Source organism: Rhodococcus sp. NPDC047139, from assembly GCF_040643435.1.
GTDB lineage: Bacteria > Actinomycetota > Actinomycetes > Mycobacteriales > Mycobacteriaceae > Rhodococcus.
This window is the reverse complement of the sequence record NZ_JBEYUH010000002.1, coordinates 169,266-226,334: the sequence shown is the minus strand read 5'-3', so window position 1 is coordinate 226,334 and position 57,069 is coordinate 169,266. Positions and strand designations below refer to the sequence as shown.

General features: G+C 67.3%; 56 protein-coding genes and 5 tRNA genes (2 of these 61 running past the window's edge). 34 read left to right on the top strand and 27 right to left on the bottom strand.

What is annotated here, in order from left to right; all coding sequences use genetic code 11:
* From ABZ789_RS03230 to purM, 12 genes are all read left to right on the top strand, one after another.
* On the top strand, positions 1-825 hold the 3' portion of the coding sequence (locus ABZ789_RS03230) for an LLM class flavin-dependent oxidoreductase (protein ID WP_358418794.1). 66 nt of this gene lie to the left of the window's left edge; the window shows 825 of its 891 coding nt (coding positions 67-891); its start codon lies off the left edge, out of view; it ends in the stop codon at positions 823-825.
* A gap of 125 nt (positions 826-950) precedes the next feature.
* A complete protein-coding gene (gene purS / locus ABZ789_RS03225; RefSeq protein WP_358418791.1) occupies positions 951-1,196 on the top strand; it encodes a phosphoribosylformylglycinamidine synthase subunit PurS in 246 nt (81 codons plus the stop codon).
* Positions 1,193-1,870 carry a phosphoribosylformylglycinamidine synthase subunit PurQ gene (gene purQ, locus ABZ789_RS03220; RefSeq protein ID WP_358418788.1) on the top strand — a complete coding sequence of 226 codons (678 nt, stop codon included), beginning with the start codon at positions 1,193-1,195 and terminating at the stop codon, positions 1,868-1,870. The genes purS and purQ overlap by 4 nt, the downstream gene beginning before the upstream one ends.
* Positions 1,871-2,166: 296 nt before the next feature.
* Entirely contained in the window at positions 2,167-2,517 is a 351-nt protein-coding gene (locus ABZ789_RS03215; protein WP_358418785.1) for a VOC family protein, read from the top strand.
* Positions 2,518-2,585: 68 nt separating this feature from the next.
* A complete protein-coding gene (locus ABZ789_RS03210; RefSeq protein ID WP_358418782.1) occupies positions 2,586-3,881 on the top strand; it encodes a M18 family aminopeptidase in 1,296 nt (431 codons plus the stop codon).
* An 80-nt stretch (positions 3,882-3,961) separates the two neighbouring features.
* A complete protein-coding gene (locus ABZ789_RS03205; RefSeq protein WP_358418779.1) occupies positions 3,962-4,552 on the top strand; it encodes a Uma2 family endonuclease in 591 nt (196 codons plus the stop codon).
* 67 nt (positions 4,553-4,619) lie between these two features.
* On the top strand, positions 4,620-6,899 hold the full coding sequence (gene purL, locus ABZ789_RS03200; RefSeq protein WP_358418776.1) for a phosphoribosylformylglycinamidine synthase subunit PurL: 2,280 nt from the start codon (positions 4,620-4,622) through the stop codon (positions 6,897-6,899).
* A gap of 2 nt (positions 6,900-6,901) precedes the next feature.
* Positions 6,902-8,677 carry an alpha/beta hydrolase gene (locus ABZ789_RS03195; protein WP_358418773.1) on the top strand — a complete coding sequence of 592 codons (1,776 nt, stop codon included), beginning with the start codon at positions 6,902-6,904 and terminating at the stop codon, positions 8,675-8,677.
* Positions 8,674-9,333: a CPBP family intramembrane glutamic endopeptidase gene (locus ABZ789_RS03190; RefSeq protein WP_358418770.1), complete on the top strand. Its 660-nt coding sequence runs from the start codon at positions 8,674-8,676 to the stop codon at positions 9,331-9,333. The genes ABZ789_RS03195 and ABZ789_RS03190 overlap by 4 nt, the downstream gene beginning before the upstream one ends.
* A gap of 11 nt (positions 9,334-9,344) precedes the next feature.
* Entirely contained in the window at positions 9,345-9,731 is a 387-nt protein-coding gene (locus ABZ789_RS03185) for a sterol carrier family protein (RefSeq protein WP_358418767.1), read from the top strand.
* A gap of 111 nt (positions 9,732-9,842) precedes the next feature.
* A complete protein-coding gene (purF, locus tag ABZ789_RS03180; protein ID WP_358418764.1) occupies positions 9,843-11,429 on the top strand; it encodes an amidophosphoribosyltransferase in 1,587 nt (528 codons plus the stop codon).
* 133 nt (positions 11,430-11,562) lie between these two features.
* A complete protein-coding gene (gene purM / locus ABZ789_RS03175; protein ID WP_358418761.1) occupies positions 11,563-12,636 on the top strand; it encodes a phosphoribosylformylglycinamidine cyclo-ligase in 1,074 nt (357 codons plus the stop codon).
* A 213-nt stretch (positions 12,637-12,849) separates the two neighbouring features.
* On the opposite strand, the gene ABZ789_RS03170 is transcribed toward purM, so the two are convergent.
* The 4 genes from ABZ789_RS03170 to ABZ789_RS03155 all read right to left on the bottom strand — a co-directional run bounded on the left by ABZ789_RS03170 (position 12,850) and on the right by ABZ789_RS03155 (position 16,026).
* On the bottom strand, positions 12,850-13,041 hold the full coding sequence (locus tag ABZ789_RS03170; RefSeq protein WP_006551813.1) for a DUF3073 domain-containing protein: 192 nt from the start codon (positions 13,039-13,041) through the stop codon (positions 12,850-12,852).
* Between the two features lie 194 nt (positions 13,042-13,235).
* The gene (locus ABZ789_RS03165) at positions 13,236-14,216 is read right to left on the bottom strand and encodes an asparaginase (RefSeq protein ID WP_358418757.1); all 981 of its coding nucleotides are present in this window, start codon (positions 14,214-14,216) and stop codon (positions 13,236-13,238) included.
* A complete protein-coding gene (locus ABZ789_RS03160; RefSeq protein ID WP_358418754.1) occupies positions 14,213-14,839 on the bottom strand; it encodes an MOSC domain-containing protein in 627 nt (208 codons plus the stop codon). Before ABZ789_RS03160 ends, ABZ789_RS03165 begins: the two co-directional genes overlap by 4 nt.
* 56 nt (positions 14,840-14,895) lie before the next feature.
* Positions 14,896-16,026 carry a folate-binding protein YgfZ gene (locus ABZ789_RS03155; protein ID WP_358418751.1) on the bottom strand — a complete coding sequence of 377 codons (1,131 nt, stop codon included), beginning with the start codon at positions 16,024-16,026 and terminating at the stop codon, positions 14,896-14,898.
* A gap of 56 nt (positions 16,027-16,082) precedes the next feature.
* Between ABZ789_RS03155 and ABZ789_RS03150 the strand changes: the two genes are divergently transcribed.
* From ABZ789_RS03150 to cydC, 5 genes are all read left to right on the top strand, one after another.
* Entirely contained in the window at positions 16,083-16,937 is an 855-nt protein-coding gene (locus ABZ789_RS03150; RefSeq protein WP_358418748.1) for an aminodeoxychorismate lyase, read from the top strand.
* A 218-nt stretch (positions 16,938-17,155) separates the two neighbouring features.
* Complete coding sequence (locus tag ABZ789_RS03145) at positions 17,156-18,655, top strand: cytochrome ubiquinol oxidase subunit I (protein WP_358418745.1); 1,500 nt, start codon at positions 17,156-17,158, stop codon at positions 18,653-18,655.
* 12 nt (positions 18,656-18,667) lie between these two features.
* Positions 18,668-19,705 (top strand): cytochrome d ubiquinol oxidase subunit II, encoded by a 1,038-nt coding sequence (gene cydB / locus ABZ789_RS03140; protein WP_358418742.1) that lies wholly within the window; start codon positions 18,668-18,670, stop codon positions 19,703-19,705.
* Between the two features lie 5 nt (positions 19,706-19,710).
* On the top strand, positions 19,711-21,447 hold the full coding sequence (gene cydD, locus ABZ789_RS03135; RefSeq protein ID WP_358419220.1) for a thiol reductant ABC exporter subunit CydD: 1,737 nt from the start codon (positions 19,711-19,713) through the stop codon (positions 21,445-21,447).
* Entirely contained in the window at positions 21,444-23,123 is a 1,680-nt protein-coding gene (gene cydC / locus ABZ789_RS03130) for a thiol reductant ABC exporter subunit CydC (RefSeq protein ID WP_358418739.1), read from the top strand. The genes cydD and cydC overlap by 4 nt, the downstream gene beginning before the upstream one ends.
* Before the next feature lie 320 nt (positions 23,124-23,443).
* Here the strand turns inward: cydC and ABZ789_RS03125 are convergent, their stop codons facing one another.
* Positions 23,444-23,581, bottom strand: a complete 138-nt coding sequence (locus ABZ789_RS03125) for a hypothetical protein (protein WP_358419237.1) — start codon at positions 23,579-23,581, stop codon at positions 23,444-23,446.
* On the opposite strand from ABZ789_RS03125, the gene ABZ789_RS03120 reads away from it, so the two are divergent.
* On the top strand, positions 23,526-25,208 hold the full coding sequence (locus tag ABZ789_RS03120) for a BCCT family transporter (protein WP_358419217.1): 1,683 nt from the start codon (positions 23,526-23,528) through the stop codon (positions 25,206-25,208). The two genes, ABZ789_RS03125 and ABZ789_RS03120, sit on opposite strands and share 56 nt — an antisense overlap.
* A gap of 17 nt (positions 25,209-25,225) precedes the next feature.
* Here ABZ789_RS03120 and ABZ789_RS03115 read toward each other — a convergent pair whose 3' ends face one another.
* From ABZ789_RS03115 to ABZ789_RS03090, 6 genes are all read right to left on the bottom strand, one after another.
* Complete coding sequence (locus tag ABZ789_RS03115) at positions 25,226-25,888, bottom strand: FABP family protein (protein ID WP_358418736.1); 663 nt, start codon at positions 25,886-25,888, stop codon at positions 25,226-25,228.
* Between the two features lie 183 nt (positions 25,889-26,071).
* Positions 26,072-26,377, bottom strand: a complete 306-nt coding sequence (locus tag ABZ789_RS03110) for a DUF1416 domain-containing protein (RefSeq protein WP_358418733.1) — start codon at positions 26,375-26,377, stop codon at positions 26,072-26,074.
* Between the two features lie 3 nt (positions 26,378-26,380).
* Complete coding sequence (locus tag ABZ789_RS03105) at positions 26,381-27,217, bottom strand: sulfurtransferase (protein WP_358418731.1); 837 nt, start codon at positions 27,215-27,217, stop codon at positions 26,381-26,383.
* 138 nt (positions 27,218-27,355) lie between these two features.
* On the bottom strand, positions 27,356-27,820 hold the full coding sequence (locus ABZ789_RS03100; protein WP_358418728.1) for a DUF4395 domain-containing protein: 465 nt from the start codon (positions 27,818-27,820) through the stop codon (positions 27,356-27,358).
* Positions 27,821-28,066: 246 nt separating this feature from the next.
* The gene (locus ABZ789_RS03095) at positions 28,067-28,483 is read right to left on the bottom strand and encodes a thioredoxin family protein (protein ID WP_358418725.1); all 417 of its coding nucleotides are present in this window, start codon (positions 28,481-28,483) and stop codon (positions 28,067-28,069) included.
* A complete protein-coding gene (locus ABZ789_RS03090) occupies positions 28,480-29,262 on the bottom strand; it encodes an LmeA family phospholipid-binding protein (protein ID WP_358418722.1) in 783 nt (260 codons plus the stop codon). The genes ABZ789_RS03095 and ABZ789_RS03090 overlap by 4 nt, the downstream gene beginning before the upstream one ends.
* A gap of 164 nt (positions 29,263-29,426) precedes the next feature.
* Between ABZ789_RS03090 and ABZ789_RS03085 the strand changes: the two genes are divergently transcribed.
* The 6 genes from ABZ789_RS03085 (at position 29,427) to pstB (ending at position 35,388) form a co-directional block, all read left to right on the top strand.
* Positions 29,427-30,200, top strand: coding sequence for a response regulator transcription factor (locus ABZ789_RS03085; RefSeq protein WP_358418719.1), 774 nt, complete (start codon positions 29,427-29,429; stop codon positions 30,198-30,200).
* Positions 30,197-31,108, top strand: coding sequence for a mycothiol synthase (mshD, locus tag ABZ789_RS03080; protein WP_358418716.1), 912 nt, complete (start codon positions 30,197-30,199; stop codon positions 31,106-31,108). The genes ABZ789_RS03085 and mshD overlap by 4 nt, the downstream gene beginning before the upstream one ends.
* 266 nt (positions 31,109-31,374) lie before the next feature.
* Positions 31,375-32,499 carry a phosphate ABC transporter substrate-binding protein PstS gene (pstS, locus tag ABZ789_RS03075; protein ID WP_358418713.1) on the top strand — a complete coding sequence of 375 codons (1,125 nt, stop codon included), beginning with the start codon at positions 31,375-31,377 and terminating at the stop codon, positions 32,497-32,499.
* Between the two features lie 93 nt (positions 32,500-32,592).
* Positions 32,593-33,648, top strand: a complete 1,056-nt coding sequence (pstC, locus tag ABZ789_RS03070) for a phosphate ABC transporter permease subunit PstC (protein ID WP_358418710.1) — start codon at positions 32,593-32,595, stop codon at positions 33,646-33,648.
* Between the two features lie 3 nt (positions 33,649-33,651).
* Positions 33,652-34,563 carry a phosphate ABC transporter permease PstA gene (gene pstA / locus ABZ789_RS03065; RefSeq protein ID WP_358418707.1) on the top strand — a complete coding sequence of 304 codons (912 nt, stop codon included), beginning with the start codon at positions 33,652-33,654 and terminating at the stop codon, positions 34,561-34,563.
* Between the two features lie 48 nt (positions 34,564-34,611).
* Positions 34,612-35,388 carry a phosphate ABC transporter ATP-binding protein PstB gene (pstB, locus tag ABZ789_RS03060; RefSeq protein ID WP_358418704.1) on the top strand — a complete coding sequence of 259 codons (777 nt, stop codon included), beginning with the start codon at positions 34,612-34,614 and terminating at the stop codon, positions 35,386-35,388.
* Positions 35,389-35,463: 75 nt separating this feature from the next.
* Here pstB and phoU read toward each other — a convergent pair whose 3' ends face one another.
* The 6 genes from phoU to ABZ789_RS03030 form a co-directional block, all read right to left on the bottom strand.
* Positions 35,464-36,171 (bottom strand): phosphate signaling complex protein PhoU, encoded by a 708-nt coding sequence (gene phoU, locus ABZ789_RS03055; protein ID WP_358418701.1) that lies wholly within the window; start codon positions 36,169-36,171, stop codon positions 35,464-35,466.
* An 85-nt stretch (positions 36,172-36,256) separates the two neighbouring features.
* A complete protein-coding gene (locus ABZ789_RS03050; protein WP_358418698.1) occupies positions 36,257-38,029 on the bottom strand; it encodes an LCP family protein in 1,773 nt (590 codons plus the stop codon).
* Between the two features lie 807 nt (positions 38,030-38,836).
* The gene (gene dusB, locus ABZ789_RS03045) at positions 38,837-39,979 is read right to left on the bottom strand and encodes a tRNA dihydrouridine synthase DusB (RefSeq protein ID WP_358418695.1); all 1,143 of its coding nucleotides are present in this window, start codon (positions 39,977-39,979) and stop codon (positions 38,837-38,839) included.
* Positions 39,980-40,087: 108 nt separating this feature from the next.
* Complete coding sequence (locus ABZ789_RS03040) at positions 40,088-41,041, bottom strand: acyl-ACP desaturase (protein ID WP_358418693.1); 954 nt, start codon at positions 41,039-41,041, stop codon at positions 40,088-40,090.
* A 227-nt stretch (positions 41,042-41,268) separates the two neighbouring features.
* Positions 41,269-41,871 carry a DUF937 domain-containing protein gene (locus ABZ789_RS03035; protein ID WP_358418691.1) on the bottom strand — a complete coding sequence of 201 codons (603 nt, stop codon included), beginning with the start codon at positions 41,869-41,871 and terminating at the stop codon, positions 41,269-41,271.
* Between the two features lie 85 nt (positions 41,872-41,956).
* The gene (locus ABZ789_RS03030; protein WP_358418689.1) at positions 41,957-42,418 is read right to left on the bottom strand and encodes a hypothetical protein; all 462 of its coding nucleotides are present in this window, start codon (positions 42,416-42,418) and stop codon (positions 41,957-41,959) included.
* Positions 42,419-42,593: 175 nt separating this feature from the next.
* On the opposite strand from ABZ789_RS03030, the gene ABZ789_RS03025 reads away from it, so the two are divergent.
* The gene (locus ABZ789_RS03025; RefSeq protein WP_358418686.1) at positions 42,594-43,232 is read left to right on the top strand and encodes a hypothetical protein; all 639 of its coding nucleotides are present in this window, start codon (positions 42,594-42,596) and stop codon (positions 43,230-43,232) included.
* A 53-nt stretch (positions 43,233-43,285) separates the two neighbouring features.
* Here ABZ789_RS03025 and ABZ789_RS03020 read toward each other — a convergent pair.
* Positions 43,286-43,361: transfer RNA gene (locus ABZ789_RS03020), tRNA-Lys, on the bottom strand.
* 292 nt (positions 43,362-43,653) lie between these two features.
* Here ABZ789_RS03020 and ABZ789_RS03015 point away from each other — a divergent pair.
* The 8 genes from ABZ789_RS03015 (at position 43,654) to ABZ789_RS02980 (ending at position 48,176) form a co-directional block, all read left to right on the top strand.
* The gene (locus ABZ789_RS03015; RefSeq protein WP_358418683.1) at positions 43,654-44,313 is read left to right on the top strand and encodes a TetR/AcrR family transcriptional regulator; all 660 of its coding nucleotides are present in this window, start codon (positions 43,654-43,656) and stop codon (positions 44,311-44,313) included.
* Positions 44,314-44,413: 100 nt separating this feature from the next.
* Positions 44,414-44,486 (top strand) — tRNA-Glu (locus tag ABZ789_RS03010).
* A 54-nt stretch (positions 44,487-44,540) separates the two neighbouring features.
* Positions 44,541-44,614: transfer RNA gene (locus ABZ789_RS03005), tRNA-Asp, on the top strand.
* A gap of 39 nt (positions 44,615-44,653) precedes the next feature.
* A tRNA-Phe gene (locus ABZ789_RS03000) sits at positions 44,654-44,730 on the top strand.
* A gap of 85 nt (positions 44,731-44,815) precedes the next feature.
* Positions 44,816-44,889: transfer RNA gene (locus ABZ789_RS02995), tRNA-Asp, on the top strand.
* Between the two features lie 245 nt (positions 44,890-45,134).
* Positions 45,135-46,373, top strand: a complete 1,239-nt coding sequence (locus tag ABZ789_RS02990; protein WP_088897464.1) for a glycosyltransferase family 4 protein — start codon at positions 45,135-45,137, stop codon at positions 46,371-46,373.
* Positions 46,367-47,098, top strand: a complete 732-nt coding sequence (locus ABZ789_RS02985; protein WP_060651913.1) for a class I SAM-dependent methyltransferase — start codon at positions 46,367-46,369, stop codon at positions 47,096-47,098. The genes ABZ789_RS02990 and ABZ789_RS02985 overlap by 7 nt, the downstream gene beginning before the upstream one ends.
* On the top strand, positions 47,085-48,176 hold the full coding sequence (locus ABZ789_RS02980) for a prenyltransferase (protein ID WP_159416668.1): 1,092 nt from the start codon (positions 47,085-47,087) through the stop codon (positions 48,174-48,176). The genes ABZ789_RS02985 and ABZ789_RS02980 overlap by 14 nt, the downstream gene beginning before the upstream one ends.
* A gap of 1 nt (position 48,177) precedes the next feature.
* Here the strand turns inward: ABZ789_RS02980 and ABZ789_RS02975 are convergent, their stop codons facing one another.
* The 9 genes from ABZ789_RS02975 to ABZ789_RS02935 all read right to left on the bottom strand — a co-directional run bounded on the left by ABZ789_RS02975 (position 48,178) and on the right by ABZ789_RS02935 (position 56,183).
* Positions 48,178-48,840: a class I SAM-dependent methyltransferase gene (locus ABZ789_RS02975; protein ID WP_120281480.1), complete on the bottom strand. Its 663-nt coding sequence runs from the start codon at positions 48,838-48,840 to the stop codon at positions 48,178-48,180.
* A gap of 44 nt (positions 48,841-48,884) precedes the next feature.
* Entirely contained in the window at positions 48,885-49,952 is a 1,068-nt protein-coding gene (locus tag ABZ789_RS02970; RefSeq protein ID WP_268655179.1) for a phosphotransferase, read from the bottom strand.
* Positions 49,949-51,058: a TIGR03857 family LLM class F420-dependent oxidoreductase gene (locus ABZ789_RS02965; protein ID WP_358418677.1), complete on the bottom strand. Its 1,110-nt coding sequence runs from the start codon at positions 51,056-51,058 to the stop codon at positions 49,949-49,951. Before ABZ789_RS02965 ends, ABZ789_RS02970 begins: the two co-directional genes overlap by 4 nt.
* Entirely contained in the window at positions 51,055-51,423 is a 369-nt protein-coding gene (locus ABZ789_RS02960) for a carboxymuconolactone decarboxylase family protein (RefSeq protein WP_358418674.1), read from the bottom strand. The genes ABZ789_RS02965 and ABZ789_RS02960 overlap by 4 nt, the downstream gene beginning before the upstream one ends.
* Entirely contained in the window at positions 51,420-52,307 is an 888-nt protein-coding gene (locus ABZ789_RS02955) for an NAD(P)-dependent oxidoreductase (protein ID WP_358418671.1), read from the bottom strand. The genes ABZ789_RS02960 and ABZ789_RS02955 overlap by 4 nt, the downstream gene beginning before the upstream one ends.
* The gene (locus tag ABZ789_RS02950; protein WP_358418668.1) at positions 52,304-53,053 is read right to left on the bottom strand and encodes an SDR family oxidoreductase; all 750 of its coding nucleotides are present in this window, start codon (positions 53,051-53,053) and stop codon (positions 52,304-52,306) included. Before ABZ789_RS02950 ends, ABZ789_RS02955 begins: the two co-directional genes overlap by 4 nt.
* 26 nt (positions 53,054-53,079) lie before the next feature.
* On the bottom strand, positions 53,080-54,549 hold the full coding sequence (locus tag ABZ789_RS02945) for an aldehyde dehydrogenase (protein ID WP_230788172.1): 1,470 nt from the start codon (positions 54,547-54,549) through the stop codon (positions 53,080-53,082).
* Between the two features lie 160 nt (positions 54,550-54,709).
* Positions 54,710-55,540, bottom strand: coding sequence for an oxygenase MpaB family protein (locus ABZ789_RS02940; protein ID WP_230788169.1), 831 nt, complete (start codon positions 55,538-55,540; stop codon positions 54,710-54,712).
* Between the two features lie 46 nt (positions 55,541-55,586).
* Positions 55,587-56,183 (bottom strand): TetR-like C-terminal domain-containing protein, encoded by a 597-nt coding sequence (locus tag ABZ789_RS02935; RefSeq protein ID WP_230788166.1) that lies wholly within the window; start codon positions 56,181-56,183, stop codon positions 55,587-55,589.
* An 87-nt stretch (positions 56,184-56,270) separates the two neighbouring features.
* Between ABZ789_RS02935 and ABZ789_RS02930 the strand changes: the two genes are divergently transcribed.
* Positions 56,271-57,069: the 5' portion of a cytochrome P450 gene (locus ABZ789_RS02930; RefSeq protein WP_120281487.1), read on the top strand. Its footprint extends 428 nt past the window's final position; the window shows 799 of its 1,227 coding nt (coding positions 1-799); its start codon is at positions 56,271-56,273; its stop codon lies beyond the right edge, outside the window.

Sequence of the window (57,069 nt, the reverse complement as noted above, 5' to 3'; positions counted from 1 at the left end):
CGCGTCGTCGATCTCGCCATGGTGTCGGAGCGTGCCGGACTCGACCTGGTGGCGATCCAGGACCATCCCTATCAGTCACGCTTTCTCGACACCTGGACGTTGCTCGGCTGGATCGCCGCGCGGACGACGACCGTGACGGTGGCGCCCGACGTGGCGAACCTGCCCCTGCGGGGTCCGGTGATCCTCGCGCGGAGCGTGGCGTCGCTGGACCTGCTCAGTGGCGGACGCGTCGAACTCGGGCTCGGCTCGGGCGCCTTCTGGGACGCGGTCGTCGCCAACGGCGGACCTCGTCGCAGTCCGGGTGAGGCGGTCGACGCACTGGTCGAGGCGATCGAGGTGATCCGCGCTCTGTGGTCGGACGAGAAGGGTGCGGCCCGGGTCGACGGTGAGTACTACCGGCTCGCCGGCGCCAAGCGAGGTCCCTTCCCCGCCCACGATCCGGGCATCTGGATCGGTGCGTACGGCAAGCGGACCCTCGGTGTCGCCGGGCGGCTCGCCGACGGGTGGTTGCCGAGTTCGTTCGCTGCGGGGCCCGACAAGCTGGGGGAGATGAGCGCCCGCGTCGACGAGGGCGCGCAGCAGGCCGGGCGCGATCCGGCTGCGATCCGTCGCCTCTACAACATCTCGGGAACCTTCGCAGACGTCGCGGACGGGTCGTTCCTGCACGGACCGCCCGGGGTCTGGGCCGAACAACTCGCCGCACTGACGCTGCGACACGGGACCAGCACCTTCGTCCTCGGAAGCGACGAACGGGCCGATCTCGAACGCTTCGCCGCGGAGGTCGCGCCTCGGGTACGCGAAATCGTTGCCGACGAACGCGGTTGAACGGACCCGGCGGGTCTCGCACGTCGTGATCTCGGCCGATGCTCGGTCCGGCGGCTGCGGCCGGTAAACTGCTGGATGTCCGGTGTCCGTTCCCGGGCGCCAGCACTACTAACGAGGAGCAGCACGTGGCGCGTGTCGTCGTCGAAGTCATGCCCAAAGCCGAGATTCTCGACCCGCAGGGTCAAGCCATCACCGGGGCGCTGTCGCGGCTGGGCTTCGCGGGCGTGACCGACGTCCGTCAAGGCAAGCGTTTCGAGCTCGAGATCGACGGCAGTGTCGACGACGCCGAGCTCGAGAAGATCGCCGAGTCGTTGCTCGCCAACACGGTGATCGAGGACTGGGCCATCCGGTGGATCGACGGTGACGCATGAGCGCACGCATCGGAGTCATCACCTTCCCGGGGACCCTCGACGACGTCGACGCCTCCCGCGCGGTGAATCTCGCCGGTGGTGAGGCCGTGAGCCTGTGGCACGGGGACGCCGACCTCAAGAACGTCGACGCGGTGATCGTGCCGGGCGGCTTCTCCTACGGCGATTACCTGCGCTGTGGCGCCATCGCCCGTTTCGCGCCCGTGATGGGCAAGGTCGTCGAGGCAGCTCGGAACGGCATGCCCGTCCTCGGAATCTGCAACGGTTTCCAGGTGCTGTGCGAGGCGGGACTGCTGCCCGGCGCGCTCACCCGCAACGCCGGACTGCACTTCGTCTGCCGCGACGAGTGGTTGAAGGTCGAGTCCGCCACCACCGCGTGGACCTCGCGTTACGAGCCCGGCGCCGAGATTCTCGTTCCGCTCAAGTCCGGCGAGGGCCGCTACCAGGCATCGGAGAAGGTGCTCGACGAACTCGAAGGTGAGGGTCGCGTCGTCTTCCGCTATGCGGGCGACAACCCGAACGGTTCGCAGCGCGGCATCGCGGGCATCTCGTCGGCGAACGGCAGGGTCGTCGGTCTCATGCCGCACCCCGAGCACGCCACCGAGGCGCTGACCGGCCCCAGTGACGACGGGCTGGGCATCTTCTACAGCGTTCTCGACGCCGTCGTGAACGCCTGAGCCCACAGCCGAATCTTCTCGACGTCCCCGCCGACCCCGGTCGGTGGGGACGTCGCTCGTTTCACGGGAAAGCGAGCGAGGGACCTCGCACCCGTCCCGACCGGCTGCGAGGTCCCTCGTTCTGTATCCGGGCGCTCGACCCCCCGATCAAGTCCCGGCGATGCCGCCGCCATCCCCCCTGACGCAACATCGCGCATCAGTCTGCCCCGCCGGAGTCGGGTTGTCCTGAGTAGGACTACGCAAATCGGACCCTCGTTTCCTGTGCCCGTGTCGGGACCGCGCGGTACCGTCCCGCCATGACAGCGACCATCGGGATGATCACCTTCGACACGTCCGATCCGGGACCCCTCGCGAGCTGGTGGGCCGAGCGCACGGGCGGTCGTATCGAGCAGGAGAACGAAGGCTGGTTCTTCATCGTCTCTCTGCCGCAAGGCATCCGGTTGGGCTTCCAGAAGGTGCCCGACCCGACGCCCGGGAAGAATCGCGTGCACATCGACCTCGTCACCGCCGACGTCGATGCCGAGGTCGAGCGCTTCACACGGGCGGGTGCAAAGGAGGTCCACCGTGAGGACATGGGCGAGGATTTCCGCTGGGTGACGCTCGCAGACCCGGACGGCAACCTCTTCTGCGTCTCCTCGGAACACTGAGGCACCCGGAAGGCGGCGAGCCGGTCGTCGGCGAGCACCCGCCGTGCACCTGATGCGAAGATGCAGGCATGTCTTCCACGCGTGCCGATGCTCAGGGACTCTGTAATTTCGTCGACCTGTCGCCGTCGCCGTTCCATGTGTGCGCGACCGTCGCGGCGGCACTGGCGGAGGCGGGCTTCGCCGAGCTGGGCGAGCAGCAGGTCTGGCCCTCCGAGCCCGGTCGCTTCTTCCTGGTGCGCGGCGGATCCCTGCTCGCGTGGAGCACCGAGGGCGTCGCCGACGATCCGGCCGCACCGTTCCGCATCGTCGGCGGCCACACCGACAGTCCCAACCTGCGCGTCAAGCAGCATCCCGACCTCACGTCGGCCGGCTGGCGACTGGTGGGTCTCGAACCGTACGGCGGTGCATGGCTGAATTCGTGGCTCGACCGCGACCTCGGGATCTCCGGTCGGTTCACCGTGCGCTCGGGCGACAGGACCGAGGACGTTCTCGTCCGCGTCGACGCGCCGGTACTGCGCGTACCGCAGCTCGCAATCCATCTGTCGGAGGATCGCAAGGGCGTGCAACTCGACCCGCAGCGCCATGTGAACGGTGTCTGGGGAATCGGGACCGAACCGCGCTCGTTCATCGCGTGGGTCGCCGAACAGCACCGGATCGACCCGGGCAGCGTGCTCGGTTGGGAACTGATGACCCACGACCTCGCCCCCAGCTCGATCGTCGGGGCCGATCGGTCATTGCTCAGCGCGCCGCGTCTCGACAATCAGGCCACCTGCTACGCGGGCATGCACGCGCTGCTCGATGCCGCAGACCACGTCGCCGCGCACGGTGGCCCGATGCCGCTGCTCGCTCTGTTCGACCACGAGGAGGTCGGCAGCATGTCCGACCGGGGTGCGTTCTCGGAACTGCTCAACACCGTCCTCGAGCGGATCGTCCTGAGCAGGGGCGGCGGACGCGAGGAGTTCCTGCGCGCTCGTTCCGGTTCGATCGTCGCGTCGGGCGACATGGCCCACGCGACCCATCCCAACTATCCCGAGCGCCACGAACCCGCCCACCGCATCGCCGTCGGTGGCGGCCCGGTCCTGAAGGTGAACCAGAACCTGCGGTACGCGAGCGATGCGACCGGCGCCGGAGCATTTGCGCTGGCCTGCGAGCAGGCCGGGGTCCCGCTGCAGCGGTACGTACATCGCGCCGACCTGCCGTGCGGCTCCACGATCGGCCCGATCACCGCCTCGAGGACGGGTATCACGACCGTCGACGTCGGTGCTCCGCAACTCGCCATGCACTCGGCGCGGGAATTCATGGGTACGGACGACGTGACGACTTACGCGCAGGCCCTGACAGCTTTCCTGACGCCGGTGTCGTGACCGCGTTCGCCCGCCCCGGGACGCCGTCCGGTGACACACTGGAGGCGGTCCTGTCCGGTCGGTCAGAACGGGGGAATGCCGTGAACGTCCCGTCCTACCCCGATCATCTGCTGTCCCTCGACGAGTGGTCGGCCATGCCCGAATCCGAAGGCCACCATATGGAGGTGTGCGAGGGCGTACTCATCGCGGCGCCCAGCCCGGGCACGGCGCACGATCATGCCGCGGTGACCCTGGCGTTGCTCCTCGACGAGAACCTGCCCGACGAATGGTGCGCGCTCGGAGGCGCCGAGGTGCTGGTGACGGAGAACCCGCTGACCGTGCGCTGCCCCGACGTGATCGTGGTGGGAAGCTCCCTGGTGGAGGCCGATCCCGACCGGGCGCCGATCTCCGAGGTGAAACTGATCGTGGAGGTCACCGTCGACGGCACCGCCCGCACCGATCGGGTCACCAAGTTCTCCGAGTACGCGGAAGCCGGAGTGCCCCAGTACTGGATCGTCGACCTCGGTGGCCCGCCCGTGATCGCGGCCTTCACCCTGGTGGACGGGTGGTACCGATTCGACGGTGAGCACTCCGGCACCGTCACCTTGGATGCGGTGGGCAGCGAGGTGACCGTCACACCGTCGACACTCGTTCCCGCACCGGTGAACCCTGTCGCCCCTGCACACGGATAGACTGGTCCCCGGCAGTTCCCGCCCGGCCTGCCGTTTTCGATCCCAGAGTGAAGGGACCCGACGCCCAGTGTCACCGCACGTGGATACCGTCTCCCACGCCGCAGAAACCCCCGATGCCGCTCAGCCCTATCGGGAGCTGGGTCTGAAGGAAGACGAGTACGACCGGATCAAGGAGATCCTGGGCCGTCGTCCTACCGACGCCGAACTCGCCATGTACTCGGTGATGTGGTCCGAGCACTGCTCGTACAAGTCCTCGAAGGTGCACCTGCGCTACTTCGGCGAGACCACCACCGACGAGATGCGCACCTCGATGCTCGCCGGCATCGGCGAGAACGCCGGTGTCGTCGACATCGGTGACGGCTGGGCCGTGACCTTCAAGGTCGAGTCGCACAACCACCCGTCCTACATCGAGCCCTATCAGGGTGCCGCGACCGGCGTGGGTGGAATCGTCCGCGACATCATGGCGATGGGCGCCCGTCCGATCGCGGTGATGGATCAGCTGCGTTTCGGCGCTGCCGATCATCCCGACACCCGCCGCGTCGTCGACGGTGTCGTGCGCGGTATCGGCGGTTACGGCAACTCGCTCGGCCTGCCCAACGTCGGTGGCGAGACCGTCTTCGACGCCTCCTACCAGGGCAACCCGCTCGTGAATGCGCTGTGCGCCGGAGCGATGCGTGTCGAGGACCTGCACCTGGCTCATGCCTCGGGTACCGGCAACAAGGTCATCCTGTTCGGTGCTCGCACCGGCCTCGACGGTATCGGTGGCGTGTCTGTCCTCGCCTCCGAGACGTTCGACGACAGTGAGGGCGGCCGCCCCAAGAAGCTCCCGAGCGTGCAGGTTGGCGACCCCTTCACCGAGAAGGTGCTCATCGAGTGCTGCCTCGACCTCTACCGTGAGAAGCTCGTCGTCGGCATCCAGGACCTCGGCGGTGCCGGCCTGTCCTGCGCGACATCCGAACTCGCTGCCGCCGGCGACGGTGGTATGCACATCTATCTCGAGCGTGTCCCGACGCGCGCGAAGGGCATGACCCCGGCCGAGGTGCTGTCCTCGGAATCCCAGGAACGCATGTGCGCGGTCGTCGAGCCCGAGAACGTCGACGCCTTCATGGCGGTGTGCAAGAAGTGGGACGTCCTGGCTACCGTCATCGGTGAGGTCACCGATGGCGATCGCCTCGTCATCGACTGGCACGGCGAGACGGTCGTGGACGTGCCGCCGCGCACCGTGGCACACGAGGGCCCGGTCTACGAGCGTCCCGTGGAACGTCCGGCATCGCAGGACGCACTGGTCGCGAACACCACCGCGGGCCTGAAGCGTCCGGAGAGCGCGGACGAACTGCGTGCCACCCTGCTGAAGATGCTGGCGTCGCCGGCACTGTGCAGCCGCAAGTGGATCACCGAGCAGTACGACCGGTACGTGCGCGGCAACACCGTGCTCGCCGAGAACGCCGACGCCGGTGTGGTCCGCATCGACGAGTCCACCGGACGCGGTATCGCGCTCGCCACCGACGCCTCCGGTCGCTACACCCAGCTCGATCCGTATGCGGGTGCCCAGCTCGCCCTCGCGGAGGCCTACCGCAACGTCGCGGTCACGGGCGCGACCCCGAAGGCCGTGTCGAACTGCCTGAACTTCGGATCGCCGGAGGATCCCGGCGTGATGTGGCAGTTCCAGCAGGCCGTGCGCGGTCTCGCGGACGGCTGCGCGCAGCTCGGCATCCCGGTCACCGGCGGCAACGTCAGCTTCTACAACCAGACCGGTGCCACCGCGATCCTGCCGACGCCGGTCGTCGCCGTGCTCGGCGTGATCGACGATGTGCACCGCCGCATTCCCACGGGCATCGGCCTCGAGCCGGGGGAGACGCTCATCCTGCTCGGCGAGACCCGCGACGAGTTCGACGGATCGATCTGGGCGCAGGTGGAGCACGATCACCTCGGTGGCGTTCCTCCGAAGGTCGACCTCGAGCGCGAGCGTCTGCTGTCGGAAATCCTCACCGCGGGCTCGCGTGACGGTCTGATCTCGGCCGCGCACGATCTGTCCGAGGGTGGACTCGTGCAGGCTGTCGTGGAGGCCGCTCTCGCCGGCGAAACGGGCTGCCGGATTCTCCTGCCGGAGGACGCCGATCCGTTCGTGACGCTGTTCTCCGAGTCGGCCGGGCGCGTGCTCGTCGCGGTACCGCGCACCGAGGAATCGCGATTCACCGGAATGTGCACTGCACGGAACATGCCGTGGGTGCGCATCGGTGTCGTCGACGAGGGATCCGACTCCGTCGAGATCCAAGGTCTGTTCTCGATCCCCATGACCGAGCTGCGCGAGGTGTGGGAAGGGACCCTGCCGACGCTGTACGGATAATTGTGCCGGCGACCCAGGTCGATCGGCTGGCGGCGCTCGCGGCCCGGCAGGGCCGCATCATCGCCGTGGTCGCCGAGTTGGGTGGCCGTTATCCACTGACCGCTCGGATCTGGGGTTGGCTGAGCCTGGATTACACCGGGATCGCCTTCGCCGCGCTGTTCTTCTGCTGGTCGTTGACGCCGTCGTTGCTCCCGCGGGACTGGTTGTTCCAGGGGATCATCGGCGGCATCAACGCGGCGGTGGGGTACGGAGTCGGTTGCGTCGTGGGCTGGGCCGTGGCCCGGTTCGTGCTCGTGCGGGTTCCGTGGTGGCCCCCGTCCCTGCCCGTTCTGCGCGCTGTCCGGGTGGCGGTGCCTGTCGCCGCTGTCTTCGCAGCGCTCGTCGCACTGGTGCTGTCCGCCCGAGACCAGCGCGAGCTGGCCGCTCTGATGGGGGAGGAAGGCAGCACCACCGGCGGCTATCTCCGTACGATTCTGTTGAGTCTTGCGGTGTCGGCCGCACTCGTCGGGCTGTGGCGCGGACTGCGGGATGTCGGTCGCTGGGTGGCGGCCAAGTTGATACGGCGGACGAGGATGCCGCTGGGTCTGGCCCGCACGCTGGGTGTTCTCCTCGTCGTGCTCGTGACGTTCATGCTCATCGACGGCATACTCGTCCGCGGCACCTATTTCCTCTTCAACCAGGCATTCAGCGTGCGGGACGAAACCACGCGCCCCGGTGCCGTCCAGCCGGTCGATCCCGCCAAGTCGGGCAGCCCCGAATCTCTCGCCGGGTGGGAAACCCTGGGATACGAGGGCCGGAACTTCGTCTCCCGAGGACTCGATGCCGAGGAACTGACCGCGGTCAACGGTCCCCCCGCCCAGGAACCGATCCGGGTGTACGTCGGCCTCGAGACCGCACCCACACCGGAGGAACGCGTCGAGCTGGTCGTCGCCGAACTCGAGCGGACAGGCGCGTTCGACCGGTCCGTGCTCGTGCTGATTCCCACCACCGGAACGGGCTGGGTCAACCCGACTGCCGCTCGTGCGATGGAACTCGTCCACAACGGTGACCTGGCCATGGTGGCGTGGCAGTATTCCTACCTGCCGAGCTGGATCTCATTCCTCGCCGATCGTGAAAAGGCCGCTGCCGCAGGAAAGTTGCTGATCGAGCGCGTACACGAGCGATGGTCTCAACTGCCCGAGGACGATCGTCCGCAACTGTTCCTGTACGGCGAGAGCCTGGGCACGCAGTCGGGCGAAGGTGCCTTCGACAGTCTCGCCGAGATCCGGGCGGAGATCGACGGGGTGCTGTGGGTCGGGCCCCCGAACTCGAACCGGCTGTGGCGGCAACTGGTCGATCGCCGCGACCCCGGCGCCACCGAGGTGCGGCCGGTCTACGCGGACGGCCTGGTCGTGCGCTTCGCCGACAGCCGGGAGACGATCCTCGAGCCCGACACGCCCTGGCTCGATCCCCGGGTGCTGTACATCCAGCACGCCTCGGATCCCGTGGTGTGGTGGTCGCCGGATCTGATGTTCTCCCGTCCCGACTGGCTCGAGGAACCGCCGGGATCCGATCGTCTGCCGCATATGCGGTGGTTCCCCTTCGTCACCTTCTGGCAGGTCTCCGCCGATCTCACCAACGCGGCGGGAGTGCCCGACGGGCACGGCCACAACTACGGGACGTCGGTACTCGACGGTTGGGTCGCGATCACCCAGCCGGACGGCTGGACCGAGGCCGACACCGAACGGGTGCGCACAGCCATCGAGGTGTACGCGGGCGATGACGGACCCGAGAAGTGAGTTCGTCGTCGAAGACAGCGCTGGCATGTGCCGCCGCGCTGGTCGGATGGAACAACCTCGTATTACCGGCGGCGGATCTTGCTCCGCGAGGCAGGGCGGCCGCGAATGCGCTGGTAGGTATCGCTCTCGCCGCGGTGACCCGCGCGGCCGGTGTCTCCGCGGACGAACTCGGCTGGCGTAGACCGGGCAAGGGCGTGCTGTGGGGGACTGCGTCGGCGGTGGTGCCGGCCGTGGCCTACTCGGTGATGCTCGCCGTCCCGGCCGCGCGACGACGGATGGCGGCGGGCGCGCGACGAGCCGACCACACCGAATGGGTGTTCGTGCACATTCCGTTCGGGACCGTCCTGGCAGAAGAGCTGATGTTCCGATCGGTGCTGTATGCGCTCGCGCGCCGCGCCTCGCGCCGGTGGGGTCGTGTACTCGGGGCCGCCGCTTTCGGGCTGTGGCATGTGCTGCCCGCCCGTCATGCGGGCGATTCGGTTCCCGGAACCGTCGTACTCACTGCCCTGAGCGGTGTTGCGTTCGACGAAATGCGGCGACGCACCGGCAGTGTCGTGGCGCCGATGCTGGCGCATCTGGCGATCAATGCCGGCGGCGCGGTCGCGGTCGGTATCGCGACGAGACCGGACGCCGAGAATCGCGAGACGCGCCGCTAGGCTGCGGTGACATGGCACCGCGTAGACCCGTCGATCCCGCCGAGCTGCGGGCGGTCCTCGAACGGATCAGCCTGTGGGTGACGGGAGAGAGCGACGAGAAGCCCTCCCGTGCCGATCTCGCGGCCGCGGTGCGGCTGAGCGCCCGCACACTCGAGCAGATCGCGCCCGGAGCGAGCGTCGAGGTACGGGTGCCGCCGTTCGTGGCCGTCCAGTGCATCGAAGGGCCGCGTCACACGCGCGGGACCCCACCGAACGTCGTCGAGACCGATCCGCGCACGTGGCTGCGGATGGTCGTCGGTGGCGTCGATTTCGACGAGGCGGTGGCCGCGGGGTCTGTGGAGGCCTCCGGCGGGCGCGCAGCGGAGATCGGTCGGCTGCTTCCGCTCGCCCGGCTCTGACCCCCGGCGGAGCCGGGCAGCACCGCAGCGGCGGGGTGCGTGGGCTGGAGCTCCCCGTACTGGCCGTAGAATGAGTGAGGCCCCGCTTGTCCAGCCTCAGGGAGCACGTCCGTGACCAGTGCCGATCTGTCGGTCCACACACGTAATCTTCTCGCCTCTACAGAACCCGAGAACGAACCGCGCGAAGAGTGCGGTGTGTTCGGAGTGTGGGCTCCCGGCGAGGACGTGTCCAAGCTCACGTATTACGGCCTTTATGCGCTGCAGCACCGTGGGCAGGAAGCCGCCGGTATCGCCGTTGCGGACGGTTCGCAGGTTCTCGTCTTCAAGGACCTCGGCCTCGTCAGCCAGGTCTTCGACGAGCAAACGCTCGCCGCTATGACCGGTCACATCGCTATCGGCCACTGCCGTTACTCCACCACCGGGTCCACCACCTGGGAGAACGCGCAGCCGATCTTCCGCACCACCGCCTCGGGCTCGGGTGTGGCGCTCGGCCACAACGGCAATCTCGTCAACACCGCAGAACTCGCCGAACGTGGCCGCCGTCTCGGTGTACTCGATCCGACGCGGCCCGGCGCGGCGACCTCGGATTCGGACACGGTCGGGGCGCTGCTCGCTCACGGAGCCCGCAGCAGCACGATCGAAGAGGCTGCGATGGAGCTGCTCCCGCAGCTCCGCGGCGCGTTCTGCCTGACGTTCATGGACGAGCACACCCTCTACGCGGCCCGCGATCCGTGGGGCATCCGGCCACTGTGCCTCGGACGACTCGACCGCGGCTGGGTGGTCGCGAGCGAGACCGCTGCGCTCGACATCGTCGGCGCCTCCTTCGTCCGCGACATCGAACCCGGTGAACTGCTCGCGATCGACGCCAACGGTGTGCGCTCGTCGCGGTTCGCCAATCCCGAGCCCAAGGGCTGCGTCTTCGAGTACGTCTATCTCGCGCGCCCGGACTCGACCATCGCGGGTCGCTCGGTGCACGCGGCACGGGTGGAGATCGGCCGCAGGCTCGCGAAGGAACACCCTATCGACGCCGATCTGGTCATCCCGGTACCCGAATCGGGCACTCCGGCGGCCGTCGGATACGCCCAGGGCTCCGGACTGCCGTACGGACAGGGGCTGATGAAGAACGCCTATGTGGGGCGCACTTTCATCCAGCCCAGTCAGACGATCCGGCAACTCGGTATCCGGCTCAAGCTCAATCCGCTGCGCGAGGTGATCCGTGGGAAGCGGCTGGTCGTGGTGGACGACTCGATCGTGCGCGGCAACACCCAGCGCGCGTTGATCCGGATGCTGCGTGAGGCCGGGGCCCTCGAGATCCACGTTCGCATCGCCTCTCCGCCGGTCAAGTGGCCGTGCTTCTACGGCATCGACTTCGCCTCGCCGGCCGAACTGATCGCCAACGGCGCGGGCACACGCGACCGCAACAACGACGACGGACACGACTACGACGAGATGGTCGAGACGGTGCGCCGCTCCATCGGCGCCGACTCGCTCGGGTACATCTCCATCGACGGGATGATCGGCGCGACCGAACAACCGGCATCGCGACTGTGCGCCGCGTGCTTCGACGGTCACTACCCGATCGAACTGCCGAAGGAGCACGCGGTGGGCAAGAACGTCCTCGAAGGCGTCGTCGACACCGATTCGGTCACCCCGACGGTGCTGGACAACGACAACGCGGACGTTCTCAGTCGGCCGTAGAAGCTGGTCGGGTACCGTAAGTGCCGCGGTCGGCGCGGTTCGGTGTGCGTTCGCATGCCCGGACACAGGTGCCGGACCCGCAGTTAGCCAATATTCACGACAAGACACAACTCGAGGCTGGAGCCGACAACTCATGACCGAGGACGCAACCCCCGGAGCTTCCTACGCCGCGGCGGGCGTGGACATCGAGGCCGGTGACCGAGCCGTCGAACTGTTCGCCCCGCACGCGAAGAGGGCCACCCGCCCGGAGGTCATGGGCGGCCTGGGCGGGTTCGCCGGTCTGTTCGCACTCAAGGACGGATACAAGGAGCCACTGCTCGCGGCCTCGACCGACGGTGTGGGTACCAAACTCGCGGTTGCGCAGGCCCTCGACAAGCACGACACGGTCGGTCTCGACCTCGTCGCGATGGTCGTCGACGACCTCGTGGTCTGTGGCGCCGAACCGCTCTTCCTGCAGGACTACATTGCCGTCGGCCGCGTCGTGCCGGAGCGGGTCGCGGAGATCGTCGCCGGCATCGCCGAGGGATGTGTCCAGGCCGGCTGCGCGCTGCTCGGCGGTGAGACCGCCGAACATCCGGGTGTGATGGCCGCGGACGACTACGACCTGTCCGCAACCGGCGTCGGCGTCGTCGAGGCGGAGAAACTGCTCGGCCCCGAGCGTGTGCGTCCCGGCGACGTCGTGATCGCGATGGGTTCGTCGGGTCTGCATTCGAACGGTTACTCGCTCGCCCGCACGGTGTTGCTCGACATCGGCAAGATGAGCCTGACGGCGCACGTCGACGAGTTCGGTCGCACGCTCGGTGAGGAACTGCTCGAGCCGACCCGCATCTACGCCAAGGACTGCCTCGCGCTCGCTGCGGAGACCGAGGTGCGCACCTTCTGTCACGTCACCGGTGGTGGTCTCGCCGCGAATCTCGCGCGTGTGATGCCCAAGGGTCTCGTCGCCGAACTCGACCGCACCACGTGGAGCCCGGCTCCGGTGTTCGGGCTCATCGCGCAGCGCGGGCGGGTCGAGCGGGCCGAGATGGAGAAGACGTTCAACATGGGCGTCGGCATGGTGGCGATCGTGGCTCCCGAAGACGTCGACCGGGCTCTGGCAGTGCTCACGGCCCGCCATATCGACTGCTGGACGCTGGGCACGGTCCGCAAGGCGCAGGATGGTGCGGACGAACGCGCCGTGCTGCTCGGAGATCATCCGCGGTTCTGAGAAGCGGCACACGAGCACGACGAAAGGCCGGTCCCACAACTAGTGGGAGACCGGCCTTTCGGCGTGTTGCCGTATTACGGACTCGTAAGTCGCAAACTCGGAGGCTGCGGACGGAAAGGAGCGCTGTCCGGCCCCGCGTCGAACGCCGACCACATCACCGGCGGAGGGGGAGCCGAATGTCGGCCTCCCCCTCCGCCGGAGAGAAGAAGTGGATCAGCGACGCCAGTCGTCGTCGTAGTCGTCGTCCCATCCGGAACGCTGCTCTGCGAAGACTTCGTCCCGCTGCGAGTTGGTTGCTCCGCCAGACAGCTCTCGCTGGAGGCTCTCGAAGTCGGTGGACGGCGAGCTGTACTTGAGTTGCCGTGCAACCTTGGTCTGCTTTGCCTTAGCCCGGCCGCGGCCCATGGCCAACCCCCTCGCGCTTTGACGGGGCGGCCTGGGGAAAAGTGGCGGCCCCGGTGTGTTGAGTATTTTCCTGTCGCCCACTTTAGCGTGGAAAGTTCGGTTGCGCCTCCACACACCCGGGTGGGCCGGTATCCGTTACGGCTCATAACGACCCGACCTGCGCTGATGCTGTTGAAATGTGATAAAGATGCCCTTCAGAACACCCCCGGAACGGCCCGGATGGTGCCGACTCGCACGCCGCCGCCGGAGACCGGTGCCGACGAGAGAACGGCCAGCCTTTCGGAATCGAAGACGGCCGAGGTCGCGGCGGCACTCGCCCCGAGGCGGTGGAGCAGTGCCGCTGTCAACGGAAGCCGAGCCCGCTCGTGCCCGTCGTCGATCTTGAAAGCGAAGGACGTGCCGTCCGGCAGAGCTCCGGCGTGGACCCCGTCCGCACCCGCCTTGCACAGCAGGCCGGGCACCGCGCGCATGAGCTTCAGGTCGTCCTTGCCGGTGCCGGAGATCAGGAACGGATGCTCGCGCACCGCATCCGCCACGGCGCGTTCGGGAGTGCCGGCCTCGGCGGTCGCCAGTCGCGCGTAGGCGCGCGCCAGATTGAACAGCGGGACGGGCACGATCGGAAGGCCGCACCCGTCGATGCCGAGGTCGGTGTCCTCGATGTCGCCGGTCAGTTCGAGGATCGTCTCCGTGACGATCTGCTGCAGCGGGTGGCCGGAGTCGAGATAGCCGTCGGTGTCCCAGTCGTTCGCCGCGCACGCCGCGAGCATCGCCGCGTGCTTGCCCGAACAGTTCATGTAGATCGATCGAGGTGGGCGTCCGGCCGCGAGGAGTTCGGCGCGCGTAAGTTCGTTGCCCGGCAGATCCGGAGGGCAGCGCAGGTCCTTCTCGTCGAATCCGGCCCCGGCGAGGACCTGCTCGACGGCCTCGATGTGGTCGGCCTCTCCCTCGTGCGACGCCGTGGCGATCGCAAGCTCCGCAGAATCGCGCGGAACGAAGCCGGCGCGCAGTAGGGCGACCGCCTGCAGGGGCTTGTTCGACGAACGGGGGTAGATCGGCGTGTGCACCTCACCGAGCGAGACCAGAACCTCGCCGGCCGGATCCAGCACGATCAGCGACCCGCGGTGCACGCATTCCCGGAAGCCGGAACGCACCACCTCGACCAATTCCACGCTCAACGGGTCTCTCCCTTCCGTGCCCGTCCCACGAGTCGACGAGCTTTGTCGGCGACCTCGGGAGCGAGGTCGGTCTGCTGCCCGAGCATGGCGGCGACCCGCTCGTGACCTTGCCCGGTGAACAGATCGCGCACCGTGGCTCCGTGGGAGGGGACGTGCTCGACGACGATCGTGTCTCCCGCGCGTACCGGTCCGCCGGTGATGACCGCGAGGTACGCGCCGCAGTCGCCGCGCGCAGTGAAACGTGAAGCCCAGTCGTCCTCGTCCGACCGCATCGCGAAGGTTCTACACGGTGTGCGCGGTCCGGTCACCTCGAGAAGCGGCCCGCTCTCACCCACGCGCCAGCGCTCACCGATCACGGCGTCGGTGGGGGAGACGCCGGCGACGTGAAGGTTCTCACCGAACCATCCGATGGGCAGTTCCCTTCCCAGTTCGCTGCCCCACCGCTGAGCCTCGTCCTGTGAGTAGGCGTAGACGGCTTTGAAGCGGCCACCGTGATTGAGGGTGTCGCATTGGCGGTCGCCGGCCAGACCGAGTTCGCCGACGTGTACCGGCCCGTGGACGGGACGCTTGTCGATTGCGGTGACAGGATTGCGTCGTAGTCCGGTTTCGTGGAGCGTGTGCACCACACACACCGCTGCGACCGTGCCCGCCGCGACTGCCGGTCGCGAGGCCCGCGCGATCACCGGCCGCGCAATCGCTCGACCGCCGCCCTTCCTGCCTGGATCCCGTCGTCCGGAGGAACGGAATCGGGATCGATCGAGGCTGCGCACGGTCCCGCGACGAGTGCGGTGCCGGGGGTGATGGTGCGCTTGACGAGTGCGAGCGCGATCGGCCCGAGTTCGTGATGATCGACGACGGTGCCGATCCGGCCGACCGTGCGGCCTCCGGCGGTGATGTCGTCGCCTGTTTCGGGGCGACCGTCGGCGGAGCCGTCCAGATGCACCAGGACGAGATGTCGGGGGGGCTTGCCGAGATTGTGGACCCGCGCGACGGTCTCCTGACCGCGGTAGCACCCCTTGTCCAGGTGCACGGCGCCGTGCTGTTCCGGTCCGCCGATCCAGCGCGCCTCGTGCGGGATGGTCCGGTCGTCGGTGTCGACACCGATCCGGGGACGTACGGCTTCGACCCGCAGTGCCTCGAAGGCCCAACTGCCGGCGGGACGCACCCCCGCATCCTTCAGGGCACCGACGGTCGTTGTGAGTGTGTGGCGCGGAACGAGGAGGTCGAAGGCGTGCTCGGTGGGCCACGGCATACGCCGGACGAACCCTCCGGAGGGCAGGGCGACGGCCGTGTAAGGCTCGGTCGGTAGTGCGTCGATGCCGAGCGCCGACAGAACCGCGGGACGGTGCAGTTCGGGGCCGAGGAGGGTCAGCACCGCGAGTTCGTTACCGTCGCGGGGTTCGGCCTTCGACCAGAAGACCATCTTCTTCAGGAAGGCGAGCAGGTCGGGTCCCCGGCCGGCCTCGGTGTCGATCCACGTCACGCCGTCGATGTCGGTCTGCACGAAGTGGTGTTCGACGCGGCCGTTGGCGTCGAGGCTGAGATTCTCGGCGGACCTACTGTCGGGGAGCGTGGCGACGTGCTGGCTGGAGATGGTGTGCAGCCAACTCAGGCGTTCGTCGCCGGAGATCGCGATGACGAAGCGGTTGGACCGGTCCACCACGGCGGCTCCGGTCGAGGCAGCACGTTGTTCGCCGAGTGGGTCGCCGTAATGCCAGGGAACTCCGGCATCGGGCCCGCCGGAAGGCGAGGCGACTGCGCCGGGAAGGGCGAGCAGGGCACTTTCGGACACGATAGGAGACTCGGTCACGACATCAGTCTATGGGGAACCGGCCGATGGGTCTGCCAGTGGCTAGGCTGAGCGGCATGGCTGAGCGGGTGCTGGTGACGCTGGACGGTGAGGTGAGGGATGCGGACGCGCCCCTTCTGTATGCCGACGATTTCGGTGTTCTTCGCGGCGACGGGGTCTTCGAGACGCTGCTTGTGCGCAACGGCAGGGCGTGCGCACTCGAACTCCATCTCGCTCGTCTCGTAGCCTCCGCGGAGGCTGTGCAATTGCCCGAGCCGGACCGCGACGACTGGCGACTGGCCATCGACGTAGCGCTCGAGAGGTGGGGCGCCGAGAAGGAAGGCGTCCTTCGTCTGGTGTACACGAGGGGTCGCGAGGGCGGCGACGCACCGACCAGCTTCCTCCTCGTCACTCCGGTGGCCGAGCGGGTCGGTACTGCCCGGCGTGACGGTGTATCGGTCGTGACCCTGGAGCGGGGATTCTCGATCGACTTGGCGCGGAAGGCGCCGTGGCAGCTGCTGGGGGCCAAGACGCTCTCCTACGCGACGAACATGGCGGCGTTGCGACATGCGGAGTCGGTCGGTGCGGACGACGTGATCTTCGTCAGTGCCGAAGGTTACGTACTCGAAGGCCCGCGTTCGACGGTCTTGATCGCCCGCGGTCGGACGCTGATCACGCCGCCACCGGAGCAGGGCATTCTGCCCGGCACGACCCAGCAGGCGCTGTTCGACATGGCCGGTGAGCGGGATTTCGCGGTCCGCTACGAACCGCTGCGACCCGCCGACCTCATCGTTGCCGATGGAGTCTGGCTGATCTCGAGCGTGGCTCTGGCGGCGCGTGTGCACACCCTCGACGGGCATTCGCTGGTCCGGCGCGTGGCGCCCGGTGAGGTCGAGAACTTGGTCGACGAGGCGGTCGAAGCCGCTTCTTGACCGGCCGGGGCGGGTCTACGCTGGAGTAGATCCGTAGCTGTGTGACGTGAATCCGATGTGTCGGGCGACACGAACGAGTTCCACTTCGCGGATCCGCTACTACATTCGGTAGTAGCAACGCCGGTGCGGCGGTGCCGGCACGACTTTGCGAAATGAGAACCGCAGCGCCGCCCACGCTACGGATTTGTGCCTGAATCGGGCTTCACCTCGGAGTGGCAATGGACGTCTTGGATCTGTCCCGGTGGCAGTTCGGGATCACGACGGTGTATCACTTCATCTTCGTGCCGCTGACGATCGGCCTAGCACCGCTCGTCGCGATCATGCAGACGATGTGGGTGGCCACCGGTAAGGATCACTGGTACCGCCTCACGAAGTTCTTCGGGAAGATGTTCCTGATCAACTTCGCGCTCGGTGTCGCGACCGGCATCGTGCAGGAATTCCAGTTCGGCATGAACTGGAGCGAGTACTCCCGCTTCGTCGGCGACGTCTTCGGAGCGCCCCTCGCCCTCGAAGGTCTCGTCGCGTTCTTCCTGGAATCGACCTTCCTCGGCCTGTGGATCTTCGGCTGGACGAGACTGCCGAAGCTTCTTCACCTGGCGACTATCTGGCTCGTCGCGATCGGCGTGAACGCCTCTGCCTTCTTCATCATCGCGGCGAACTCGTTCATGCAGCACCCGGTCGGCGCCGTCTACAACCCCGAGACCGGACGTGCCGAACTGTCGAGCATCTGGGAACTGCTCACCAACAGCACCGCACTCGCGGCCTTCCCCCATGCGGTCACCGGCGGATTCCTCACTGCCGGCACCTTCGTCGCGGGTATCGCAGGCTGGTGGATGGTCCGCAACATGCGACGTTCCGCCGCACTCCGTGCTTCGGAGCCCGAAGAGGCACAGCAGCTCGAGAACGACGCCCGGGGGCTGTTCCGCCCCGCCGCGCGACTCGGCCTGCTGGTCATGATCATTTCCGGCATCGGGTTGTTCGTCACCGGAGACATCCAGGCCAAGCTCATGTTCGAGCAACAGCCGATGAAAATGGCTTCGGCGGAATCGTTGTGTCACACGGAGACCGATCCAGACTTCTCGATTCTCACCATCGGCACGCACAACGACTGCGACGGCGTCACCCACGTGATCGAACTGCCCTACGTGCTCCCGTACCTGGCGGAAGGCCGCCTCGACGGAGTGACACTGCAGGGTGTCGAGGATCTGCAGGCGCAATACGAGCAGCAATTCGGTCCGGGCAACTACAAGCCGAACCTTTTCGTCACCTACTGGTCGTTCCGCGCGATGATCGGTCTCGCGGTGGGCTCCGCGGCGCTCGCCGTCGCCGGTCTGTGGGTCACCCGCGGGGGACGAGTACCCGACCAGAATTGGTTCAAATGGCTGTCGCTCCTCGCCATCCCCACGCCCTTCCTGGCGAACAGCGCAGGATGGATCTTCACCGAGATGGGACGTCAGCCCTGGGTGGTGCACCCGAACCCGACCGGCGTCGACATGGTCCGGCTCACTGTCGACCAGGGCGTTTCCGATCACGCACCCTTGACGGTCCTGGCCTCGCTGATCGCGTTCACCGTCGTCTACGCGGCGCTCGGTCTCGTGTGGTTCTGGCTCATCCGCAAGTATGCGATGGAGGGCCCGCAACCGCACGACGCCCAGCCCCCCGGCTCCGACGACGATACCGACGACACGCAGCCGAAACAGCTGTCCTTCGCGTACTAGGAGTGGGCGGACATGGGACTTCAGGAAATCTGGTTCATTCTCATCGCGGTTCTGTTCACCGGCTACTTCATCCTCGAAGGGTTCGACTTCGGTGTCGGCATGCACTTCCCGGTGCTGGGACGCGGCGCGACCGTCGAGGCCGACACCAGGCGCCGGGTGTTGCTCAACACCATCGGCCCGGTGTGGGACGGCAACGAGGTCTGGCTCATCACCGCGGGAGGGGCGCTGTTCGCGGCGTTCCCGGAGTGGTACGCGACCCTCTTCTCCGGGTTCTACATTCCGCTCCTGTTGATCCTGCTGGGGTTGATCGTGCGGGTGTGTGCGATCGAGTGGCGCGGCAAGATCGACGATCCGAAGTGGCGGCGACGCTGCGACTGGGGAATCATCTTCGGCTCGTGGGTACCCGCGGTGCTGTGGGGTGTGGCATTCGCCAACATCGTGCGTGGAGTCCCGATCGACGCGGACAAGCAGTACGTCGGCGGATTCTTCGACCTGCTGAATCCGTACGCCCTCCTCGGTGGCGTCACGACGGCACTGGTCTTCGCGCTGCACGGTGCTGTCTTCCTCGCCCTCAAGACGGACGGGCAGGTCCGGACCGACGCGGTGGCGCTGGCCCGCAAACTGGCCGTTCCCACGCTTGTCGTGGCGGGAGGGTTCGTGGTCTGGACCCAGCTCGCCTACGGCAAGGATTGGACGATCCTCCTCGCCGCGGTGGCGGCAGTCGCGCTGATCGCGGTGGTCGCACTGACCGCCGTCGAGCGTGAGGGCTGGGCGTTCCTGTTCACCACCGTGGCCATCGCCGCCACCGTGGTGCTGCTGTTCTCCTCGCTGTTCCCGAACGTCATGCCCTCGACGCTCGACCCCGCGTGGTCGCTCACCATCGAGAACGCGTCGTCGAGCTCGTACACCCTGACGGTCATGACGTGGGCCGCGGCGATCATGACGCCCGTCGTCCTGCTCTACCAGGGTTGGACGTACTGGGTGTTCCGCCAGCGTATTTCGACCGACCACATCCCGAACTCGATCGGTCTGAAGATCGGCTCGAAGTGACAGCGGTGACGCCCGGCGTCCGTTCTGCCGCAACACATATCGCCCCCGCCGACGCGTCCGCGCGTCGGCGGGGACCGGTCGATGCACGGTTGTGGCGCTATTCGGCTGCGGCGCGTGGATATCTCGTCCTCACCGTGGCTGCCTCGATCGTCGATGTCGTGATGGTCGTCGTCACCGCACTGATGATCGGCAGGGTGCTCGCGGGTGTCATCACCACCGACGCCCGCTCCGTCTCCGACTGGACGACCGAACTGGCGATCCTCGCAGCGGCCATCGTCGTGCGGGTCGTCGTGACGTGGCTGCAGTCGCGGTACGCACACCGGTCCGCGACGCGCGTCGTCGCAGAACTCGAACACGAAGTCCTGGACGCTGCAGCGGGACTCCCTCCGAGAGAACTCGATCCGCGACGTGACGAGATCGCGGTGGTCCTCACTCGTGGGCTCGACGGGCTGAAGGAATATCTCACCGGTTATCTGCCCGCGCTGCTGCTGGCCGTGATCCTCACACCGGTGACGATCGTGGTCATCGCCCTGCACGACCTCACCTCGGCGATCATCATCCTCGTAACCCTGCCGCTGATACCGATTTTCATGATTCTCATCGGCCTGCTCACCAAGGGCAAGGCCGAGCGCACCCTGCGTGCGATGACCACCCTCTCGTCGCAGATGCTCGATCTGCTCGCCGGGCTCCCGACGCTGCGTGCGCTCGGACGTGAGAAGGGCCCGGCCGACCGTGTACGCGAACTCGGCGACGCGCACCGTGCGACCACCATGTCGGCCCTGAGAGTGGCCTTCCTCTCCGGTACCGTGCTGGAATTCCTTGCAACACTGTCGGTTGCGCTGGTCGCCGTGAGTATCGGCATGCGGCTCGTGTACGGCTCGATGCCGCTCGAAGCGGGCATCATCGCGTTGATCCTGGCGCCGGAGGCGTACCTTCCGCTACGGACGGTGGGGAGCAAGTTCCACGCTGCGGAGAACGGGATGGCCGCAGCCGACAAGGCTTTCGGGGTGCTCGATACGGCGTCACGCGACAGCCGCCCACGGCGTGATCCGGTGAGCACGCCCGACTCCGGCCGAACCGGAAGGTGCGAGATCGTCTTCGACGGTGTGAGCGTCCCGGGCCGTGACGGGAACGCCCCGCACGGTCTCGACGCGGTCTGCCGTCCGGGTCGTATCACCGCGTTCACCGGTGCCAACGGGTCGGGGAAATCCACTGCCCTGTTGGCATCGCTCGGTCTCGCCGAGCCGAGCGAAGGGGTGGTCACCGTCGACGGCCGGCCGGTTCCGGCAGACGAGAGCTGGTGGTCACAGGTGGCGTGGCTTCCGCAGCGACCGGTCCTGATACCCGGCACGCTCGCCGACAATCTGCGCCTGACCGGCGTGGACCCGGCGACGACCGAACTCGCAGACGTCTGCGCGGCCACCGGATTCGACAGCGTGCTCGCAGAGCTTCCCGACGGTTGGGACACGGTCGTCGGCGTCGGTGGCGCCGGCCTGTCACTCGGCCAGCGACAGCGTCTGGCACTGACCCGGACCCTCGCGTCCCCACGCCCCGTCCTGCTGCTCGACGAACCCACGGCTCATCTCGACGAGGAATCCGAGGCCACGGTGCTGGCCACCCTGCGCGCGCTCGCCCGGGCCGGACGGACGGTGCTGGTGGTGGCGCATCGGCCCGCACTGCTCGCGATCGCGGACGAGATCGTCACCGTTCACGCGACGTCGCACGCGGAGGGGACCCGATGAAGGACCTGCGGCGCGCAATGACCCTGCTCGAACTCGAACCGCGGCGGGTGCTGCTCGCCGTCCTCGCCGGCGTCGCGACGCTGGGCAGTGCCCTGCTGCTCGCCGGCCTGTCGGCGTGGCTCATCGTGCGTGCCTGGGAGATGCCGCCCGTACTCGACCTGACCGTCGCCGTCGTCGCGGTACGGGCGCTGGGCATCTCCCGGGGGCTGTTCCGCTACTTCGAGCGCCTTGCCACCCACGAGACCGCTCTGCGGGGAACGACCTCGGCCCGGTCGAATCTGTATCGCCGGCTGGCCGACGGTGATCCGGCCGCCGGGCTGAGCCTGGGGCGCGGTGACCTGCTCGCCCGGACCGGCGCCGACGTCGACGCCCTCGGTGACGTCGTGGTGCGTGCACTCGTGCCCATCGCGGTCGCGTGCGTGCTCTCGCTCGCCGCGGTCGTGACCCTCACCGTCATCGCTCCTGCCGCCGGCGCAGTGCTCGCGGCGGCGCTGCTCGTCGCCGGTGTCCTCGCGCCGTGGTTGTCGGCCCGAGCCGCCGCTCGTGCGGACGCGGATGCGAATGCGGCCCGCACCCGCTTCACCGAGGAGGCGGTCACGGTGCTGGACCACGCAGCAGAACTGCGGGTCGCGGGACGGCTGGATCAGCTCGCCCGGCGTGCCCGCGCCGCGAACGTCCGCTCCGTGCGCGCAACCGACCGATCGGCGGTTCCCGCGGCCTTCGCCGATGCGGCCACGCCGCTCGCGATCGGCGCGAGCGTACTCGGCGCACTTCTCGTCGGCATCGCCGTCTTCGGTTCCGCTCCGGCTGCCATGAGCCCGACGACACTCGGCATTCTCGTGCTGTTGCCCCTGTCGGCCTTCGAGGCGACCTCCGTGCTTCCGGCCGCGGCGCAGACCCTCAACCGCGCGCGACTGGCAGCACATCGCATCACCGATCTGCTCGACCGCGCCGATCGGACGGTCGCACACGGCACCGAATCCGCCGACGGACCCGGCCGGCTGCGTGCTGTCGGTCTGTGCAGTGGTTGGCCGGACGGGCCGGTCACCGAACCGGTCGACCTCGATCTGATCCCCGGGAGCCGCGTCGCGATCGTCGGCGGCAGCGGCAGCGGTAAGACCACCGTGCTCATGACGCTCGCGGGTCTGCTCGCACCGCGGAAGGGCGCCGTGACGCTCGACGACGTCGATGTCGCGGACATCGACCCCGCGGCACTGCGCCGACAGGTCGGCTTCTTCGCCGAGGACGCCCACCTCTTCGACACGTCGATCCTGGAGAACCTGCGTGTGGCCCGGGGCGACGTGGACGAGGACGAGGCGCGGACGGTCCTCGCCGAGGTGGGGCTGGGGGAGTGGGTGAACGGGCTCCCCGATGGGGTCCACACCGTCCTCGGCGCGGGCGCTCGCGCGGTCTCGGGCGGACAACGCCGCCGTCTCCTGCTGGCCCGGGCGCTGTTGTCACCCTCTCAGATCCTGTTGCTCGACGAACCCACCGAACATCTCGACGACGAGACCGCAGAGATACTGCAGCGCAGACTACTCGACCGGGAGGACGGCCTGGTCCGACCCGGGCGCAGCGTCGTCGTGGTCACCCACCGACTGCCTTCCCGCACCGCCGCCGACCTGATTGTTCGCGTCGAGAAAAATGCGTTGCCGACCGCCCTGAACGGAGCGTAGTTTCGCTGGTACACGAGGAAGGAGGTGGTCTGAAAGTGATTGATATTCGGACGCGTGAGGTGGCTACCCGCTAGCTGCTTGCGAGGACGGAATTCACCGACCGCATGCGGCTGGCGAATCCCAGGTGGTCACCCGGCCCCCGAGCTCCCGATCTGTCCGGATCGGGTCGCCGACGGTTCGACCGTCGCGGCGACGCGGCTCGGGGGCCGCTCGCATCCGGCGGTCGCGCCGGTCGTCCCACAGGCCCCGAGTTAGGCATTTCGGGTGTAGAACTTCGGGCGCACTGGGTACACCCGCTTCGTGCCAATACTCCAAAAAGCTCACGATTCGTTAAGATTGCGCACGTCACCGGGGGTCTTCTTCTCTTCCGCGATCATCGCGCTTCTCTTCGTCGTAGTCACGATCCTCTTCACCGACAGCGTCGACTCGATCTTCAGTGCCGCATCGAACTGGATCATGACGAACCTCGGATGGTTCTACATCCTCGGGGTCACTACCTTCCTGCTGTTCCTCGTGGGGATCGCCTTCACCCATTACGGCCGGGTGCGTCTCGGCGGCGCCGACGAACGTCCGGAGTACTCGAACCTGGCCTGGTTCTCCATGCTGTTCGCAGCGGGTATCGGCACCATCCTGATGTTCTGGGGAGTCGCCGAACCGATCTCGCACTTCGCGAACCCGCCCATGCAGGACGTCGAGCCACAATCGGTGGAGGCCGCAGAAGAAGCCATGGGCTTCGCGCTCTACCACTTCGGCCTGCACACCTGGACGATCTTCGCACTGCCCGGCCTGGGCTTCGGTTACTTCATCTACAAACGGCACCTGCCCCCGCGGGTCAGCTCGATCTTCGCGCCGATTCTCGGAGGCCGCATCTACGGCCCGATCGGCAAGGCCATCGACGTCGTCGCGATCGTCGGCACGGTCTTCGGTGTCGCGACCTCCGTCGGCCTCGGCACTCTGCAGATCAACGCAGGTCTCGCGCAGCTGTTCGACATCGGTGAATCAGGAATCGTCCAGATCGCGCTCATCGCGGTCGTGACGGTAATCGCCGGCGTGTCGGTGGCGCTCGGCCTCGACAAGGGCATCAAGCGACTGTCGAATCTCAACATCGGCATGGCTGTGATGCTGCTGATCTTCGTGCTCGTCACCGGTCCGAGCCTGTTCCTGCTCAAGGGCATGATCGAGTCGGCCGGTATCTACGCCGAAGCCCTGCCCCGGCTGGCCTTCTGGAACGACACCTTCGCCGACTCGGGCTGGCAGAACACCTGGACGGTCTTCTACTGGGCGTGGACCATCACCTGGTCCCCCTTCGTCGGCATCTTCATCGCCCGCATCTCGCGGGGACGGACCGTGCGCGAATTCGTGGGCGGTGTGCTCGGCCTGCCGGTGCTGTTCTCGGTGATCTGGTTCAGCGTCTTCGGGATGGGCGCCTTCCACATCGAACTCGAGGGCGACGGCGGTCTCGTCGAACGAGTCGTGGACAACGGCGACATCCCTGGTGCTCTGTTCGAGTTCCTCGGCAACTTCCCACTCGCCGGCCTGGTGTCCGGCATCGCGATCCTGCTGGTGGTGATCTTCTTCGTGACCTCGGTGGACTCGACGTCCATGGTGCTCGACATGATGGCCGCGGGGCACGAGGAGAAGGCGCCGATCCACCAGCGGCTGTTCTGGGCGGTGCTCATGGGACTCGTCGCAGCGACCATGCTCGTCGCTACCGGCAAGGACGGCCTCGACGCTCTTCAGCAGGTCATCACGGTGGTGGGTCTACCGTTCTTCGTGATGGGCTTCGTCATGATGTACAGCCTCGTGCGCGGCATCCGCGAGGACCTCGGTGAGCGTCCGGAGCCGGTCACCCGGCAGTGGCCCGAGGTGCGTTCGGCAGAAGATCTCGAAGCGGCCCAGGAACTACCGGCTCCCGAGGTCGTGGTCCAGACGCGAGCCATCCCGGACGAGACCGAGGACAAAGACGCCGGAATCGAGAAGGTGCACGCGGACGGCCCGGAGACGGTCGGGGTACGCGGCAACGGTACGCAGAACCGGGGGCCGGAACTGCCCGACCGGGTATCCGGGCGAGAAGGTCGAGGGTAGGTGCTCGGTCCGCCCGGTCAGCCGATGTGACGCGACAGCCGGGCGGACATCCGGGGCTGAAGCTCGCCATCGGCCGTGACGCGTTCCTCGACATAGGCGAGGTCGCCGCCCTCGACGATTCCGTAGAGCCGCTTCGCGCCGCCGACGACCTCACCGGACTGGGTGCGGATGACCACGTCGGTCGCGAGCTCCCACGACGACTGCGTGAGCGCGGTGCCGTAGTACAGCTCGACGACACCGGAACTGTGCGTCAACAGCAGCTCGAGCGTCTCGGGATCGTCGCTGTCGGCCGCGCCGGTACCGGACACGCGCCAGAAGCCGCTTTCCCGGCGATCCGCACCCGCATAGGCACCCGACTCGTCGAGGCGCCAGGAGCGTGCCTCCCACACGAGATAGGGGCCGCCGTCATGTGCGACGGTGATCTGCTGCCCGAACGGATAGTCGCCGGTCTCGGGATCGTTGGCCTCGCCCTCGCCTCGCCACACCCCCACCAGTGGCAGGAGCGCGAGAAGGGCAGGATCGAGGTCGGGGCCGAGCCGCAGATTCGCGGTGTCCTCGGCGCCCGGCAGCCCGGCCAGGACGGGAATGTTCAGATCGGCGGTGGCGCGAGCGCGCTCGGCAGCCCGAGCGATCGCCTCGTCACCGCTGCGCCGCGTGCCGCCCGCTCCCTCGTCGGTCACGATCCGTCGGAGACTACGCGGTAGATGGTGTACAGCGCGAACCAGGTGATGAGCAGCGCTGCGGCGACCAGGAGAATTTCGAAGAAGATGACCACGCGCTCATTCTAGACCGCTGCTGCCGCGGTACGACGAAGGGCTCCGCCCCCAGGGGAGCAGAGCCCTTCGCCGGTATTCGGGTTCTCGCTACTTCGAGACCGTCACGTCGACCGTGTGCACACCGGGAGCGGTGGGACTCGTGGTGGCGGTGCCGTTTCCGGAGGGCGACAGAGCGCGGATCTTCCAGTCGCCGGGAGCCGCGAAGAAGCGGAAGTCTCCGGTTGCCGAGGCGACGACCTCGGCGGTGAACTCGTCGGTGCCGTCGAGCAGTCGCACGAACGCGCCGCCCACGGGCTCACCGTCGGTGTCGAGGACGCGGCCGGTGATGACGGTTTCCTTCTCGGTGTCCACGCCGGCGGGCAGGGACTGGGTCTGGACGGGTGCTCCACACATGATTCAGTGAACCTCCAATTCGATCGGTGCGCCGACGAGCGAGCCGTACTCGACCCAGCTGCCGTCGTAGTTCTTGACGTTCTTCTTGCCGAGGATCTCCTGGAGCACGAACCAGGTGTGGCTCGAGCGCTCACCGATGCGGCAGTAGGCGATCGTTTCCTTGCTGTCGTCGAAGCCCTTCTCGGCGTACAGCTTCGCCAGCTCTTCGTCGGACTTGAAGGTGCCGTCCTCGTTGGCCGTGGTGCTCCACGGGATGTTGATGGCGCCGGGGACATGGCCGCGCTGTTGCGCCTGCTCCTGCGGAAGGTGGGCCGGAGCGAGGATCTTGCCGGAGAACTCGTCGGGCGAACGCACGTCGACGATGTTCTTCGTACCGATCGAGTCGATCACCTCGTCGCGGAACGCGCGGATCGAGTAGTCGGGCTCGGCGGCCTTGTACTCGGTGACCGGGCGGGTGACCTCGTCCTTCGACAGCGGACGGCCGTCGAGTTCCCACTTCTTGCGTCCGCCGTCGAGGAGCTTGACGTCCTGGTGTCCGTACAGCTTGAAGTACCAGTAGGCGTATGCGGCGAACCAGTTGTTGTTGCCGCCGTAGAGCACGACGGTGTCGTCGTTCGCGATGCCCTTGCGCGAGAGCAGTTCGGAGAACTGCTCTCGGTTCAGGAAGTCGCGGCGGACGCCGTCCTGCAGGTCCTTGCGCCAGTCGAGCTTGACGGCACCTTCGATGTGGCCACCGTCGTAGGCGCTGGTGTCCTCGTCCACCTCGACGAAGACGGTCTTGGGGGCATCGAGGTTCTGCTCTGCCCAGTCGGCGGAGACCAGGACGTCGGAGCGAGCCATGGGGTTCCTTTCGTAAGGGATCCGGTCAGTTGGAAAATCTTGGGTGTGATCGAACGCGCCCGGGTTCCGAAGCGGTTTGGTTCTCCACGGAAACGCAGTACTGCATGCCGGACGAAGTCGTCGGACCGATGCGGACGTTCAGGCGGATACCCGGCGCATGCGGGCGATCAGCGGATGGATCCGGCAGCCGAGACAGACACCGAAAGCTGCGTTGAGTAACGCGGCGAACAGTGCGAAGCCGGCGGCCACCGCGCCCACGACGGTCGAGCCGGCGAAGAACACAGCGGTACCGGCGAAGGCGAAGACGAACCCGACCGACTGCGCGAAGCGCAACGGTGCCACAGGTTCGGTCTCGGTGGGGGGCCCGAGTCGGGGCGCGGCGAATCGGGCGAAGATCATTCCGTACGGACTGAGCCGGGGCCCGAAGAGTGCTCCGAGTGCGAACACGACCGTCTGCAGGGCCAGGAGTGCGGCCGCGGCGACGGGAGAGAAAGCAGCGACGATCAGGACGGCGATCAGGACGCCGGTGGTGATCCACGCCGCGAAACGCGGGCCGCGCACGTCGACCTGTGGGCCGAGGGTGTCACGAGTGGAGACGGACATAGGGGTGCTCCTGCTGAAATCCGATTCGCTGGACGGAGGGCGATGTACGACCGCGAGGGCACGTATCGGTGGAGGCGGAGAGGACCGCCGGATGGGGACGAGCCCGCCGATACGTTCAGCAGCAGGGACAGCAGCAACCACCGAGGCGGCACAGATCGACTGCGCGGCGTCGGGTGAGCATCAGCTCGTAGCGGTTCTGCACGCGACGGAGTTTAGCCCAACTTTCCGGGGAATGAAGCCCGGCCTTCACAACGCAGCGAGGACTGCGCGCAGATCGTCGGCGGAGGGGACGCCGGACACACGGAACCGCTCGCTTCCGCTCGCGTCGAACACGAATGTGGTGGGCAGCGACAGGACGCCGAGTTTCCTTGCCAGTACAGGGTTCTCGTCGAGGTCGAGTTCGATCTCGCGTGCTGTTCCCGGTGCGCGCTCGAGCACTTGCCCGATCACGCGCCGGACCGCGGCGCACGGTCCGCACCAGGATGCGGAGAAGTGCAGCACTATCGGCTGGTGGACGCCGACACCGATCGCCGCGAGGTCCGGATCGAGGTTGCCACCGTCGGGAGAATCGACCGCGCGGAAGCGTCCGGACCTGGACCGCAAGGCTGTGCCGACCGCGATTGTGGCCACAATCACGACGACGAGGACGATCACTGCGATCATGCGGGACTCTGCACCGTCGCCAGGTCGATGACTGCGTTGCGCGCCTCACCCTCGATGACGATCCGGGACCCGCGCGCCTCGACGAAGGTCGGCCGTACCCCGAAGGGCAGATTCTGCGGTTCGATCGTCGTCGTGAACATCCCCAGCACCGTCGGCTTCAGGATCTCGGGAACCGAGTAGTCGGCGCGTCCCTCCGGGCCGAAGTACAGATCCGACGCGACGATATGAACCCGGTCGCCGTCGAGGACCAGATCGGCCTGGACGCTCACCGTGGCCTCCACCGGCCCGACGGGAACAGTTCCGGTGAGGACGACCCCGCCGGCCGTGGTCGGCCCGGACCCGCCGGACCCACCGGTGCCGTCGGACTTACTCGCGGGAGGAGCAGAAACCTGCAGGTCAGGGATGCCGTAAAGCTGTCCGAGTTCGGTGGCGTCGATCATCACCCGGCCGTACAACAGGTCGACGGGTACGGTCCGGATCGACCCGTCGATGAGTTCACCGGCCTCGGCGTGCGCACCGATGAGGTTGGCCTCGACCGTGATGTCGCCGAGCAGATCGGTGTGGACGTGGTCGGCCACGATCTCGACGTTCTCGTAGTGACCCTCCCGGGCCTGGAGGAGGAACGGGAATCCGTGGATGGTGACCGCAGGATCGGATTCGAGGACCCCGCCCTCGCGTAGTGCACGTGAGACACGGTATTCCGACCAGGCCGCCGCCCCGAAATCGGCGAGGACCGCGAGTCCGAGCAAGACGACGAGACCGAAAATCAGTTTGCGCACGCCCCCATTGTGTCGGACGTTCGAGACGTTCCACCGAGGACAGTCCACTCGCGCACGACTGCGGAAGCATTGTGCTTACATGTCGGTAACAATAGGGGCGTTAATCTGTAGCACGACGTTTACGACCCCTATCCGCGCTGGTAGCGCAAAGAACTGGAGGCCCGGTGGAGCTACTCCTGCTGACCTCCGACCCGAATCCGGATGCGGTCCTGCCGTCGTTGGCACTACTCCCGCATTCGGTCAGGCCGGCTCCGACCGAAGTATCGTCCCTGCTCGAGGCCGGTTCAGCGGATATCGCCATCGTCGATGCCCGCTCGGATCTCGCAGCAGCACGAGGATTGTGCCGGCTGCTCGGCAGTACTGGGTCGGCGGTACCTGTGGTCGCTGTGCTCACCGAGGGAGGGCTGGTGGCCGTCAACCCCGAGTGGGGACTCGACGACATCCTCCTGTCGACGACGGGACCGGCCGAACTCGACGCCCGCCTGCGGCTGCTGATGGGCCGGTCGGGTGGGCCGGTGGGGCCGGAGAACACCGGCAAGATCACCCTGGGTGAACTCGCCATCGACGAGGGCACCTACACCGCCCGTCTGCGAGGACGTCCCCTCGACCTGACGTACAAGGAGTTCGAGCTCCTCAAGTACCTCGCACAGCACGCCGGCCGGGTGTTCACCCGGGCCCAGCTGCTGCAGGAGGTCTGGGGATACGACTTCTTCGGTGGTACCCGCACCGTCGACGTGCACGTCCGACGTCTGCGCGCGAAGCTCGGCCCCGAGCACGAAGCGCTGATCGGGACGGTCCGCAACGTCGGTTACAAAGCGGTACGCCCTTCCAACAGGACCGCCAAGGGCGGCAACGCCACCTCCGACGTCGACGACGTCGACGACCCGCTGCTCGGCGATTCCGGGGCCGGCGATTCCGGGGCACAATTCGTTCCGTGAGCACCGAACCGGAATTCGTCGCCCAGCCCTCCGCCGAGCAGGCCGAAGCCGTGCGGGACGTGGTGTCCCGTGCCGCGCGGACCGACGGCACCGCGCCGATCTCCGAACAGGCCGTGCACTCCCTCGGCAGGGGAGGAGCGACCCGGCATTTCTTCGCCGCCGACGCCGACGGCACTGTGACCGGCTATGCAAACGTCGTCCCGGCACAGGACGGTCATCCCGCGATGGCCGAGGTCGTCGTCGACCCGCAGCACAGGGGACGCGGACTCGGGAGCGAACTCGTCGAACGGGCCCTGCAGGAAGGCGGCGAGGGCACCCGGGTATGGGCCCACGGTGATCTCCCGGCCGCGCGTGCCGTGGCACGCAAGCTGGACCTGATCGGGGTCCGCGAGTTGCTGCAACTTCGCCGTTCGCTCACCGAGCCCGAGCTGCCCGCCCTCGAGATCCCCGACTCCGTGCATGTGCGTACCTACAGCGGTCCCGAGGACGACGCGGAGTTGCTTCGCGTCAACGCCGCGGCCTTCGCGTGGCACCCCGAACAGGGAAGGTGGACGGCAGCCGATGTGGAGGAACGCCGTCGCGAATCCTGGTTCGACCCCGAGGGGCTGTTCCTCGCGTTCGATCCGTCCGAGCCCGATCGATTGCTCGGTTTCCACTGGACGAAGGTGCATCCGTCCACAGCATCCGATCCGCAACTCGGTGAGGTCTACGTAGTGGGCATCGACCCCGCCGCTCAGGGGCGGGGTCTCGGTCGGCTGCTCACGCTGGCGGGTCTCCACCATCTTCGTGATCGCGGTCTTCCCGGTGTCCTGCTCTATGTCGAAGGGGACAACACCTCGGCCTTGAACACCTACGGCAAGCTCGACTTCGAGCGTTTTCACGTGGACGTCGCCTACGCCAGGCAGTGAACACCCGCCGTTTACGCGCGAGGTCGGCCACTGCCCACGCCGCATTCCGGATACGGGTGAAGTTCGAGTGATCGTGACAACACCATCGCCAGGTGTATCAGGCGTGTTCATCCGCCGTTAACCTACGGTCGTCCGGATGTCTACCGGCCCCGCCTAATTTTCTAACGGGTCGAGTGCTGCAGGCCCGGCGCCGGGATTACCCGCGTCTAGATGCCGCGGCCCTCTCGGCGCTGCGGTCGTGTGAAGTTACTTCCGGAGGAGAACAGGTGAACCTCAAGCGCAAGGGCGCCCTGCTCGGTGTCGTGGCTGCTGGAGCCCTCACGCTCGCCGCGTGCGGTAGCGACGACAACAGCGGATCGGTGGACGTCGACGCGTCCGCCTCCACCGCGACCTGCGACGGCAAGTCCAACCTCTCGGGTGCCGGCTCGTCGGCTCAGAAGAACGCGATGGACCAGTTCGTCTCCACCTACATCGCCGTGTGCTCCCAGAAGGGCACGAGCGTCAACGTCGCGTACAACCCCACCGGATCGGGTGACGGTCGCACGCAGTTCATCGCGAATCAGATCGACTTCGCGGGCTCCGACTCGGCCATCACGGACGAGCAGGCCGCGCAGGCTGCCGAGCGCTGCGCCGGCAATCCCGCGTGGAACCTGCCCCTGGTCTTCGGTCCGGTCGCTCTCGCCTACAACCTCGAGGGTGTCGACGATCTCGTGCTGAACGGCGAGACCGCCGCCAAAATCTTCAACGGCTCGATCACCAAGTGGAACGACCCGGCGATCGCCGCTCTCAACGAGGGCGTCGAACTGCCGGACTCCGACATCACCCCGATCGTGCGCTCCGACTCGTCGGGCACCACCGACAACTTCCAGCAGTACCTCGAGATCGCGTCCGACGGTGCGTGGACCAGCGGCGCCGGGTCCGACTTCACCGGTGGTGTGGGTGAGGGCGCGAAGGGCTCGGCGGGCGTCGCACAGGCCGTCGCCGGATCGCCCTATTCCATCACCTACGTCGAGAAGTCCTTCGCCGAGCAGAACCGTCTGAACATCGCGAAGATCGACAACGGCTCCGGCCCGGTCGAACTCAACGAGGAGACCGCAGGCAAGGCCATCGAGGGTGCCGAGTTCGTCCCGGCCTCCGAAGGTGACCTGACCCTCGACCTGTCGTCGATCTTCGGAAGCACCGAGGAGGGCGCCTACCCGCTGGTGCTGGCAACCTACGAGATCGTGTGCTCGGGAGGCTACGACGCCGACACGGCTGCCGCGGTCAAGTCGTTCCTGAACTCCGCCGCCAACGAGGGTCAGGACGGACTGGCCGAACAGGGCTACGTCCCGCTGCCGGATGCCTTCAAGACCCGTCTCAACGAGTCGATCGACGCCATCGCCGCCGGCTGACCCGAGGAGCGTCGTTCGGTTCCGCGCGAGTGACCGAGCGATCATCGACCCGCCCGTTCCTGACGAATACGCTGAGAAGGATTGCGAGCGCACATGAGTGACGCGCACACCACGTCGGTTCCCATCGCGGCCGACGAACCGACCCGCTCAGGAACGGGCGGTGCAACCGGCATCACGGAGGACACGATCAGCACCCCACCACAATCCTCGGACCAGGCACGCAAGACCGTCGTGCGACCGGGAGACAGAATCTTCAGCGCACTGGCGTCCGGTTCGGCCGTCCTGATCTCCGTGATCATCGGCGCGATTGCCGTGTTCCTGGTCTGGCGCGCCGTCCCGGCATTGCAACGCAACCAGGTGAACTTCCTCACCAGCCGTGAATGGATCACGCAGGACATCGCCGACATGGCGTTCGGTGTTCTCGATCTGTTCCAGGTGACGGTGCTCGTCTCGTTCTTCGCGCTGCTCCTCGCCATGCCCGTCGCGCTGGGTATCGCGATCTTCCTCACCTCGTACTGCCCGGACCGCCTCCGGAAGCCGTTGGCATACGTCATCGACCTGCTCGCCGCGGTCCCGTCCATCGTCTACGGCCTGTGGGGCATGCTCGTCCTCGCCCCGTTCCTGCGCCCCGTCGCGGAATGGCTCAATACCAATCTCGGCTGGTTCCCGCTGTTCGCGACAGGCAGTGGCTCGATCGTCGGCGGTGGCACGATCTTCACCGCCGGCATCGTGCTGGCGGTGATGATCCTGCCGACGATCGCCGCGGTCAGCCGCGAGGTGTTCGTGCAGACCCCGGTGGCCCAGATCGAAGGCGCTCTCGCGCTCGGCGCGACGCGCTGGGAAGTCGTGCGAACGACCGTCATCCCGTTCGGCAAGTCCGGATACATCAGCGGTTCGATGCTCGGTCTCGGCCGCGCCCTCGGCGAGACGATGGCGCTGTATCTCATCCTGCGCACCACCGCTCAGCCCTTCTCCTGGTCGCTGTTCGACGGCGGCGCGACGATCGCATCCAAGATCGCGCTCGGTTACGCCGAATTCAACAACGACATCCAGGCGGGCGCCTACATCGCCGCCGGTCTCGTGCTCTTCGTGCTCACCTTCGTGGTCAACGCCGCCGCGCGCATGATCGTCGCAGGAAAGAAGGACTGAACCATGTCGACCACCACGTTCTCCTCCCCGGTGAAGGCCCCGGCCTTCCAGCGCGTCAGTGGACGCCGCCGCGCGAAGAACACCGCCGCGACGGTGCTCGTCACCCTCTCGGTCGTCATCGCGCTGATCCCCCTCGCCTGGGTGCTGATCACGGTCGTCTCGAAGGGCTTCCCCGCGCTGGTGTCGTCGACGTGGTTCACACACTCGCTGAGTGGCCTGACGGCATCGTCGATGGGCGGCGGCATCTACCACGCTCTGGTCGGCACGCTTCTGCAGGGACTCGTCTGCGCGATCATCTCGATCCCGCTCGGGGTCTTCGTGGCGATCTACCTCGTCGAGTACGCGGGCAAGTCCCGGCTCGGCAAGATCACGACGTTCATGGTCGACATTCTCAGCGGCGTCCCGTCGATCGTCGCGGCGCTGTTCGTCTACGCCCTGTGGGTGTCGACCTTCGGAATGCCCAAGTCCGGCTTCGCGGTGTCGCTGGCTCTCGTGCTGTTGATGGTGCCTGTGGTCGTGCGAAGCACCGAGGAGATGCTCCGTATCGTTCCGCAGGATCTGCGCGAGGCGTCGTACGCCCTCGGCGTTCCCAAGTGGAAGACCATCGCGCGCATCGTGCTTCCGACCTCGCTCGCCGGCATCATCACCGGCATCATGCTCGCTCTCGCCCGCGTCATGGGGGAGACGGCGCCGCTGCTGATCCTCGTCGGCTACGCACCCTTCATCAACTTCGACCTGTTCGGTGGTGAGCAGGGCACCCTTCCGGGCGTCATGGTCGCCGAGATGAACAACCCCACCGCCGCCGGTTCGCAGCGCATCTGGGGCGCCGCGCTCACACTGATCCTGGTCATCGCGGTCCTCAACATCGCCGCCAAGTTGATCAGCCGGTACTCGCAGGTCGGTTCCAAGAAGTAGTCCCATGAGCTCTGTTCACGACATCGATACACCAGTAGGGAGCCGGTAATGGCCAAGCGTCTGGATCTCAAGGACGTCAACATCTACTACGGCAAGTTCCACGCCGTGGCGGACGTGACCCTGTCCGTGCCGCCGCGGAGCGTGACCGCCTTCATCGGCCCGTCCGGCTGTGGCAAGTCCACCGTGCTGCGGTCGCTCAACCGCATGCACGAGGTGACCCCCGGCGCGTATGTCGAAGGCTCGGTCCTCCTCGACGGCGAGGACATCTACGACCCGAGTGTCGACCCGGTCGGTGTCCGCAAGACGATCGGCATGGTCTTCCAGCGTCCCAACCCGTTCCCCACGATGTCGATCCGCGACAACGTCGTGGCCGGCCTGAAACTGCAGGGTGTGCGCGACAGGAAGACCCTCGACGAGGTCGCGGAGAAGTCGCTGCGCGGTGCGAATCTGTGGAACGAGGTCAAGGACCGCCTCGACAAGCCCGGCGGTGGTCTGTCCGGCGGTCAGCAGCAGCGTCTGTGCATCGCTCGCGCCATCGCTGTCCAGCCGGACGTGCTGCTCATGGACGAGCCGTGCTCGGCACTCGACCCGATCTCGACGCTGGCCATCGAGGATCTGATCGGCGAGCTGAAGAAGGATTTCACCATCGTCATCGTCACGCACAACATGCAGCAGGCCGCGCGTGTCAGTGACCAGACTGCCTTCTTCAATCTCGAGGCGACGGGCCGTCCGGGTGGTCTGGTGGAGATCGACGACACCGAGAAGATCTTCTCGAACCCGAGCAAGAAGGCCACCGAGGACTACATCTCGGGTCGTTTCGGCTGAGTCCTCACCACTTCTGCTCCGAGACGAGAGACCCCGACCGGAAACATCCGGTCGGGGTCTTCTCGCATCGGGAGGTCAGTGGTTGTCGGGGTAGACGGTCAGACTGTCGACCTTCTCGACGAGTTGACGGATCTCCTCCTCGGTGGGGAGCTTGCCGGTCACGAGGAAGATGACCCGGCGGCCCACCTCGACGGCGTGATCGGCGAAGCGCTCGTAGTAACGGCCGAGCAGGGTGACATCGACGGCCGCCGCGACACCGTGGTCCCATTCGCGGTCCATGAGAACGGTGAACAGGTGACGATGCAGGTCGTCCATCGCCTCGTCCTCGTGGTGGAGACGGGCGGCGCGAGCGGGATCGCGGGTTTCGAGGATCTCGCGGGTCGCCGCACCGAGCGCGACCGCGATCCGGCCCATCTCGGCGAAGTAGCCCTTCACCTCGTCCGGGAGCACATGATTGGGGTGGCGCCGGCGGGTCGCCTTGGCGATGTGCAGGGCGAGCGCACCCATGCGGTCGATGTCGGCGACGATCTGGATGCCGCTGACCACGGCGCGCAGGTCGCCGGCGACGGGACCTTGCAGGGCGAGCAGCTGGAACGCCTTCTCCTCGCAGATCGCGCCTAGTTCGGTGATCTTCTCGTGCTCGTCGATCACCTGTTCGGCGAGGGCGAGATCGGCTTCGAGAAGAGCTCTGGTGGACCGCTCCATCGCGGTGCCGGCGAGTCCGGCCATCTCCCCGAGGAGATCGCCGAGCTCGCCCATCTGTTCGTTGTAGACGACGCGCATAAGCGCACAGCCTACGACCTCGATCGGACCCCACGACGAGCATCGGATGAACCACAGGTGAACAGAGATGGTCGGCCGGTGGCGTCTACGTGCACAAATCGTCGGCGGCGTTGGTGATCGCGAGATCGGCGGGCAGCTCGACGGACGATTCCGCCCGGGTCTGGATCGTCATCGGGGCGAGTTGTGTGCCTGCCGGAGTGGGGGCGACGACGGTGCCGTCGAAGCTGGTGCCCAGGACGATCTCCACGATGTCGCCCAATTGCGCCGAGGGCGGAGCCTCCTGCAGCACTGACCCCGGGAAAGCGGAGGCCACCGTCGCTGCGGCGATCTCCTGCCCCGCACCGAAGCGGATCACGGTCTGCGTGCTGGTTCCGGAGGCATAATTTCCCGTCGCGTAGACGGAGAAGCCGTACGCGGCGATTTCCTCGGCGGTGCGCGCGGCCAGTCCGGAGACACCCGAGGCATTGGAGACCTGCACGGCCACCGTCATCGGGTCGACCGCGAGTTGTGCGGGCATCGGTTCGGCCGGGGCGGCGGCCGCTACCTCCGCGGCGTCGTCTTCGCGTTTCTCACCCGGAAGGGGCAGATCGTCGATGATCGCGGTGAAGATCGCCGCGATGTCGTCGGTGCGCGGGATCTCGTTACCCCAGTCGTTGGTACCGGCCGTGGGAATCGTGAGGAAGGACACCGCTCCCGCCTCGACGTTCTGCATGGAGCGGCCGAGTTTGACCAGCGACTCGGCGTTGACGTTCTCGACGAACGTCGCGCGGGTGAAGGCGGAGATGAAGCCGTTGAGCTTCCCCGGGTCGAGCAGCACCTTGTTCGACAACGTCGAACGCAACAGCGACGAGAGGAATTTCTGCTGGCGGCTGATTCGGCCGTAATCGCTGTTTCCCTCCGAATCGATCTTGCGCGCGCGCACATAGTCGAGGGCACGTTTGCCGTCGAGGGTGTGCTTGCCGGGAGTCTCGATGAGAGGACCGAGTTCGTTGTCGATCAACGGAACCGACGTGCACACCTCGACGCCACCGATCTCGTCGACCATCGACTCGAAGCCTGCGAAGTCGATTCCCACGAAGTGGCCGATCTTCAACCCGGAGATCTTCTGGATCACCTTGACCAGACACTTCGGTCCGCCGAGAGCGTAGGTCGCGTTGAGTTTGTCGCCGTCGGCGGCCGGATACAGCTCGGTATCGTATTCGCCGGTGGCGCTGTCCCATCCACGGCAGACCGGTCGTTCCACGTCGAGGTCTCGCGGGAACGACACCGCGACCACGCGGCTGCGGTCGGCGGGGATGTTGACGAGGATCACTGTGTCGGCGCGAGCACCTTCCGCGTCGTCGATGGTTCCCGCCCCGACAGAACCGCTCGCTCCGGCGCGGGTGTCGGTGCCCACGATCAGATACGTCTCGTCACCCGTCTGGCCGATCGGGTCGATGATGTCGCTCGACTCGGTGTCCAGGGCAGCGATCTGAGAGAAACCGGCCTCCGTGGAGCGGACGTATCCCCAGACTGCACCGTTGCCCAGGAGCGCGACGACCGAGACGAACGCGACTGCTGCTCGCGCTGCGATGCGGAGCCGCTTCCGTTTGCGCTGCTTGCTCTGGGCGAGCCGGCCGAGGGTGGCGTCGCCCACCGGGCGGGGCAGCGCAGGGCCCGGAGTGTCCTCGTCGTGCTCCTCCACGGATGGGGTGTCGACGTCTTCGGCGGGGACAGCATCGATCTTGACCGTCGGATGATCGTCGGCAGTGGGCCGCTGCGGCCGAGCAACCGGCGGCTGCGGCGGATCGAGTTGCGGCGGATCGGCGGGAGGGGCCGGACGCGGAGGCGGGACCGGAGTGGCACCGGGGCCGGCCACCCGGCCGGGCGCCTGAGTGCGCGGTGGGGGAGGGCTCTCCGGCAGCCGGGGTCGCGTCACCGGTACCGGCGGCTTCGGGGGAGAGGGTGGAGGAGCCTGGGCAGCCGGTGGTGGCTGGGGAACGGGCGGTGCCTGGGGAACGGGCGGTGCCTGGGGAACGGGCGGGGCAGCCGCGGGCGGCGTCCACGGGGAGGGAGCCGGACGGCCGGAGTCGGGTCCGGTACCTGCCGGTCGAGAGGGTTCGGTGCCGCGAGGATGAGCTGGCGGCAACGCCGAGGTGGATGTCCGCGGCGGGTCCACAGGAGGTGGGTCCAGGGGAGGCCGGTCTGCAGGAGATGGGTCCGCAGGAGGCGGGTCCGACCGGGTAGGGGGATCGGATCGTCGTCCCACCTTGTCGAGCAGTTCGGCAACGGTGAGCTGCTCCGGGTCGTCCGAGTCGGCGGCGCGGCGGTTGCGTGCATTCTCGTGACGACGGGCGTCGCTGTCGGCCTCGTCGGACCGGTGCACGCCACGGGCACGGCGGACCGGGCGGGATTCGCGGTAGGCGCTCTCGGCTATCGGACGTTCCCAGGGAGCGCGAGGATCCGAAGACCCTGTCTCGTGCTCCTCGTCCACCGGAACCTGCTCTTTCTGCGGTTGCGCCGCATCGTCACCTGTCGCCGACCACGCGATTGCTCACCGTCTACCGTCGCGAGGACTCCGCAATGATACTGACCGCCGGTTACGGGCGGCCGTGACGCGGCTGTGTCGCACGACATAGATATGCCGGATGTGCGCGTCCGTACCGGACGGCACACGCTGGGTGGCTCATCCGCCCGAGTGCATCATGTCGGCCCCCTCGGGCACGCAGGTGTCCTCGGGATCGTCGAGCCATCCGTCGGGAAGTGCGACGCTGCTGGGAGATCCCTGCCTGCCACGGGGGCCTTCGGCGTCGGCCGGGAACGGCACGTCGTGGTCGAGTTTGCCGAGCAGATCGTCGAGTTCGGCGAGCGTCGACACCCGCGCCAGGCCGTTGCGGACCTCCGAGCCTGCCGGGAAGCCGCGTAGATACCACGCAATGTGCTTACGCATGTCGCGCAGGCCGCGGTCCTCGCCGTGATGCTCGGCGAGCAGCTCGGCGTGGCGGCGCATGATCTGCGCCACTTCGCCGAGATTCGGCGGGGTCGGCAGAGGGCGACCGCCGAGCGCAGCGCTCAGTTCGGCGAACAGCCACGGGCGTCCGAGACACCCGCGGCCGACGACCACGCCGTCACATCCTGTCTGTGTCATCATGCGTTCGGCGTCCCCGGCATCGAAGATGTCGCCGTTGCCGAGCACCGGAACGTCCGTGACGTGCTCTTTCAGCCGGGCGATCTCGTTCCAGTCGGCCGAGCCCGAATAGCGTTGCGCTGCGGTGCGTGCATGCAGGGCGACGGCGGCCGCACCTTCGGCGGCGGCGATGCGGCCGGCGTCGAGGTGCGTGTGATGTTCGTCGTCGATCCCGACACGGAACTTGACGGTCACGGGGATGTCCGTGCCTTCGGTGGCGCGCACGGCGGCCGCGACGATCTGTCCGAACAGCCGGCGCTTGTACGGCAGAGCGGATCCGCCGCCCTTACGGGTCACCTTGGGGACCGGGCATCCGAAGTTCATGTCGATGTGGTCGGCGAGGTCCTCGTCGACGATCATCTTCGCGGCGGCGTAGGTGGTGTCGGGATCGACGGTGTACAGCTGTAGCGACCGCGGTGTCTCGGTCGGACCGAAGGTCGTCATATGCATGGTGACCGGGTGCCGTTCGACGAGGGCGCGAGCGGTGACCATCTCGCACACGTACAGACCCGAGGTGCTGCCGACCCGTTCGAGTTCCAGTTCGCGGCACAGCGTGCGGAATGCGACGTTCGTCACTCCCGCCATCGGCGCCAGCACGACAGGGCTGTTCAGTTCGAGCGAGCCGATTCGGAGGGATGACATGGGTACCTCTGGAAAACGTTGTGTGACAAAGAAATAACGGGTGGGCCGCGGAAACGTCTGTGCCCGGCACCGAAAGCGGCACCGGGCACAGGATAACCTCCGGTGGACTCAGGCGTCCGCGCCCACCTTCTCGCGCTTCGCGGCCTCGCGTGCGAGGGAGCGGTCGCGCATCTCCTCGAACCGGACCGCCTGGCGCTCGAGTTCCTGGAGATGTGCCCCGAGCCGGTCGAGATCCTGTTGCGCCGCGCTGCCGAGATCACGTTCGAAGATCCGCCACTTGCGCAGCACGGGCATGACGACGTCGTCGAGGTGCTGGCGCAGGTCGTAGATACCGTGCTTGGCCATGAGCACGCCGTTGCGCCGGAAGTTCGGCATGCCGGCACCCGGCATCTGGAAGGTCTCGAGCACTTCGACGATCGCGGCGAGCGTCTGATCCGGCGCGACATCGAGCGCCGCGTCGCAGATGTTCCGGTAGAAGATCATGTGCAGGTTCTCGTCGGCGGCGATGCGCTGGAGCATCTTGTCGGCGATCGAGTCGTCGCAGGCGCGTCCGGTGTTGCGGTGGGACACGCGGGTCGCGAGTTCCTGGAAGGTCACGTAGGCGACCGAATGGAGCATGCCGGTGGAGTTGGGGGACGAGAAGCCGTTCGTCATGTGCTCCATGCGCGCGTTCTCGAGTGCGACGGGATCCACGCCGCGGGTCACGACCAGATAGTCGCGCATCACGATGCCGTGGCGGTTCTCCTCCGCCGTCCACCGGCCCACCCAGGTGCCCCACGCACCGTCGCGGGAGAAGCTCTCGGCGATCTCCCGGTGATAGGAGGGCAGATTGTCCTCGGTCAGAAGATTGGTGATCATCGCCGCCTTGGCGACCTCGTCGAGCTTCGACTGCTCCGGCTCCCAGTCGACGCCGCCCATCGCGGCGAAGTTCCGGCCCTCGTCCCACGGGACATAGTCGTGAGGATGCCAGTCCTTCGCCATCGAGAGATGCCGGTTGAGGTTCGCTTCGGCCACAGGCTCCAGCTCGCGCAGCAGCTCCAGTTGAGTCAGGACTCGCGTCATGCTCTTCTACCCCTCACATCGTGTCCGTGTACTCCGCAGCCTGCGGAGGAAGGGAATACGGCCGGTTCGTCACAGCTGCGCGCCGTTGGCGCCGTCGAGCCGTGCATCGGCCACCCCCACATCGCCCGGCTCACCGTACAGGTCGGGAAGTCTCGAGAACAGCACCGTCTCGTTCGTGCCGCGTAGACGGCGCGTCCCCGAACGCGCCGTCCCGGCGACTGTCGATGTCAGCGCTTGCCACCGCCGAGAAGTCCGCCGAGAAGTCCGCCGAGTCCGCCTCCCGAGTTGCCGCCCAGCACGCTTCCGAGCAGGTCGCCGACACTGCTGCCCGCCGCACCCGAACCGCCGCCGGCGTTATTCAGCAGACCTCCGAGCAGGTCGGCGAGCCCTCCGCCCTGCGTGTCACCCGAGGTGCCGGTTCCTGTGCCGCCACCGATCTGCTTGGCGAGATAGGACAGCACGATCGGGGCGATGAGCGGCAGCACCTTGGCGATCAGATCGTTTCCGCCCGCCCCGTTCACGGACCCCAGAGTGGAGATCACCTGGTCCTTCTTCTCGCCGAAGACATTGGAGACGATCTTGTCGCCGTCCGCTGTGTCGATACGGTCGACGTCGACATCACCGTCGGCGAGAGCCGAGTCGGAATGCTTGCCCAGTGCGGACAGCAGCGACGCCGCGCCGGTCGGGTTCTGAGCGTTGGCGTCGAGACCGCCGACGAGAGTGGGGAGCGCTGCGCGCACAGCGGTCTCCGCGGTCGCGGTGTCCACACCGAGCCGCTGTGCGATCCGGGTGACGGGAATGCGGGACATCAGTTCGTCGAGACTTGCCATCTTCCTGCCTTGACTCGTGGGTGTCCCGATGCGGCCACCCGGTGCGCTGAGAGTATCGGCACCGATTCCGTCGCAGGGGGAGCAGTCAGTCGAGCCGTGCGCGATTCGTCGAGGGGCGTCGCAGCGCGATGAGGCAGCACAGCAGTGCGACGAGCGTGCCGCTGAGCAGGAGGACACTGCCGTTCTGATTGGTCAGGGTCGTAGTGCGATTGAGTTCGACGTACTCACCGTGGGCCTGGAACAGGCGCGTCCAGAACACCGCCGCCGTGACGATGCCGATCAGCGTCCCGGCCCAGCCGACGGCCGCCGAGTCGAACAGCGCGGCAGCGAGCAGAAGCACGGCGGCCACGACGAGAGGCACCGCGAGGGACTCGTACGGCGGCAGACCCAGGACCGCGACGCCGGCGAGATCTCCCTCGGGAAAGCCGTCGCGCAAGGCGACCAGCGGAATCTCGGTCGGACGTATCCCCCCGACCACCGGCAACACCGACCCGATACCGAGGGCCACAGCGGCCAGGAACAAGCCCAAGTCCACGAAACTACGCATGTTCCTCCCCGGACGGTCGAAGATCGATTGCCGCTGCGGCTCACCGTATACAAAGTCGGGCAGCCGTACCGGATGAAATTCGCCTGCGTGAACGGGCGTGCAGTGGCAGCGGTGATTTGTAGGCTGGCAGGCACCCGGCGGGTGCACACGGGCGGATGGTCGAGAGAGGTTCGAGATGACCGACATGCATGTCGACGAGACCGGTTCGCGGAAGGGACTGCCGCCGTGGGCGAAGAAGACCATCGCCGTGGTCGTGGCATTGATCGTGTTCGTCATCGCCTACTACGTGTTGGCAGCGTTCGTTCCTCGGTGGTGGGCCCAGCGGATCGCCGGGCTCGCGGAAGGTGGAATGACGCGGGGAGTGCTGTGGGGACTGCTTTTCGGGATCCTCTGTACGGCGATCCCGATCGCGCTGCTCGCGTGGGCCTGGCAGGTCCGCAACTGGAGATACCACCGCGGACTCCAGATCACGATGGTTGTGCTCGCGCTGGTGATCGTCCTGCCGAATCTCATGACGCTGGCAATCGTGATGGGTACCGGAAACGGCGCGCACGCGGGCGAGCGGATTCTCGACGTGGACGCGCCGGGTTTCCGCGGAGCCACACTGATCGGAGCGATCGTCGGAGCGTTGCTCGCGCTGGCGTTCATCGCAGCGCTCACCCGCTACCGCAAGCGCGGACGCGAGCTGAAGCGGGCACGTGGGGATCTGGAACAGCACCGGATCGAACGGGAGCGGCTCGATGCGCGCCGCGAGGCGGAGAAGGAGCTCGGGCGCAACCCCGGCGACGTCCCTCCCGGTTCGCACCGCTCGTAGGGAAACGATTCTGAAAAAGCCTCACGCCGGCGTCGGGGACGACGCCGGCGTGGTGGTGCCCCCAGCAGGGCTCGAACCTGCGACCTGCGGATTAAAAGTCCGTAGCTCTACCAACTGAGCTATAGGGGCATGGGCGCACAGTCTAACCACAGTGCGCGATCCGATGGTATCGGACGCCGAGTGGGGTGGGGCATCACCTGCATAGAAGTGACGAGATATGAAGCGGCCCGGGTGCCCACCCCCTGCCTCGCACCCGAGCCGGGCAAAGAATACCATCTGGTGTGTTTATCTGAAAACCCCGGTTCTCTGTTCGCGGTTCCCTATTTCCCTCGGTGAAATGCGACCTGTGAGCGCGGACGTGGGCGCAGACTAGAGTTGATTCGCGGGGGAAGAATCGAATCGTGGAAGGCTGAATTTCCCCATGCCCCGTCAACAGGAGCGTGCGCGCCGTACGCGAGCTGCGATCGTTCGATCGGCAGCCACAGAATTCGCTCGTCGAGGTTTCGCCGCAGCGTCGATCAACGCGATCCTCGAGCAGTCGAATGCCACCAAGGGTGCGATGTACTTCCATTTCGCGTCCAAGGAGGATCTCGCGCGAGCAGTGCTCGACGAAGGTCTCGAGCACTACCGTGCGATCGTTGCCGACTGGATCGATGCGCCGGGTCTCGACCCGTTCGAACGGTTGCACGGCCTGGTCGGCGATCTCGGTGCTGCACTGCACGACGACGTCGTCATCGCGGCGGAATTCCGCCTCGTCACCGAACCCGAGTTCGCGGAGGAGGTCAAATTGCGCGGCAGCGTCGTCTGGGGGCGGGCGGGTTACCAGCTTGCGCGCGAAGCTCAGGAGCAGGGATTGTTCCGCCCCGGTGTCGATCTTCGCCGCTTCATCGAGTCGGTCGCCTCGTCGCTGGCCGGTCAGCGGTACCTCGCGGATCTGACTTCGCCGGACACGGATGTCCGCTCCCGCTTCGAGGCCTGCGTGGAGGTGCCCCTCGAAGCGATGGCTTCGCAGGAGTGGCTCGAGCGGTGGCGTGAACAGGGCTGGCCGAAGAGGCCCGACAAAGACGAATCAGTCGGCTGACCTGCTGATTTGTGAATCCTGAACGACGTGGCATAAGCTGTGCAAGCTCCCAACGGAACGCCAAACCCGTTGAGGGTGCGGTTCGGAGAGATCCGATCGGGCCCCCTTCGTCTAGCGGCCTAGGACGCCGCCCTTTCAAGGCGGTAGCGCGGGTTCGAATCCCGTAGGGGGTACGCTTCGATCCCATCGAAGTGTGCAGTATCTTGGTGTGAGAAGTGAATATGTATGGCCCTGTGGCGCAGTTGGTTAGCGCGCCGCCCTGTCACGGCGGAGGTCGCGGGTTCGAGTCCCGTCAGGGTCGCTCCAGAGATTCGATCGGCATTCGGTTCGGGTGCCGTCCGGCCAGGTAGCTCAGTTGGTACGAGCGTCCGCCTGAAAAGCGGAAGGTCGCCGGTTCGATCCCGGCCCTGGCCACCACGGTTGTCCGGCAAACAACCATCAATTCAATACGACCGACCCACCGTATACGGTGGGTCATGCTATGGGAACCAAGGTTCCTCATGGCCCTGTGGCGCAGTTGGTTAGCGCGCCGCCCTGTCACGGCGGAGGTCGCGGGTTCGAGTCCCGTCAGGGTCGCTCCAGGCGAAGCCCCGGTATCACATCGATACCGGGGCTTCGTCGTCTGTGACCGGTCGCCATCCGCCGAGGATGCGACGCTGCGGTTCACGGAGCGGTTCTGCTCCCACTCATGTCGCCGATCCCCGACGCTCGGGGTCCGCCTCGCTATCGTGAGGATGCAAAACATGTTCTAGTGTGTGCCCTACATAACTGGTGGACGTCTGTCCGAGTGATCCGTCCCTCCGAGAAACCCGAGGTGGAATGTGCGCATAGCTCTGTTGTCGTACCGGAGCAAGCCGCATTGTGGGGGTCAGGGGGTCTACGTTCGCCATCTCAGTCGCGAACTCGTCGCCCAGGGACACACCGTCGAGGTGTTCTCCGGGCAGCCGTACCCCGAGCTCGACCCCGGCGTGACGCTCACGAAGGTGCCCAGTCTCGATCTCTATCGCGACGACGATCCGTTCCGCACCCCGAAACCGGGTGAGTACCGCGACTGGATCGACGTCCTCGAGGTCGCCACCATGTGGACCGCCGGTTTCCCCGAACCGCGCACCTTCGGTCTGCGCGCCGCACGACTGTTGCGCGACCGCCTCGGCGACTTCGACGTCGTGCACGACAACCAGTCGCTCGCGTCCGGGTTGCTGCGCATCGCCGAGGACCTTCCCCTCGTTGCGACGATCCACCATCCGATCACCCGCGACCGCGAACTCGATCTCGCCTCCGCGACCACCCTCCGCCGTAGGATCACGCTCCGGCGCTGGTACGGATTCCTGCGCATGCAGGAGAAGGTGGCCCGGCAGATTCCCACGCTGCTCACGGTGTCGGAGAACTCGGCCGACGACATCCGCACGGCCTTCGGGATCGAATCCGAACGCATCCACACGATCCCGCTCGGCGTGAACACGGAGGTGTTCGCGCCGCGGAAGGACGAGCGCGTTCCCGGCCGGATCGTCTGCGTCGCGAGTGCCGACGCCCCGCTCAAGGGTGTTCCCACCCTGCTCGAGGCGGTCGCGAAGCTGCGCACCGAACGCGAGATCGAACTGGTCCTCGTCTCGAAGCTCGCCCCGGGCGGCGCCACCGAGAAACTCATCGACGAACTCGCGATCGGCGACGTCGTGCGCACCGTCTCCGGGATCGACGACACCGAACTCGCCGACCTGCTCGCCTCCGCCGAGGTCGCGGCGGTGCCGTCGCTGTACGAGGGATTCTCGTTGCCGGCCGTCGAGGCGATGTCGTGCGGAACACCGCTCGTCGCGAGCCGCGCCGGGGCCATCCCCGAGGTCGTCGGGGACGCCGGTCTGCTGGTGCCCCCGGGCGACGCCGAACAGCTCGCAGCGGGGCTCGCGGGCCTGTTCGACGACCCGGCCGAGCGTCGGCGTCTCGGCGCGAAGGGCCGCGACCGGGTGCTCGAACGCTACAGCTGGGCGGCCGTGGCCGCGCAGACCGCCGCGATCTACGACAAGGCGATCGCCGCGCATCGAGAGGGGAAGAACGGATGCTGACCGTCGACTTCGACCGCCTGGGCGTCGTACCGGGGATACGCGCTCTCGACATCGGGGCCGGCGCGGGGCGCCACTCCTTCGAGCTGTACCGCCGCGGCGCGGATGTCGTCGCCTTCGACCAGAACGCCGACGACATGAAGGCCGTCGCCGACATGTTCGTCGCGATGGAACTCGAAGGCGAGGTCCCCGAGGGTGCGCTGGCCCGGGCCGAGGTCGGCGACGCGCTCGCGCTGCCGTACGACGACGCGACCTTCGATCTCGTGCTCATCTCCGAGGTGCTCGAGCACGTGCCGGAGGACGAACGGGCCATCGCCGAACTCGTCCGGGTCCTCAAGCCCGGTGGTGTCGCGGCCGTGACCGTGCCGCGCTGGCTGCCGGAGAAGATCTGCTGGGCACTGTCGGACGCCTACCACGAGGTGGAGGGCGGGCACATCCGCATCTACAAGGCCGACGAACTCGCCGCGAAACTCGCCGCCGCCGGTCTCACGGTCTCGGGCACCGACCACGCCCACGCGCTGCACGCGCCGTACTGGTGGCTCAAGTGCGCCGTCGGCGTCGACAACGACGACAATCCGTTGACGAAGGCGTACCACCGGCTGCTGGTCTGGGATCTCATGAAGGCCCCGTGGATCACCCGCACGGCCGAGAAGATCCTCGATCCCGTCATCGGGAAGAGTGTCGTGTTCTACCTCGAGAAGCCGGGAAACGCCGGTGCGGCGCGGTGAATCCGCGCGCGTGACGGTGCCGTCGGTGCCGGGTGTGCTGTCGCCGGAACAGAGCCTGGCGACGGGCCGGGCCATCGCGCGGATGCAGGAGCCCTCGGGAGCCGTCCCGTGGTTCCCCGGTGGGCACATCGACCCGTGGGATCACATCGAATCCGCGATGGCGTTGACCGCCATCGGTTTACGTGAAGAGGCGGACGCCGCCTTCGAGTGGTCGCGGCGGACGCAGCGTGCCGACGGGTCGTGGCCCATCCAGTTCCGCGGCGACATCGTCGAGAACCACGACACCGACAGCAATTTCACCGCCTACATCGCCGTGGGCGTATGGCACCACCATCTCGTGACGGGCGATCGCGGGTTCGCCGAGCACATGTGGCCGACGGTGCGGGCAGCGCTCGACCTCGTGGTCGACATGCAGTTGCCGGGCGGCCAGATCTCCTGGGCGCGAGGCGACGGCGGGATGTTCGACGAAGCGCTGCTCACAGGTTGCTCGAGTATCCACCAGAGTCTGTGGTGCGGTCTGCGGATCGCCGACCTGGTCGGTGAGGCGCAACCCGAATGGGAGGTCGCGCTGATCCGTCTCGGCCACGCTCTGCGTCGGCACCCCGAGGCGTTCACACCCAAGCCCGAGTACTCGATGGACTGGTACTACCCGATCCTCGGGGGAGCGGTGCGCGGCACCGACGCGCACGAACGGATCCGCGAGCGCTGGTCGGATTTCGTCGTCGACGGGCTCGGGATCCGTTGCGTCGACCATCGCCCGTGGGTCACCGGAGCCGAGACGTGTGAACTGGTCCTGGCGCTCGACGCACTCGGCCACGCCGGGCGTGCCCGCGAATTGTTCGCGGCCATGCAGCATCTGCGCGACCCGGACGGTTCGTACTGGACCGGTCTGGTCTACGCCGACGGCAAGCGCTGGCCGGTGGAGGTCAGTTCCTGGACCAGCGCAGCGGTGATCCTCGCCGCCGATGCGCTCTCGCGCACGACGGGAGGAAACGCGATCTTCCGGGATGCGGCGGCACCCGCCGACCAGGTGGGCGCCGACCGCTGCACCGAACGTTGCCCGGTGCTCGTCCCGTAGTTCAGCTGCCGGGCAGGGATCCGACCGTGCCGGCGGTGCGTTCGAGGACGCGCAGCGAGGACGTCACCGATTTCTCGACGAACTCGCCGCTCTCCAGTGCGAGACAGTAGATCTCGTACGGAGGCCGGCCGCCGTCCTTCGGGTCGGGGAAGACGTCGTGGATGATCAGGGCGCCGCCGATGCGCACCCATCTCGCCCAGCCGTCGTAGTCCGCCCGGGCCGCCTCGCTGCTGTGTCCACCGTCGATGAACACGAACGATGCGGGGGTGCGCCAGAACGACGCCACCACAGGAGAATTGCCGACCACCGCGACGACGTGCGATTCGAGGTCGCCGTCGGCGAGGGTGTGCCGCAGCGCGCCGACCGTGTCGAGGCGGCCGGTGTGCGGGTCGACCAGCGACGGATCGTGGTACTCCCAGCCGGGCTGATGCTCTTCCGAACCGTGGTGGTGGTCGACGGTGACGATGGTGCCGCCGGTCGTCTTGGCCGCAGCTCCGAGATACACGGTCGAGCGGCCGCAGTAGGTGCCGATCTCGACGCCGACGCCGTCACCGAGATACTGCACCGCAGCCTCGTGCAGTGCGGTTCCCTCGTCCTGGGGCATGAAACCCGGTGTCGCCTCGGCGAGTTCGATCGCCTCGCGGGGCAGGGTGGTGCGGGACATCGGATGGATCTCCGTTCTTCTCGCGTGATGCGGCGTATCCCGAGTCACCCTACCGACCGATCGCGGCGTCCGATGCTCTCGGACACGACGGTGAGACTGTCGAGATCGCGGATCGCGGCGCACGACCGCTCGACCATCACCGCGAACATGCGGTCGCCGCGCTCGGTCCTCGTGCCGTAGGCGCACCCGAAGACCGCGACGAGCGGTCCCTGCAGCATCGCGAAGCGGTAGTCGTCCCAGCACTGCTGCAGGCCGTAGCCCTCGACGCCGTGGCACAGCAAGGCGCGATGATAGGTCGAGACCAGGGCCTGCTCGTGCTCGCGCCGGACCGCCGGCGCCAGGCTCGTCCCGACGAAATACGCGAGGTCGCGGGCGGGAAGCCCCACCGTCAGGGTCTGCCAGTCCACTGCGACGACACCGTTCTCGCCACCGGGTGGGAACAGGAGGTTGTCGAGTCGGTAGTCGCCGTGCAGCAACGCGAACCGGTCGGATCGCGCGAGCACCCACTCCTCGGTGAGCTCGGCGCAGGCCCGGAGCGTGTCGCGGTCCTCCGCGCCGATCAGCTCGCCGAGACCGCCGACGAAGGTCTCGATGGCCGGGCCGTACAGCTCGGCGAGGATCCGTGCCTGCTCGGCGTCCGTCGTGGTGAGCCAGTCCGATTCGTGGAGGTCGGGTGCGCACCAGCGGGGACCGTGCAGACCGGCGAGATTGCGGACGGCGTCGTGCGCCTCGTCGACGGTGCACCCGGTGAGCTGGTCGCCGGGCAGTGCCGGGGCGGCGTCCTCGAGGAGCAAGGTGAACTCCCCGTCCTCACCGACGGCGACGTGATAGCAGGTGGGGGTCCGCACCGCGACGGACGGTTCGATGTCGCCATAGAAGCGTGCCTCCCCGAGGTAGGCGCCGGCGAGCATCCTCCGCGTCGCGGGATCGGGTGACGGGAGCTTCGCGACGAGAGAGGGCGGCACGTCGTCGCCCGTCAGGACGAGCCGGTAGCACAGGGCGATCTGCCCCGTTCCGATCCGCTCGACCTGCACCGTGCGTACCGTGCCGCCGAGCACGGCCGAGAGTCGTTCGGGAGTCAGGTCGTCCACCGACAGCAACAGATCGGTCATGGTGCGCTCCGGCCGGGGTTGGCGGGTAGGGATGCGAAACGCTCGGGGTCGCGGATCGTCCGCCACGCGGCGACGACCGGAGTGAGCTCGGTGGGCGTGGCGCCGTGCAGGATCACGCTGTCGGCACCGGCGTCGAACTGGTCGGCGATGCGGGTCGCGCACTGTGCCGCGCTGCCGGTCGCGCTCGCGGCGAGCCACTCGTCGGGCAGCAACGACCGGATGTGCATCAGCAGTTCGACCGGCGCTGCGTCGATCGGCCCGGAATGGGAACGGACCTGCGCGTCGTCCCGGAAGCGGTGCAGGACCTGGGGATCCCAGCCGTTCGCGCGGACGAGCACGTCACCGTAGCCCTGCAGGTAGGTCGCGAGCCGTCCGGTCAGTTTCCGCAACCGGAGATCTTCGGGGATCGACTCGTCGACGGTCGCGAGGACCGACCAGATACGGACGGACTGCGGGTCGCGGCCGGCCTGTTCGGCGGCGCGTCGCACCGTCTTCACGGCGCGCGCGAGCGTGTCGTCGGTGAAGAAGGTGTGCAGGACGACGGCGTCGGCCACGCGTCCCGCCAGGTCGAGCGTGCGCTCGCCGAGCGCGACCATGAGGATCGGGATGCGGTCGACGCCCTCGGCGGTGCGTCGCAGATACGGGAAGTCGCCGGCCGGGCCGTGCCGGTCGACGACCGCGTCACCGCGCCACAGCGTCCGGAGCAGATCGACGGTGTCCTCGAGCCGCGCCGACGTCACGCGAGGCAGACCCATGAGATCGAACAGCACGTCGAAGCCGCGGCCGAGCCCGAGGGCGTAGCGGCCGCGGCTCAACCGGTGCAGTGTGGTCGCCATCGTCGCTGTGACGAGTGGATGGCGGGTGTGCGGATTGGTCGCTGCGGTGCCGATCCCGAGCGTGCGGCTCGTCGCGGCAGCCGCACCGGCCAGCGCTGCCGCGTCCTTGGTGTCGAACCGTTCCGACAGGAAGACCGAGCCGAGACCGATGCGTTCGGCGACGGCGATCTCGTCGAGCAGCGCCCTCGGGTCGTCGGCGTGCCCGGCGAGGCCGTAGAACCCGAGTTCCGGACAGTCCGGCTCCGGTACGGATCCGCCGGGGATGCTCACGAGCGGGCCGCCGCCTTCCGTCGCTGCAGCACGCTGCCCACCGCGTTGTCGAGCTTCGAGCCCAGCGGCCAGCCCACGTAGTGACACAGGAACAGGGCGATCTCGCGGAGCTGCTGCTCGTCGAGTTCCTCGTTCTTCAGCGCCGCTTCGATCTGGATCTCGGCGATGTCGGGGGCGCCCTGCGCGGTGAGTGCCCCGAGCAGCAGCAGTCGCCGATCACGAATGGTCAGTCCGGGCCGGGTCCAGATGTTCGCGAACAGGTGGTCGGCGGTGACGGCGAAGTGGTCGCCCGGGCCGTCCTGCATCTCCCAGCCGTAGACCTTCGACATCATCTCCAGGCCGCGGCGGCGGGTGTCCTCCGTCATGCGGGCTCCTTCCTCGAACGATTCTGTGCGATTTCACCGACGCCCACGCCGAGTCCGGGTCCGAGATCGGCCAGTGCTCGCGCGCCCAACGGGAGATCCACCCCGAGCCGGTCCGCGAGGTCGAGCGCGAGTGCGAGATCCTTCTCGCCGAGGGCGCGGACATGCGAGAAGATCGGAAACCACGAATCTTCCGGCGTCAGCGTAGAAGTGCTGTCGCGCCACATGATCGCGCCCGCGCCTCCGGTGATCGCATCGGTGTGCCGGACCACCTTGCCGAGTTCGGTGATGTCGAGCCCCGCGGCCTCGGCGAGGCGCTGCGCCTCGGTGGCCGCGGTGAAGGCAATGAAGTGAAGCAGGTTGCGGGCGAGCTTCATTCGCGTTCCGGATCCGACGGGACCGGCGTGGACGACGAGGGACGCGAAGCTGCCGAAGGGCTGCTCGATCTTCGCGAAGGCCTCGTCGCTCGCGCCGACCATCACAGCGAGGGTGCCGTTCTTCGCGCCCGGTGCTCCGCCACTGACGGGTGCATCGACGAGGTCGACGCCTCTGCTCGCGCAGATCTCGGCGAGTTCGACCGCCGTGGTGTCGGAGATGGTCGAGTGGATCGCAACGACGGTGCCCGGCCGGGCGGTCGAGAGCAGGCCGTCCGGCCCGGTCACGACCTCGCGGACCTGGGCGTCGTCGAGGACCGTGACCGAGACGATGTCGCATTCGACGGCCAGTTCGCCGGGCGAGGACGCCGAGATCGCGCCGGCATCGACGAAGGGGATCACAGCCTCGGCGCGTGTGTCGAGGACCATCAGCCCGCCGGGCCGGCCGAGCAGTCGCTCGGCCATCGGGGCGCCCATGTTGCCGAGCCCGATGTATCCGATGCGCCCGGTCACGACCGGATCACCTGCCCGCCGTCGACGTTGAAGATCTGCCCGGTCACCCACGAGGCCTCGTCCGATAGCAGGAACAGGCACATTCCGACGAGATCGTCGGGTGTGCCCATCCGTTTGAGCGGCAATTGCTTCACCATGTCGGCGACCATGTTCGCAGGGGTGGTGGTGCGGGTCGCCTCGGTGTCGATCGGGCCCGGGGCGATCGCGTTGATGCGGATGTTCGACCCGCCGAGTTCCACCGCGAGTTGCTGTGTGAGGCCGTTGATGCCGACTTTCGCGAGCCCGTAGAAGCCCGAATAGACCCAGGCCGCCGTCGACGACTGGTTGACGATCGACCCGCCGTTCTTCGTCATGTGCGGCCACACCGCGCGGGTGACGTTGAGGGCGCCGTCGAGGTTCACGCTCATGAACTTCTTGTAGTAGTCCCACGGAACCGTCAGCAGCAGATCGAGTTTCATGCCGCCGTAGATGGCGGCATTGTTGATCACGTGGTCGATGCTGCCGTAGGTCTCGACGGTCGACGCGGCGAGTGCCTCGGCGGAGGCGGGGTCGGAGACGTCGACCGAGGTGAAGCTCGCGATGCCGCCGTCGGCGACGATCTGTTTGGCGACCTGTTCGCCGAGTTCGGCATCGATATCGGCGACCACCACGTTCGCGCCCTCGGCGGCGAGCGCACGCGCGTACGCCTCGCCGATCCCCTGGGCGGCGCCGGTGACGATCGCGGTGCGACCGGTGAAACGTGCCATCGGAAAAGTCCTTTCGGAAGTTCGGGTCAGCTCGCGGGTTCGGCGACGAGCTTGGTCTCCAGGTACTCCTCGAAACCGGCCACACCCATCTCGCGGCCGATCCCGGACTGCTTGTAGCCCCCGAACGGGGCGTCGGCGGCGTACCAGATGCCGCCGTTGACGCCCAGCGTGCCGGTCCGTACACCTGCGACGACCCGCGCGATGCGGTCCGGATCGGTGCCGTACACCGAACCCGAGAGGCCGTAGGGGGAGTCGTTGGCGATGCGGATCGCGTCGTCGTCGCCGTCGTGAGGGATGATCACGAGCACCGGGCCGAAGATCTCCTCCCGCGCTGTGCGCGCGGAGTTGTCGAGGCCGGCGATGAGGGTGGGTTCGACGAAGAAGCCCCGCTCGTGTTCGGCGGGACGTCCGCCGCCGGTGACGATCGTGCCGCCTTCCTCGACGGCGAGGCGGATGTAGCCCTCAACCCGCTGTCGCTGCTTCTCGGAGATGAGCGGCCCGCACACCGTACCGGGATCGCGCGGGTCGCCGGGCCGGATGCCGCTCATGGACTTCGCGGTCAGGGCCACCGCTTCGTCGTACCGTTCGCGGGGAACGAGCAGACGCGTGGTGATCGCGCAGCCCTGGCCGGCATGCGTGCACACGGTGAAGGCCGCCATCGAGCAGGCGCCGCGCAGGTCGGCGTCGTCGAGGACGATGAACGCCGACTTGCCGCCGAGCTCGAGGAAGACCTTCTTGAGGTTCTCGGAGGCCGCGCGCATCACGGCCCGGCCGGTCGCGGTGGAACCGGTGAACGAGATCAGGTCGACGCGCGGATCCTCGCTCAGCTGTGCGCCGAGCCTGTGGTCGCTCGAGGTGACGATGTTCAGCACTCCCGGCGGGATGTCGGTCTCCTCGGCCGCGATCCGCCCGACCAGGGCCGCACACCACGGGGTGTCCGGGGCGGGCTTGAGCACCACGGTGTTCCCGGCGGCGAGAGCGGGCCCGAGCTTGGCGAAGTTGATCTGGTGCGGGAAGTTCCACGGCGTGATCGCGCCGACGACCCCCACCGCTTCCTTGAGCAGATAGCGGTGGGTGGGGATACCCATGGGGGAGGCGTTGCCGAGATCCTGCCTCCACGCGTAGCTCTCGGCGAGGTCGGCGAAGTAGAGCAGATCGTCGATGGGGCCTTCGAGATGCGCGGCGCTCGTGAGGAATCGGGGAGCGCCGACCTCGGCGATGGTGATCTCCCGCAGTTCCTCGATGTGCTCGCGCAGGGCGTCGCGCAACTGACGGAGGCAGCGGGCTCGGAAGGCGTGGTCGCGTGACCAGTCGGTGTCGTCGAAGGCGCGACGCGCGGCCGCGATCGCGGCGTCCATGTCGGTGGCGGTGCCCTCGGCCGCGTGGCCGAGCAGTTCTTCGGTGCTCGGATCGGTGATCGCGAAGGTGCCTCCGCTGCCGGGTACGAGCTTGCCGTCGATCAGAAGGGTGGAGCTGTCGGTGGGGCGAAGTGTCATCAGACGTTCCCTCGGTTCTGGACAGGTGTCTGGACTATAGTTCGGCGACGCGATCGAATGCAACGGTTCGTCCGAAATGGACGAAACCGGTGTTGTGTGCGAGGAATTCGACGAATCTCGCACACAACACCGGTCTCGACGGGGGTCCGGTGGTCTCCGGTCAGAACACGCGCAGTCCGAGGCGTCGCCGCGTGCGCAGATCGAGCAGATAGGACTTCCACAGCAACGGCCACACCCATGGGGTGACGCGGTGCAGGCGACGGACCGCCACGAGATAGCGGTCGAAGCGTCGCTGGTCGTCGGCGGTCCACGGGTACTGCATGAGGTCGCGGAACTCCGGCGGCAGTGCACCGCGGGTGATCAGTTCGAACGACCTGCCGAGCACCCGGTGGATCCCGCGGCCCAGTCGTCCGAGGCGCACTTCGAGGAACGCGAGATTGCAGAGTTCGGTGAGGTACTCGCGCACCTGCTCGTTCATGGAGAGGTCGGCGACGCCGGCCTTCCACAGTTCCTCGTACTCCTCGCGGGTCGTGGGCCACGACTCCGGCCGGACGTTCAGTGTCGTCGCGAGGGTCGCGCCGTCGCGGAGGATCCGGGCGTACTGCTCCTCGGTGAGCGGGCCGTACAGGAACTCGTGCTGGTCGATGAAGTACTTGAGCAGGCAGACGGCGACCCACAACTGCAGGGCGGGGGAGTTGGCGCTGTAGCGGACCTCCGCGCCGGGTGACGACGTGACCCGGGCGTGGATCTTCCGTACCGACTCGCGGACGAAATCGCGGTCGGCCTCGGTGCCGAACACCGCGACCGCCAGATAGGTGCCGGTCGTGCGGGCCCGCTTGACCGGATGGAGATCGGCGCGGCCGGAGTCGACCGTGCTGTCGACGACGCCCTGGCCGACGCCGGGATGGGCGAGCTGCATGATGACGTTGGCGGCGTTGATCGTGCCACCGAGCGGTGAGACGAGATCGCCGAGAGTGTCGATCGTCCGCATGACCCCTCCATCTGAAGACGGACGTGTTCAGTTGATGCGTGCCACTCTAGCGCGTCTTCGTGGGGTCGAGGGATGCGCCGGCCAGAACTCCGCGCACGACCGTCTCGTAGATGTGGTCGAGATCGAGCTCGTCGCCCAGGAAGCCGCTGCTCTGGAGGACCGCGAAACCGTGCAGGGCCGCGAACATGCCGACCGCGGCCTCGAGCGTCTCCTCCTCCGGAACGCCGCAGGATGCGAGCATCGTGCGCAGAGCGACGTTGGCGTCCAGTGCGGCGGCGAGCAGACCGTCGCGGTCGACCGGTGCGGTGGTCAACGCTTCGTAGCGGCGGGGATGTTCGACGGCCCAGGTGTGGTGGGCGTCGATCAGGGCGCGAAGCCCGTCGACGCCGCTGCGGCCCATCGCGACCTCGCGCAGATGCGCCCCGAGATCGCTCATCGCGCGGATCTGCACGGTCGCCCGTACGTCGTCGAGATTGCGGACGTGGTTGTACAGCGAGGCCGTGACGATTCCCAATCGCGACGAGAGAGTGCTCATCGTGAGCTGTTCCCATCCCAGCTCGTCGACGATCCCGAGCGCTGCTGCGACGACCTTGTCGCGGGTCAGTGTCCGCCGACGCACGGGTCGGGAATTGTCGTCTGCCATGGAAACAGTCTAAGGGGCTTCCATTCCGAACGAAGGTGAGTAGTTTATAAACGAATGCCATTCGTACACTCCCACGAGAGCGGCTTCATGACGACTTCACCCACAGATCTCAAGAACCCCGACGTCTTCGCCCAGGGGGTCCCGCACGATTACTTCTCCGAACTCCGGCGCACCTGTCCGGTCCACCGCCAACCCGAGGAGGGCGGCGCGGGCTTCTGGGCCGTCACCCGGCACGCCGACGTCATCGCGGTCTCCCGCGACAGCGCGACCTTCTCCTCGGCGCTCGGAACCACCCAGATCGACGATTTCGACGAGGAGACACGCCTCAAGCAGGCATCCATGTTGCTCAACCTCGACCCGCCGGAGCACACCCGCCTGCGGCAACTCGTGAGCCGAGGGTTCACCCCGCGCATGGTGAAGACGCTCGAGGAGCGCATCCGGCGAACGTGCGAACGCACCGTCGACGCGGCGATCGAGGCCGCGCGCGACGGCACGGTGATCGACTTCGTCCCGGCGATCTCGGCACCACTGCCGCTGGAGGTGATCGCAGCGCTGCTCGGCGCACCGGCCGAGGACGTCGGGAAGCTCTACGACTGGTCGAACCGCATGATCGGCTGGGACGACCCCGAATACGGCACCACCCAGGAGGACGGCGAGCTCGCCGCCGCCGAGATCTTCCTGTACGCCAACGAGATCGCCGCGCAACGACGCATCGAACCGCGCGACGACATCGTCTCGAAGCTGGTGTGCCCCGACGAGAACGGCGACACGCTCTCCGAGATGGAGTTCGACATGTTCTTCGTCCTGCTCGTCATCGCGGGCAACGAGACGACGCGCAACGCGATCTCGGGCGGGATGCAGGCCTTCGTCGACCATCCCGAGCAAT

Bases quoted from the DNA above. Each gene is read 5' to 3' on its own strand.
- ABZ789_RS03110 (WP_358418733.1), bottom strand. From the start codon at position 26,377: ATGTGTGGAGCACCCGTCCAGACCCAGTCCCTGCCCGCCGGCGTGGAC.
- ABZ789_RS02975 (WP_120281480.1), bottom strand. From the start codon at position 48,840: ATGTCCCGCACCACCCTGCCCCGCGAGGCGATCGAACTCGCCGAGGCG.
- ABZ789_RS02985 (WP_060651913.1), top strand. From the start codon at position 46,367: ATGCTGACCGTCGACTTCGACCGCCTGGGCGTCGTACCGGGGATACGC.
- ABZ789_RS03025 (WP_358418686.1), top strand. From the start codon at position 42,594: ATGACCGACATGCATGTCGACGAGACCGGTTCGCGGAAGGGACTGCCG.
- ABZ789_RS03210 (WP_358418782.1), top strand. From the start codon at position 2,586: ATGTCTTCCACGCGTGCCGATGCTCAGGGACTCTGTAATTTCGTCGAC.
- ABZ789_RS02950 (WP_358418668.1), bottom strand. From the start codon at position 53,053: ATGGCACGTTTCACCGGTCGCACCGCGATCGTCACCGGCGCCGCCCAG.
- ABZ789_RS02940 (WP_230788169.1), bottom strand. From the start codon at position 55,540: ATGCGGACGATCGACACTCTCGGCGATCTCGTCTCACCGCTCGGTGGC.
- cydB (WP_358418742.1), top strand. From the start codon at position 18,668: ATGGGACTTCAGGAAATCTGGTTCATTCTCATCGCGGTTCTGTTCACC.
- ABZ789_RS03040 (WP_358418693.1), bottom strand. From the start codon at position 41,041: ATGACGCGAGTCCTGACTCAACTGGAGCTGCTGCGCGAGCTGGAGCCT.
- ABZ789_RS03100 (WP_358418728.1), bottom strand. From the start codon at position 27,820: ATGTCCGTCTCCACTCGTGACACCCTCGGCCCACAGGTCGACGTGCGC.
- cydC (WP_358418739.1), top strand. From the start codon at position 21,444: ATGAAGGACCTGCGGCGCGCAATGACCCTGCTCGAACTCGAACCGCGG.
- ABZ789_RS03035 (WP_358418691.1), bottom strand. From the start codon at position 41,871: ATGGCAAGTCTCGACGAACTGATGTCCCGCATTCCCGTCACCCGGATC.
- ABZ789_RS03095 (WP_358418725.1), bottom strand. From the start codon at position 28,483: ATGATCGCAGTGATCGTCCTCGTCGTCGTGATTGTGGCCACAATCGCG.
- ABZ789_RS03105 (WP_358418731.1), bottom strand. From the start codon at position 27,217: ATGGCTCGCTCCGACGTCCTGGTCTCCGCCGACTGGGCAGAGCAGAAC.
- ABZ789_RS03145 (WP_358418745.1), top strand. From the start codon at position 17,156: ATGGACGTCTTGGATCTGTCCCGGTGGCAGTTCGGGATCACGACGGTG.
- pstB (WP_358418704.1), top strand. From the start codon at position 34,612: ATGGCCAAGCGTCTGGATCTCAAGGACGTCAACATCTACTACGGCAAG.
- ABZ789_RS03170 (WP_006551813.1), bottom strand. From the start codon at position 13,041: ATGGGCCGCGGCCGGGCTAAGGCAAAGCAGACCAAGGTTGCACGGCAA.
- ABZ789_RS03150 (WP_358418748.1), top strand. From the start codon at position 16,083: ATGGCTGAGCGGGTGCTGGTGACGCTGGACGGTGAGGTGAGGGATGCG.
- ABZ789_RS03185 (WP_358418767.1), top strand. From the start codon at position 9,345: ATGGCACCGCGTAGACCCGTCGATCCCGCCGAGCTGCGGGCGGTCCTC.
- purM (WP_358418761.1), top strand. From the start codon at position 11,563: ATGACCGAGGACGCAACCCCCGGAGCTTCCTACGCCGCGGCGGGCGTG.
- phoU (WP_358418701.1), bottom strand. From the start codon at position 36,171: ATGCGCGTCGTCTACAACGAACAGATGGGCGAGCTCGGCGATCTCCTC.
- ABZ789_RS03015 (WP_358418683.1), top strand. From the start codon at position 43,654: ATGCCCCGTCAACAGGAGCGTGCGCGCCGTACGCGAGCTGCGATCGTT.
- dusB (WP_358418695.1), bottom strand. From the start codon at position 39,979: ATGTCATCCCTCCGAATCGGCTCGCTCGAACTGAACAGCCCTGTCGTG.
- ABZ789_RS02960 (WP_358418674.1), bottom strand. From the start codon at position 51,423: ATGACGGAGGACACCCGCCGCCGCGGCCTGGAGATGATGTCGAAGGTC.
- ABZ789_RS02945 (WP_230788172.1), bottom strand. From the start codon at position 54,549: ATGACACTTCGCCCCACCGACAGCTCCACCCTTCTGATCGACGGCAAG.
- ABZ789_RS02935 (WP_230788166.1), bottom strand. From the start codon at position 56,183: ATGGCAGACGACAATTCCCGACCCGTGCGTCGGCGGACACTGACCCGC.
- ABZ789_RS03215 (WP_358418785.1), top strand. From the start codon at position 2,167: ATGACAGCGACCATCGGGATGATCACCTTCGACACGTCCGATCCGGGA.
- ABZ789_RS03125 (WP_358419237.1), bottom strand. From the start codon at position 23,581: ATGATCCAGTTCGATGCGGCACTGAAGATCGAGTCGACGCTGTCGGTG.
- purQ (WP_358418788.1), top strand. From the start codon at position 1,193: ATGAGCGCACGCATCGGAGTCATCACCTTCCCGGGGACCCTCGACGAC.
- ABZ789_RS03030 (WP_358418689.1), bottom strand. From the start codon at position 42,418: ATGCGTAGTTTCGTGGACTTGGGCTTGTTCCTGGCCGCTGTGGCCCTC.
- pstA (WP_358418707.1), top strand. From the start codon at position 33,652: ATGTCGACCACCACGTTCTCCTCCCCGGTGAAGGCCCCGGCCTTCCAG.
- ABZ789_RS02970 (WP_268655179.1), bottom strand. From the start codon at position 49,952: ATGACCGATCTGTTGCTGTCGGTGGACGACCTGACTCCCGAACGACTC.
- pstC (WP_358418710.1), top strand. From the start codon at position 32,593: ATGAGTGACGCGCACACCACGTCGGTTCCCATCGCGGCCGACGAACCG.